We start from the raw sequence: 56,613 nt of genomic DNA, 5'->3' as shown, positions 1-56,613 counted from the left end.
TGAGATCCGGTGTGAAAATGCTGGTCATCGCCTGCAACTCGGCGACTTCCGCGGCACTTGCCGACGCTCGGCAGCGCTTTGCTACGGAGATGGGGATCCCGGTTTTGGAAGTGATTCGCCCGGCGGTGCGCCGCGCGGTCCGGTCCACCCGGAACGGGAAAATCGGGGTGATTGCCACCCCGGCCACCATCGAATCGGGCGCCTACCAGGATGCTTTCACCGCTGCCCCGAATCTGGAACTCACCACCCGGGCTTGCCCGGAGTTCGTGGAGCTGGTGGAACAGGGGCAGACGGCCGGCGCCCAGGTGCAGGCAGTGGCCGAACACTACTTGGCCCCGGTGCGGGCCGCCGGGGTGGATACCCTGGTACTTGGCTGCACCCATTATCCGCTGCTCGCTGGCGTGATCTCTTACACTATGGGGGAGGATGTCACCATCGTGTCCTCCGCGGATGAAACCGCCCGCGATGTTTACCGCGAACTAGCCACCCGCGATATGTTTGCCGGCCCGGGCACCCCTCGGCGCCGCTTCTACGCCACCGGTGACCCGGTGAGTTTCGGGCGCCTCGCCCGCAGATTCCTCGGTCCGGAAGTAGGAACCGTGCTATCTACGGAGGAACTCTCGGCATGAGACTGACAATCATTGGATGTTCCGGCTCGATGTCCGGGCCCGAATCGCCGGCCTCGGCCTACCTCGTGCAGGCGGAAGGAATGGACGCGAACGGTGCGCCGCGCACCTACACCTTTACGCTGGATTTCGGCCCCGGAGCCATGGGCCATCTGCTGCGCTATACCGACCCGGCGCTTGTGGATGCCATGGTGATCTCGCACCTGCACGCCGACCACTGTGCGGACCTCATCGGGATGCAGGTCTACCGGCGCTGGCACCCCTCCGGCCCGCTTCCCCGGGTGGCGGTCTACAGCCCCGGCGATGCCCGGCGGCGCGCCCGCCAACTGGGCGATGACGGCCCCGAGGAAACCTACGATGATGTCTTCGATTTTCGCCAGGTTCGTAGTGGGGATACCTTCCGCATCGGCCCTATGACCATCCAGGCGTTCCCCGCACTCCACACGGTGGAAGCTTTCGCCTACCGGATCACCGGGCCCTCGGATATTCGCCCGGGGGAGAACGCGGTGCTCACGTTCACGGGGGATACCGATATGTGCGACGGCGTCGTCGCCGCGGCGCGCGGTGCCGATCTGCTTCTTTCCGAATGTGCTTATGAGGACGGACGGGATACCGTACGCGGTATTCATCTCACAGGTTCGCGAGCCGGCGCCTTGGCAGCGCAGGCCGGTGCACATGAGATGCTCCTCACCCACCTGCAGCCGTGGACGGATCGGGATTCGGTGCGGGCTGCGGCGCAGGAAGAATACGAGGGCCGGGTGGCCTGCGTGCGGGCCGGCGAAGCCTTCCGTATCTAAGCCCCGCGCGAGTTGAGTGGGGCGGTAGCGGCGTGAAGTGCCGCGGTTAGGCGTGCGTGGCTGTGAGGAAGCACGGCTTCGCGTCTCCTGCGGATTTTTCATGTCGGGGCGGCGCGGTAGCCTTAAGCCATGACTGATAAGAACTCCAGCGCCACTCGTGCAGATGGGCGCGCCGCAGATGAGATGCGCCCTGTCACCATTGACCGCCACTATTTTGAAACCGGGGAAGGCAGTGTGCTGGTGCGCTACGGGCGCACTACCGTGCTCTGTGTCGCTTCTTTTGAAGAAGGGGTGCCGCGCTGGCGTAAAGGCAGCGGGGAAGGCTGGGTTACTGCTGAATATTCCATGCTTCCGCGTGCTACCTCGGATCGCTCGCCGCGCGAATCGGTGCGCGGGAAAATCGGGGGTCGCACCCATGAGATTTCGCGGCTTATCGGCCGCAGCCTGCGTGCGGTTGTTGATATGAAAGCTTTGGGGGAGAACACCATCACCCTGGATTGCGATGTTTTGCAGGCCGACGGCGGAACTCGCACCGCGGCCATTACCGGCGCTTTCGTGGCCCTGGCGGATGCCATCTCCTGGGCTCGGGCACGTAAGCTGGTGCGGCGCCCGGTTCTCACCACCTCGGTTTCCGCGGTATCTGTGGGGGTTATTGACGGCCAGCCCCGCCTTGACCTGCCCTATGAAGAAGATGTGCGGGCTGATACCGATATGAATATCGTGGCTTTGGGCAGTGGGGACTACGTGGAAGTTCAGGGAACTGCCGAACACCACCCCTTTAACCGCGCTGATCTGGCGGCTTTACTTGATCTGGCGGATAAGGGCACGCGTGAGCTTCGTGAGCTCCAGCACCGGGTACTTTTCGAGGGGGAGAATCCCGTGCGTAGCGATGTTTTTACCGGTGGTGAGCAGTGGAAGTAGCGCAGTCGCGGCGCGTCGTCGTCGCTACCGGAAACGCCCATAAAGTCACGGAACTTCGCAATATTCTGGCGCCGTGGTTACAGGGAATTGAGCTCGTCTCCGGGGCGGAATTTGAGGTTTCCGAACCCGTTGAGGATGGAACCACGTTCGCGCAGAACGCCCTCATCAAGGCGCGGGCCTACGCGCGGGCCACCGGCCTACCGGCTATTGCCGATGATTCGGGCCTGTGCGTGGATATTTTAGGTGGGGCGCCCGGGATTTTTTCGGCGCGCTGGAGCGGTGCCCACGGGAACGACGCCGCAAACCGCGAGCTCCTCCTCGCCCAGCTGGCCGATGTGCCGCGGGCCAATCGTGGTGCGCATTTCCATTGCGCGGCCGCATTGGTAACCCCGGAGGGCCGTGAGGAAGTCCGCGAAGGTGATATGCCGGGTAATCTCCTTAGCGCTGAACGTGGCAGCGGCGGTTTTGGATATGATCCCATCTTCGCGCCGCTCGGCTTCAATCGTTCCAATGCGGAGCTGAGCCCGGAAGAAAAGGACGCCATCTCCCATCGGGGCAAGGCCTTTGCCCAGCTAGCCCCGGTAATTGTGCAGGTGCTGGCCGAGCGGGATTAGTGCGCAGAAGTAGCCGGGCGGCGCGGCGGTGTTCCCCGGATTCGTGTGAACACCGCTTACACGCCTCATAACCGCCGCTGTAAGCGCTGTTTACAACGGTTAGCAGCGGCCAATATAGCCGAGCGCGGCGCGCAGGAGAGCGGCGTGCCCATCAGACATTTCCGCTTGCAGCTCCGCGGTGCGCGCCTCCCCGGGCGTGAACCAGGTGAATTCCAGGGAGTCATTTCCCGGATCGCAATCCCCGTGAATAGGGATGATATAGGCCAGATCAACGCGATGCTGGCGTGCATCGTAATACCCGGCTTCCGGTTCGGGAGTGGGGAAGTATTCGGTGACCGTGAACGGTGCCAGGTACGGCGGAAGCTGAGGAAGTGCCACCGAGCCTAGGTCTTTATCGATATGGCGGATGAGCGCGGCGCGCACCGGTTCGTGGAAGAGGACCCGCCCCGAGGGAAACTCCCGCAAAATTCCCTCAGAATCGGCACGCAGTAGCATTCCGATAGCGATTACCCGCCCGGTTTCATCCAGGCGAACCGGAACAATATCCACGTACACCATCGGGACCTTGTGCCGGACAAATTCGAGTTCTTCGGGGCTGAGCCACGGACCCATATCAGCTGCGTCGACTTCACTCATGTTCTTAATTTTGCCGGGCTTAGCGGCCCCGTGCTTCACTCCACGCTACCCGCGAAACATCTGCATTTTCGCGTAGAGCGCCGGCGCGGGCCGGGTGCGGCGAGTCATGCGGAAGCTAGACTGAGTGGCATGCGCCAAGCTCGATACCTCAACTACCTAGCCCTCGCTATTCTTGTGCTGGGCGTGGCAACCCTTGTTTTAGGTTGGTATATCGCCATCAGTGGGAATCTCCTTCCGCAGTACGGAGTGATTCTCACGCTCGGAACAGTTGGAGCGGTGGCCTGCGGGATCGGGTACCGGAGCGAACGCCCCTGGATATTCGGGGCCGGTGCTGTTTTTATGCTGTGGTTCGCGCCCACACCCCTGGGGCTGTGGCCCCTCGGCATTGGTATTGCCATGCTCATCGCGTGGGCCGTGCTTATTGTGAAGGAAAATAATGTTAAATTCTGGTGATCGTGCCCCCGATTTTACTTTGGAGAGCACGGCGGGAACCTTCCGGCTATTCGAGCATCTGAACGACGGCGCTCGCGGCGTCATCGTGTACTTCTACCCGAAAGCAAATACCCCGGGGTGTACTACCGAGGCCTGTGATTTCCGGGATAATCTCAATTCCCTGCGGTCGGCTGGTTACGCCGTGGTGGGAGTTTCCCCTGATTCGCTCACTTCGCTGGAGAAGTTCCGGGAGAAGCAGGGTCTCAACTTTGTGCTCGCCTCGGATCCAGATCACGCGGTGGCAAGCGAATGGGGTGCCTGGGGAGAAAAGCAAAACTGGGGTAAAACGGTTATCGGAATGCGCCGCTCCACCGTAGTGGTTAATCCGGATGGCACCGTCGCAGCGGCTTTCTATAATGTGAAAGCTACCGGGCATGTGGCACGGTTACGGCGCGATCTTGGTATCGATGAGTAATCGGGAGGAACGAGCCGCCGGAACACTACCGTTAGTTCTCGGAACGCTGCCGGTCGTATTCTGATCTTCCGATCAGCTTCTGAATTTTCCTGCACCGGGAAATCCGCTAGGATAGACCGGTACGCGCGCGTGGCGGAATTGGTAGACGCGCTGGATTTAGGTTCCAGTGCCTTTGGGCGTGAGGGTTCGAGTCCCTCCGTGCGCACTCTTGTGAATTATTTTCCTATCAATACCTATCAAGGTGTTCGTGGGCAATATATCGCCACTATTGGCACAGGGCCGCCCGCATGACCTCCACGGGAATGTCGGTGCGGCCCAGCCAGATTTCCTCCGCAAAAACACCTTGCCACAGCAGCATATCCAGGCCGGATACGCAGCCCGCGCCGACCCGGCGGGCTCGCTGGAGGAGCTCAGTTTCTAGCGGTTCGTACACCGCATCAAAAACAATGTGATCGGGGCGCAGCCAGTTTTCGGGAATCAGAGCCCCCGGATAAGCACTCATCCCCACACTTGTGGCATTGACCAGAAGCGAAGCCGCATCAACCTCGCGGCGGAGCGCGTCCTCATCACTGAGGTCACAAAGCTGGGCATCCACACCCGTCTCGGCACGCAAGCGACCGAGGATACTGACGGCGCGCTCAAAATTCTGCCCGCGCCGGGAAAAAACCCGGATACGGGACACGCCTTCGAGGGCGGCCCGAGTATAGATCGCACGCGAAGCTCCGCCAGCTCCCAGAACCACCAGCGCTTCACCCGGGTCATAGCCTGCCGCCCGTACCGCTGCAAAAGCACCGCGGCCATCGGTGTTATGACCGACCGTGCTCCCATCCTCGCGAATGTGAACGGTGTTTACGGACTCCATGAGCCGGGCATCGTCGGAGAGCTCATCAACAAGCTCATACACGGAGGTTTTATGTGGCATCGTCACGTTAAAACCGCCAAAACCAAGGTCGCATAAAGCAGTAACTGCCCGAGCGCCCGAATCCGGCGCGATATCATACGCGAGGTAAACAGCGTTCACGCCCAGGTGGGAAAAGGATGCGTTATGCATGGCGGGAGAGCGGGAATGTCCCACCGGATGCCCGATCACGGCGTAACTAACCGTGTGCCCGTTAATCCCCATCGTGCTACTTCTCGCCGCCGCCTACCGCTCCAGGGTGCTGATCATCCTGCTGACCAGACTGCATCCCGTGCTGCCCAGCCGCACCGCGCCGCCGCAGCCGCTCAAGTCGGCGCTGCGCGCGCCGTTCCTTGCGGGCCGCACGCCGGCGTTCCTTCGCCTCGGATTTCTTCGTGGACTCGGAATGATTCGCCCCGTAAATACCATCCACCACATCGCGGTACCGCTCGAGCACAACTTCGCGGCGCACCTTCAGCGACGGCGTGAGCAAACCATTCGCCTCACTAAAATCACCGGGCACAATCACGAATTTACGGATGGATTCCGCACGCGATACCTGGGCATTGGTGCGGTCAATCGCCCGCTGGAGTGAGGCGTTAACCGGCTCAGAATTCATCGCCTCCGCCGGAGTCATCTTCGGTAAACCGTGCGAAGAAAGCCAAGAGGGCAGCATCTGCGCATCAAGAGTAATGAGCGCGGAAATAAAGGGCTCGCCATCACCTAAAACCACCACATTGGAAATGAGGGGGTGAGAGCTCAGCTTATCCTCCAGCACCGCCGGCGCCACATTCTTGCCCCCGGCCGTTACGATCAGGTGCTTCTTGCGGCCGGTAATGGTGAGGTTGCCGCGCTTATCGAGCGTCCCGAGATCCCCGGTATGGAACCAACCATCCGCAAAGGCAGCCGCGGTAGCTTCGGGATTGTTATGGTAACCGCGGAAGACAGAGTGGCCCTTGACCAAGACTTCGCCGTCGTCGGCAAGTTTAATACGCATGCCCGGAAGCGGCCATCCAACGGTACCCAACACAGGATTCGCCGCGCGCGTGGCATTTGCCGGACCGGTGGTTTCCGTGAGGCCGTAACCTTCGACCACCGTTAAGCCGATGCCGCGGTAGAAGCGCCCCAGGCGGGTGCCCAGCGGTGCCCCGGCGGAAATCGCGAAACGAATTCGCCCGCCCATTGCCTCGCGCAATTTATTGAAAACCAGTTTGCGTGCCAGTGCACGCTTCACCGCGAAAATCGGGCTGCGCCGGCGCCGGGTCCCGTTCTGCACCGCAATATCGGCCGCCCAGCGGAAAATCCGGCGCCGCAGGCCCGCTCCGGCTTTTGCCTCGGCCGCGTTATAGACCTTCTCCAGCACCCTCGGAACCACCAGAAGCAGGGTGGGTTTGAAAGTTTCCAGGTCGCTCATGAGATTCTTGAGATTACCTACGAAACCTACTGAAATACGGGTGGCCAAACCGAAGTAGGCGCAAATCCGCCCCATGACGTGCGCCATGGGGAGGAACAGCAGCAGCGACGCCTGCGGATTATTGAGGATTTCCGGTTCGTAATGCCAGGTTCCCAGCACGGTGCGCGCGAAATTCCCGTGGGTAAGCTCCACTCCCTTGGGGTCTCCGGTGGTTCCCGAGGTGTAAATAATGGTCGCGAGGGAATTAGCGGTGACCGCCGCGATGCGGGCGTCGAGATCTTCTTCGGGAACTTCAAGAGCCGCGGCATTGAGAGCGGCGCGCCAATCCTCCGTCATGACGGTCGCGGGCGGAATCGCGGGAGGTGTTACCGAATCAACCAACTCCGCATGGGCGCGGGTATCGGTGAAAATATGGGTGATCTCCGCATCCGCGACCATCCACGCGATCTGCTTGGCGGAACTTGTTTCATAAATCGGCACCGGCACAACCCCGATGTGCAAGGCGGCCGCATCTAGCAGCGCCCACTCGTAAGATGTAGCCGCGAGAATGCCGATGCGTTCGCCGTGCCCCAGGCCCAGGCCGATGAGCCCGCGCGCCGTAAGATGGACTTGCTCGAGGAATTCCGTAATCGTCAACGGTTTCCAATTCCCACCGATGGAGTTCTGGATATGCACCGCGATATCGCGCGGATACTTGCGTTGCCGCTGCGCGAGCAGCCACGGAACCGTGTGATACGACTCGTTCTTGAAAGGAGCTTTTTGCGATAGGGAACCATCGCGATGCTTCTTCATCTATCCTCCTGCATGGGCCCGTCCGCGGTGCGGGTGCGGTCCTCGGTTGTATAGTTCGCCTGCCGGACTTTAGTTCGCCGCAAGGACCGGGTTGCGCAGCACCCCGAAACCTTCGATTTCACATTCCACGACGTCGCCCGCTTTCAGCGGCGGCTCACCGTTAAAGGCACCGGGCAGAATAATATCGCCGGGAAGTAGGGTGCAGCGCCGCGAGGCCGCTGCCACCGACTGCGCCACGGAGAGCGGATAGTCAGAGGTCCGCGCCCGGGTGTAGGTTTCCCCGTTCACCCGCGAGGTCATGGCCAGATCGCTCACGTCAATATCGGTGAGAATAAAGGGGCCCACCGGGAGCGCGGTATCAAACATCTTCTGTGCACCGTTCACATCACCGCGGGCGGTTACATCATTAATAATGGTGTAACCAAATACGGCTTCCAGTGCGCGTTCTTCGGGAACGTCCTTGGCGACCCGCCCGATAATAATTCCGAGTTCCACTTCGTGGGCGAGGCCTTCGCTAGCCCAGTCCGGAATAATAATCGGATCATCAGGCCCGCACACCGCCGTATTGGGCTTCATAAAGAAGAAGAGGTCATCAGCTGTGGCACCCGGTGCGGTTGCATTGCCGAAACCAATTGCCTTCGAGCGTGGAATCATGGGGGAGAGGAGCACGGCATCGGCAGCGGCCACCCGCTCTCCGGTAGGTTGGATCTCCCCGAAAATCGGATCGTCGGCGAGGATAACGAAGTCATCAGCGCCTTCGTCGTAGACCGCGTAGCGCGGGCCCTGGCTCAAACTCAAGCGTGCTATTTTCATATCATTAACCTTAGTATTTCACCTAGACTTTAGCGACCGGCGCCCCGAAGGCGCGTTGCTGTGCTGCCTTGCTACCTGCGCGTTACGCCCCCGCCTCCAGTAGGCCTTCGATTCGGTCCAGGGCCTCCAGTGCGATTGCGCGCGGGGTCGCCAGCACCATGCGCGCCCATTGCTCAAAACCGGCGCCCGAGGCCCGCCCGGGAGTGAGTGCCACGTTGGCCCGCTCCAAAATAGCGGCGACGGCGCCCTTCGGCTCGCGCGCCTCTTTGCGGGCACGTTCCTCCTCCCCGCGCACAAATTCCGCCTCGGAAAAATCGAGGAAAGCGATATAGGTGCCTTCCACGTGGGCCATGCGCACCCCGGGCCAGGCCCGCACCCGGTTTTCCACGATCCGCAACGTTTCAGCGATATAGGAGCACACCGCGCGATTCCAATCTCGCCCCTCCTCGAAAGCGATTTTGGTGGCCCGGGCTCCCACCGTGGAAGTCGGGGAGCTCCAGGCGTTGTCAAGGGGTGCGTAGCGGGCGGTGTCGTCGTCGTTATAAAAAATGAGCTGCGCGGCCTTGAGACCGGGGATATTCCAGCCCTTCGTCGCACTGATCGCGCTGATCGTATGCGCGCGGGTAGCCGCGCTGCGCGGGCCGTAGGGAACGTAGGTGCCGTCAATCAGCACCGGGGCGTGAATGGAATCCTCAAAAACGCGGGCCCCGCGCCGCTCAACCACGGCCGCGACCTTATCGAGCTCCGGGCCACTCAAACATCGGCCCGCCGGATTCCACGGGTTGCATAAAACAAGGAGAGAACCGGGGGTGAGGGCCTCTTCCAGCGCTTCGAGGTCCAGCTCCCACCGCCCCTCGCGGAAAATCGAGGGGACCTGGCGTACCTCCCGGTCATACTCGCCCGGAAGTGTGAGGAACGGCATATAGGCTGGGGTGGGGACAATAACCGGGGCTCCCGGGGCCGTGAACTGCGTGATCGTGATGCGCAGAGCACTGAGAACCTCGGGAATGAGGAACATGCGCTCCGGGTCGGGAGCTGGGCCGAATTGGCCGAGCCAGGTGGAAACTGCGTTCATAATCCCCGGAATTTCGCGGGGAGGAAGGTAGCCGAGGGTGCCGCGCTGCGCTGCGCTCACCAGGTAATCGCGAATTTCCGGCGCGATTCCCAAGTCCATTTCGGCCACCCACATAGCGATAGCATCCCCAAACGTGGACCATTTGTGCGATCCCTGCGCGAGGAGATCAGAGATGGTGCGAGTGTCGAAATCATATGTCATATCCGTAGCGTATCCTTAACCCATCATGGCTATCACAACTGCTACCGGACGCGAGATCCGAGTTCGTTTCTGTCCCTCACCCACCGGCACCCCGCATGTCGGTATGGTACGCACCTGCCTCTTTAACTGGGCCTACGCCCGGCACGTGGGTGGAACTTTTATTTTCCGCATTGAAGATACCGATGCAGCCCGTGATTCTGAAGAGTCGTATCACCAGATTCTCGATTCCCTGCGCTGGCTCGGGCTGGACTGGGATGAAGGGGTTGAGGTGGGCGGCCCGCACGGTCCCTACCGGCAATCCCAGCGCGGTGATATCTACCGCAAGGTCGCGGCGCAGCTATTGGAGCGCGGCTATGCCTACGAATCTTTCTCCACTCCGGAGGAAATCGAGGCGCGCCACCGCGAGCGCGGGGAGGATCCCAAGCTCGGGTACGACGGTTATGATCGTGACCTCACAGAAGAACAGAAGGCCGCCTACCGGGCTGAAGGGCGCGAACCGGTGTTGCGCATGCGCATGCCTGATGAGGATATTACGTTCACGGATGTGATCCGCGGGGATATCACTTTCCGGGCCGGCTCCACCCCGGATTACGTGATTGTGCGTGCCAACGGGGATCCGCTTTACACTCTCACGAACCCCATTGATGATGCCCTCACGGAAGTGACGGACGTGCTGCGCGGGGAGGATCTGCTGTCCTCCACACCGCGCCAGATCGTGCTCTACCGTGCCCTGGAAGAGCTGGGCATCGCGAAATGGACGCCGCGCTTTGGCCATATGCCCTACGTGATGGGGGAGGGAAATAAGAAGCTTTCCAAGCGTGATCCGGAATCGAATCTGCTGCTTCACCGTGAACGCGGCATGATCCCGGAGGGCCTGCTCAACTACCTGGCCCTGCTCGGGTGGTCTTTCTCCGCCGAACGTGATGTGTTCAGCAAGGAAGAACTTGTGGAGCACTTCGATATCCACAATGTCAATCCGAACCCGGCACGTTTTGATGACAAGAAGTGCGTGGCCATTAATGCGGACCATATCCGCCTCCTTGACGTGGCCGATTACACCCGGCGCCTCGTTCCTTACCTCAGTGATGTGCTGAGCGCCTCCACCTATGAGGATCTCACGGATCGCGAACGGGAAATTCTTGACGCGGCGGCGCCGTTGGCGCAGACCCGTATGCAGCTGCTGGGGGAGGCTCGGGATCTGCTCGGTTTCCTTTTCGTTAGTGCTGCGAAACTGGAATACAACGAGAAAGCGCTGTCCAAGCTGCGCGATTCGGCGCCCGAAGCGCTGCGCGGGGCTCGTGAAGCGCTGAGCGCTCTGAATGATTTCACTCCGGATGCTATTAAGCCCGCCCTCGATGCGGCGCTGGTGGAGGGGCTCAGTATCAAACCGCGTTTCGCCTTCGGCCCGCTTTTCGTGGCGATGACGGGCACGAATGTGTCCATTCCTGTTATTGACTCCATCGCTATCCTCGGGCGTGAGGAAGCGGTGGCGCGCATCGACCAACTCCTGGAGAAGATTTCCGGGTAGTTAAGATACTGACGGGGAGGGCCGCGATGGTGGTATGTACGACGCCGCCGCCGCGGCCCGCCGCGTCTTTTCCCGCGCCGGGAACCTACTTGCGTGCCTGGGGCAGGGCCTGGGAACGGGTAGTTGTAGGCGCAGGTGACTGTGCGGGGGCGGGTGAACCTTGGGGCACGCGCGCGAGCGAAGGCGCGCGTGCGGGCAAGGGAGCGGCCTGCAGGGTATTCTTCGAGCCTCTCGACATGGATGACGGCAGTGTGGAGTGCGTTCCGCGGGTGGGGCTCTTCGGTGCGAAAAATTCCCAACCGTCCTGGCCGCTAGCTGAAGTGGGGCGTTTCCAGTGCGCGAATCTGGCGCTGGGGGAGTTCTCCATCCATTTTGCTTTTAATGCGGATATTGACCGGGTTCTTGCCGCGGATTGGGCTGTGGGTGCGCGCGAGGCCGCGCGAATCAATCATGTACTTGAGCAGCGTATTCCGCCCGAATGGGAGGCGAGCTTCGAACCCCAGCAGCTACGTTTCCACGAGGTAGCTCTACCTAGTCGCCGCCGCACTCACCGTTCCCGCCGCAGCCGCAAAGCACTTGGCTGGGAGATCAGTTCGCAGATCATCGAGATCCTCGGCCCGGCCGATAGTCCGGCGCTCCCGGAGGACTATCTTGCCTTCAGCTACCTCAGTTTCGACGTGGGCGAGTTCTTTGCTGGTCACTCCCTCGGGGAGCTCTCCAGTACCTGGTCGTTTTTCGGCGACGACGCCGGCGACTACCCCCATTCCCGCCTGGTCCGCACCGCGCTTCCGGATGCGGTCGAGCCGGATCCTTCGCGGATCTATCGGATTCTCACCGCGGCCGACTGGGTCAAGCTGGTGGAACGCTACCCGCTCCGGATTCCTCTCGACCGGACATGGAGCCCGGATGCCCTTGGCGGCCTGGATACCTACACGGTCAATTGGACGCGGGCGCGCTGCGATTACAACGCCGTGGACATCACCATCGCCGGGGCTGTGCGCACCGTATTTTCGCCGCTGCCCGCCTGCGATGGCTATACGATGCTGACCGGTTGTACGCCCGGTTCCCGCATCTGGTTGCGGGTGCCGGATGCCTTGCGGGAGGAAGCCGAGCGGCAGGGCCGCGTGCGTGAATGGTAGCGGTGGGTTTCGGCATGGCTTGCGCGGGTGCGGTTAGAGCTGGCTGTCCGTTTGCACCGGCGCGGGTGCAGTTCGAGCAGGTGCGCCGCTTGAACTAGCGTGGGCCGAGAACGTGGTGCGTCACACGTCCAGTGGATTTGCTAGCTCGAGGAGATTCCACTAAGCTTTTTATCTGTCGTCCTCGGGAACGTCATGATTCTGAGGTCCACACCCTTGGGGTATGGTGTAATTGGCAACACAGGTGATTCTGGTTCATCCATTCTAGGTTCGAGTCCTGGTACCCCAGCGATGATGCTTCGGCATCCTCATAGGCCCCGTTCGTCTAGCGGCCTAGGACGTCGCCCTCTCACGGCGGTAACACCGGTTCAAATCCGGTACGGGGTACAGCACAAGGCGGGAAAACTTCGGTTTTCCCGCCTTGACTCGTCTCAGCTCAGCCGCAGTCTCTAGGATGAGAATGCAGGGTTAATAGACAAAAGTGGGTCTAATGACGGCGTGGCGTTGGCTTGGATCCGGCCCGGAACTACCGTGAACTGCGTCCCGCAAACAAAATGTGCGGGAGAGCACCGTTTCGGGGCGGTTTTGTGTCTCTTACGCACATCCTGTGGGAGGCGATGTCCCGGACTCACACTTTGGCTCGCCGTCCCGCCTAGCCGACCGCCGCGCAGGCGAGGACGGTATGTTTTTCCGGGATGTACTTCGCATGTACGACAAGTGCAGTACAGCTCTGAAAACACATACCGCCCCTGCAGGTGCTGGTGTGACTATTGAAGTTGGTGAGATCCATGAGGTTCTCGCGGGAAGGTCGCCGCGTTTGTCCGAAATCAAAGTCACAGCAACGGCAGCCCCGTCCTGAATGCGCATTGTGTGCCTATACGGTTCAAGATGCCCACTTTGACACCTCTACCCACGATTCGCCTGCGATGCGTGGCGGCCCGAATTTTCTGTTGGCGTAGCAAGGAAAAGTCCGGGTGTTAGCGACCATTTCTATCTACTTACCCGCGAAGAGCGCGTTATTTACGCATATCATCAATCACGTTGTGCATAACATCATCGTCAAATCTGGTGTCACTCGCTGCCACGAGCTTACCTTCAACAACTTTCAACGTGGCCTTACTGCCAGCCGACACAGTAGATATCCCTTGCACATCGGCACACCGCGCCCGCGCTACCGCCCGCAAGAATGACGGATCGCGCATGAGCCGGGTTTCCCATTCCCCGCGCCCGGCTCCGCTATCCTCGCGGGCCGGAGTGAATACCACCTGGATTGCCGGACCAGCGCATTCCTCCAAAGCCGAAAGGTAGGCATGGCGTAATTCCCCGTAACTTTCGGCGGGGAACTCGGGTGGGAAGAAAACGACGTCGTCCGGAAGCCGTACCCCAAGAGCATCCGCACGTTCCACACGCCGCGCGTGCGCAGCTACCACATCCGCATCGGTACCGGAGTTCGCGTGCCGCGCCGAACCTTCTCCGGCCCCTGCACCCAGATCCGTCAGGTACCGCGAGGCGGCCAGGAGCGGATCACCCCGGCGCGCGTAACGCAGCGGCACACCCACGCGCCCGCAAAACTCCAGGGCGCAATCAATAACCAGGCCGCGCCCGCGAAAATCGCGACCGTAGCGCGGGCCAGCAATACCCGCGGGGCGATAGCCACGGTCCTCCATCCAGGAGAATTGCGCGGCCAATTCCGTGAGGATGTCTGCACGCACGAGTTGCGGGGGACCGGTGCTTTCTTCCGCGGATAAGTAGCGGCCGCCGCGGTCCGTCAAACTTGAGGCGTGCGCGGCGACGGCGCGCCACGGAGCCCCGGGCCCCTGCGAGCTAATGGCGAAACCCAGCAAAATCCGCCCCGGATCAATGCCGACGGCCGCCAAAGCCCGCAGGGCGTGATCCGCCGCGGGGGCAGCAACTAGGAGGGTTGCACAGGTGGCATGCCCGCGTTCGAGCATCTCGATAATGAGATTATTCAGGGCACGATTGCGCCCCAGCCCATCCGCGCACACCGCGACGGTGCGGGCCGAAGAGCTGGGATGGGATGCAATCATGTCGCCAAAAATATCCATCTCACGTTACCGAAATATGAACAAAAAATGAATGGGAGTCCGCGCGGCGGCTACGCGGGACCGAAAGCGCTAGTATTCGAGGTTGTCGCGCCCGGGCAGCCAGGTATTCCCCTTTTTGCCCCAGCCGTGCTCACGCTTGGCACGTTTCGCTGCGGCTTCCTCGCGCCCCGTGAGCCGATCCACGTACAAATGGCCGGTGAGGTGGTCATATTCATGCTGGAGAATGCGCGCGAACCACCCGGTTGCCTCGATTTCGTAATGCTCGCCCTTTTCGTTTTGCGCCCGTAGCAAAGCGCGCGGGGAGCGCGCCAGGGGATACTGTTCGCCGGGGAAGGACAGGCACCCTTCTTCGAAAGGCTCTTCATCCGGATTCACAGGTTCAATAAACAGCGTGGGATTAATAGCGACGCCGCGCTCGGGAGCCTCATCCTGATCGGCATAGACCCACACAAAAATCTGTTTGCCAATACCGACCTGCGGCCCGGCCAGCCCCACCCCGGGAGCCGCCACCGTGGTCTCATACATATCTTCGACCAACTGTGCCAGTTCCTCGTTAAATTCCGTAATGGGCTCGGCCGGCCGATGCAGAACGGGATCGCCGGTGATGTAGATAGGAAGAATAGCCATGCTTTAGTTTAAGGCCCGGGCGCGCCCAGGCAAAGAGCATTCCGTTCCGGTGCTTTTTCTGTCAGATGCGGGCGCTAAGCTGACGCTAGGAAAAAGAACGACGGCGCACCTACCCGCCGCGGGTGGGATGCTCCATCAATGGAACTCCTCCGTGGGGTATCTTCCGTAAGAAAGTGAGGGCTTATGCGCATAGCGCTTGTCTCGGATTGCTTCCTCCCGCGCCTGGGCGGGATCGAAGCTCAAACCCGTGATCTTGCCCTAGCCTTGCGGGATGCCGGCCACCGGGTGCTGATTATCACCGCCACCCCGCGCGATACCCCTCCGGATCCCGGGATCCCAGCGGATCGGGATATTGTGGCGGGTATTCCCGTCCAGCGCATTACTTCAGCACTCTTCGGTCATCTCCCGGTATCCCCGGGGCACGGTGCCCAGTTGCGTGCTTCCATGCGCGGTGCGGATGTGGTGCATATTCAAGCGGGGGTGGTTTCGCCTTTTGCCTGGGCGGCCATGCGCATCGCCGCGGTGGAAGGTATCCCCACTACTGTGACCTGGCACTGCGTATTGGATCCGGTGGAAAAGCTACTTGCCCCGCTGCGCTGGGTTACCGCGCGCGGTGTCGTCCATAACGCGGTATCCACGTGGGTGGCCGGGCAGGTACACCGGGCGGTGGGTGGTGACGTAAAAGTTATTCCCAACGGTGTGGATCTGGGGGAGTGGCGCACGGTTGCTGCCTATCGCCTCGGGCATCGGGGTACTTCGGCTGCCTCACGTACTCTCGGGGTAGCTGGTGCTGGCGGGGTTCCAGGCCTGGCGAATCGGCCGGGTGTCCCAGTGGAGGTTGTGGCCGCACGGCGCCTGGCTCCGCGTAAACGCAATGCTGCCCTCATTGACTGCGTGTCCGGGGCACGCCAGCTTACCGGGCGGGATATCCACCTCACCATTTACGGGGATGGCCCGCTACGCTCCCAATTGGAACGGCGCGGGCGTTCGCGCGGGAACCCGGGTCCCGGGGGAAGCTGGCTTCATCTTCCCGGCCGCACGGATCGGGCCGGACTCATGGATGCCTACCGGCACGCGGATATTTATCTCACCAGTTCACGCCGCGAGGCCTTCGGGATTGCCACCCTGGAAGCGCGAGCGGCCGGGCTGCCCATTATTTCTCCGGCCGGTACCGGAGCTGATGATTTCCTTGAGGACGGGCGCTCGGCACTCCTGGCAGAAACAGATGCGGATATGATCGCGCAGTTGGCCCGCCTGGTAGAAGATACCGCGCTGCGCACCCGCATGGCTCACCATAATGCGAGCGTGGCGCCCGGATACGGTTGGGAGGAGGTGGTTCCTTTGGTCCTTGCAGAATATGACCGGGCCATTCGGAACAGTAGTGGGTGGTAGTCCTCGACTACTCGCTAATGCCCTCGGTTGTTTGAAGAACGTCGGTGAGGCGCCCGGCGGCGGCCACCACCGCTGCCGAATGTACCCGCCCGGGCTGGCGGCCCATCCGCTCCAGCGGCCCAGAAATGGATACCGCTGCAATAACCCGGCCGCTCGGCCCGCGTACCGGTGCGGAGATAGAAGCCACACCGGCTTCGCGTTCACCCACGCTTTGCGCCCAACCACGCCGACGCACCGCGGAAAGATTCGTGGCCGTAAAGGAAGCGCCCTGCAAACCGCGATGCAATTGATCGGGCTCCTCCCATGCGAGTAACACCTGCGCTGCCGAGCCTGCCTTCATCGAGAGGGAAGCGCCCACCGGGATGGAATCGCGCAGACCCATGGTTCGTTCGGCATTCGCCACGCAAATGCGCTGGTCGCCCTGGCGGCGGTAGAGCTGAGAAGATTCCCCGGTATGGTCACGCAGCGCGATAAGCACGGGATTCGCCGCGGCGATGAGTCTGTCTTCACCGGTGGCGGAGGAGAGTTCACCCAGGCGCGGCCCTAAAGAAAAACGCCCTTCGTTATCGCGGGAAACGAAACGGTGGTATTCCAGTGCGACGGCCAGTCGATGCGCCGTCGGCCGTGCTAAATGGGTAGCGGTCACCAGTTGCGCTAATGTTTGCGGGCCCGCCTCGAGAGCATCGAGCACGGCGGCAGCCTTATCGAGAACGCCCACACCACTTCCCTCTGGGGCGGGCGCAGGCTGAGCGTGAGGAGAATCAACCATACCGAAATTTTCTCATCTCAATAAGTGAGATGCAAATGTCCACACTGTGGTGCCGCGCGCAGTGCTGTGGCTTCTGTGTGCATTGCTAAAACTTCCCCGGACCACTTCGAGACTCCGGAGCCGCCGCGTTACAGTAGCGTAATGTCCATATTATGAGACTTTTATCTTGCCATGTGGACGAGGTTCGGTACAGTGGTCCGCGGACCACCACAACCGATCACCGTTGGAAAAGTAGAAAAGCAGAAAAGTAACAGCAAGAAGAACCCGGGAAGATACCCGGGGAGGAGGGGAGGGCCGGGATGGGGCGCACACTCGCGGATAAGATCTGGGATGCCCATCTGGTGCGGCGTGGCGAGGAAGGAACGCCCGACCTTCTCTACATTGATCTGCATCTCATCCACGAAGTAACCAGCCCGCAGGCCTTTGACGGATTGCGCCTGGAAGGGCGGCCGGTGCGCTGCCCGGACCGCACCGTTGCCACGGAGGACCACAACGTTCCAACCATTGACATTGATCGTCCCATCGCGAATACCACTTCGCGCAAACAGGTGGAAGCGCTGCGTGCTAACGTCGCGGAGTTCGGCATCCCCATTTATTCGCTAGGACACGCGGATCAGGGAATTGTCCACGCGGTTGGCCCGCAGCTGGGCCTGACCCAACCGGGTATGACGATTGTGTGCGGGGACTCCCATACCTCGACCCACGGTGCTTTCGGCTCCATCGGGATTGGTATTGGCACCTCGGAAGTTGAGCACGTCCTCGCCACCCAAACCCTGCCCCTCCAGCGTTTCAAAAATATGGCCATTACCGTCAACGGCACCCTGCGGGAAGGAACAACGGCGAAGGACATCATCCTCGCTGTTATCGCCAAGATCGGAACTAACGGAGCGTCCGGGCACATTATCGAATACCGCGGGGAGGCAATCCGGGCACTGTCCATGGAAGCACGTATGACGATCTGCAATATGTCCATTGAGGCTGGGGCGCGCGCCGGGCTGGTGGCCCCGGACGCCACCACGGTGGATTATGTGCGCGGGCGCCCGCACGCCCCGCGGGAGGATGCCTGGGATGCCGCGGTAGCATACTGGTCCACTCTCTACACCGATCCTGACGCGCTTTTCGATACCGAAGTTGTTCTTGAAGCCTCTGAAATTGAGCCCATTGTCACCTGGGGCACGAATCCTGGACAAGGGGCGCCGCTGTCCGGCGTCGTTCCTTATCCGGAAACACTGCCGGAAGAAAAAGAGCGCCAAGCCGCGCGTGAAGCCCTCGCATATATGGATCTGCGGCCGGGCACGCCCATGCGTGATATTCACGTGGATACCGTCTTTATCGGTTCGTGCACGAACGGACGTATTGAAGATCTGCGCTCGGTGGCCGCGGTGTGGCGCGGGCGCCACAAAGCCAAAGACCTGCGCGTCATGATCGTGCCGGCTTCGGCGCGGGTGCGCCTCCAAGCAGAAGCCGAAGGACTGGATGAAATTTTCCGGGCTTTCGGTGCTGAGTGGCGCAATGCAGGCTGTTCCATGTGCCTGGGGATGAACCCCGACCAGCTCACATTTGGCGAGCGCTGCGCCTCGACGTCAAATCGTAATTTCCGCGGTCGGCAGGGCCCGGGCGGGCGCACCCACCTCGTTTCCCCGCTGGTGGCCGCCGCCACTGCGGTCACCGGCCATATTTCCCATCCTGCGGACCTCACCCCGGTTGCACATCTCGCCCCGGTCGCGGGTGCGGGTACCCTACCGGCCGCAGTCCGCGCTGTACCGGCCGTGGGCCGCGCCGCCCGCTCGTAGAATGTAGAAAGAACAGATCCGTGGAAATTTTCACCCAGCACACCGGTATCGGAGTTCCCTTGCGCGAAACCGAGGTGGATACCGATCAGATCCTGCCCGCTCGCTACCTCAAACGCATCACCAAAAGCGGTTACGAGGACGCACTCTTCCACGAACGGCGCAAAGACCCCGGTTTTATCCTCAACCAAGCCCCGTACACGGCCGGTTCAATTCTGGTTGCCGGGCGGGATTTCGGTACCGGTTCTTCACGTGAACACGCCGTGTGGGCGCTGCGCGATTACGGTTTCCGCGCTGTTCTCAGCCCGAGGTTCGGTGATATTTTCCGCGGCAATATGGGAAAACAGGGCCTGGTTGCGGGGAAAATTAGCGACGACGCCGCCACGAGGCTGTGGGAACTTTTGGAAGAAAAGCCGGGCCGGGAGCTGACCGTTGACCTGGAGGCCGGTGAGGTGCGCTGCGCTGATATCGCCTACCCCTTTGAGATCGATCCGTATACCCGCTGGCGTCTCATGGAAGGCCTGGATGATATTGCCCTGACTTTGCGTGATATCTCCCTCATCGAGGAATACGAAGCCCATCAGCCGGGTTTTACTCCGCGTACCCTGCCGCAGCGGCACCTTCCCGAGGTGCCAGTACGTTCGGCGCGCCTGGCCCCCGATTCGCAGGCATAGCGCCACCCGGATATCCTCATAACTCCGGAAATCGGCCGCGGGCCGGTATGCTGGCTGGGTACCTGTGACACGCGAGAAAGGCGGAGAGTATGGTGTCCCAACTTGTGGTTCGCGGAGGAGTCCCCCTGAGCGGTGAGATTACTGTGCGCGGCGCAAAGAATTTTGTGTCGAAATCCATGGTTGCTTCCCTGCTCACCAAAGAAACATCCGTGCTGCGCAATGTGCCGCAAATCCGTGACGTTACCGTGGTCTCGGAGCTGCTCGGCCTGCACGGCGTGGCGGTCAATTACCAGCCGGAAGCCGGTACCGTGGAAATCACCCCCGGTGATATTCACCTGCCCCACGATCCGCACGAAGTGAATGCCCTGGCCGGTTCCTCACGTATCCCCATTCTTTTTGCGGGCCCGCTGCTGCACCGCCTGGGCGAGGCGTATATTCCGGACCTGGGCGGGTGCCATATCGGCTCGCGCCCTGTGGACTTCCATCTGCGTGTCCTGGAAGAATTCGGTGCCAAGCGCGTCCAAGAAGAAGCAGGAATGCACTTGGTGGCACCCAAGGGATTGCGGGCCAAGCCGGTGCGCCTGCCCTATCCCTCGGTAGGGGCCACCGAACAAACCCTTCTTACCGCGGTGATGGCGGAGGGCGTGACGGAGCTGTCCAATGCCGCGGTGGAACCCGAGATCATGGATCTCATAGCGGTACTCCAGAAAATGGGTGCGATTATTTCGGTGGATACTGATCGCGTTATCCGCGTGGAAGGCGTGGATGAACTGGTCGGTTACTCCCATACTTCCCTACCTGACCGCATCGAAGCAGGCTCCTGGGCTGCGGCTGCCCTAGCCACCGGCGGGGATATTTTCGTACGCGGGGCCGAACAGCAGTCGATGACTTCCTTCCTCAATCTTTTCCGGAAAGTCGGCGGCAAATTCGATGTGCGCGACCACGGCATCCGCTTCTGGCACCCGGGCGGCGCGCTACAATCCGTATCTTTTGAAACGGATGTGCACCCCGGTTTTATGACCGACTGGCAGCAGCCGCTCGTCGTCGCGCTTACCCAGGCCGAAGGTATGTCCATCGTCCACGAAACCGTCTACGAAAACCGTTTCGGCTTCACCGAAGCGCTGCGGGATATGGGTGCCAATATCCAGACCTATCGCGAATGCTTGGGCGGGCACGAATGCCGTTTCGGGCAGCGTAACTTCTACCACTCGGCTGTCATCCAAGGGCCTACCCCGCTGCGGGCCACCGATATTGTGGTTCCTGATCTGCGTGGGGGATTCTCCCACCTCATTGCCGCGCTGGCAGCCGAAGGGGAATCCCGGGTATCCGGGGTGGATATTATCGATCGCGGATACGAAAAGTTCCTGGATAAACTCCAGGCCCTGGGTGCGGATGTTACGCCCCTGGATGACTAAGGGAGTCGCGGCGCACCGTTAAATAAGCACGGCCTGGTAGTACATAACTCCCAGGCCGTTCCTTAGTTTTACCTATTCAAAGGTATTAGTTATTGGCAACGTCAATAACGACCCGTTTGGGGCTCTCCAGTACCTGAACCCGGTAGGGACGGTCCTTATCCAGCCCGATATGGACCTGGTGCATGCCTTCAAAAGCATGTTCCACATGAACACCCTGAACCACTTTCGCGCCCCCGAGGTTTGGAACGGAGAGGTCCGCCGCCTGAGAAGGATCTTCTGGGTAGGTCACCCCGGAAATGCTCAGGGTGAGGAAACGCTTGCCCGGAATATCCAGGGGGCGCCCGGAACCGTCCTGAATGGCTTCATCACCGAAGAAACTGAACCATTCCAGATCGGCGTCGCTGTCATATTCCACGACCACGCGATCCCAACCTTCGTGGCCGGCCACCCGAACCGCGGTAGGAACCGCGGAGTTTTCGGTGAGCTTGGGATAGTTCGGGGACTGTGAGTCACCTTCAATAAAACCTTTGAGGGAGGCTTGCGCATCCTTGGGCGTGAGGCTGGGCGACTGGCTCACCGCCGGAGCCGAAGCTGAGGCAGTCGGGGTGGCGGGGGCGGTGGAAGCATCGCTAGCTGCGGCACCTTTTCCGGGTGCGGAACAACCGGCCAGCGCGAGGGCGGCACTGCCCGCTAGCAGGACAAATAACTTCGCTGTGTTCTGTGTCATATGTTTACTGTAGTAGGCCGCGCCCGGGTTTGTCACCTTGCCGCGCGGCCTGGCGTACTACCCTGGGTACAGCACTGAGTAGAAAGGTGTCCATTCGTGGCCACACATCACGTCGCCCTCATCTACGGGGGTGTGTCCGGAGAACACTCCGTCTCTTGCCTGACCGCAGCTTCCGTTCTGGGAGCCATTGACCCGGAGCGCTACACCGTTATCCCTATCGGAATTACCTCCGAAGGAATCTGGGTTCCTATGAGCACGGAGGAGGTGGCAGCCGGCGCGGAGGTGCGGTATCGCGGGGAGCGCGTGCTAGCGGATTTCGGTCCCGGAGGCGGTTTTGTGGTGCGCGGGGAGGATGGTAGCTCACGCAGTCTCGGTGCTATCGACGTCGCCTTCCCGCTGCTCCACGGCCCCTTTGGTGAGGATGGCACCATCCAGGGAACTTTCGAAATGATGGGTATTCCCTACGTGGGCTGCGGAGTTTTCGCCTCCGCTGCGGCTATGGATAAGCACTATATGAAACTGGTGCTGGAATCAGCCGGGCTTCCGGTTGCTCCCTACGTGCTCGTGGAACCGCAGCGCTGGAAGGCCGATCCCGATGGGGTACGCGCGGACGTTGCTGAACGTTTACAACTTCCCGTTTACGTCAAACCAGCTCGTGCCGGCTCTTCGCTGGGGATAACGCGAGTGGCTGAGCTTTCACAGCTCGATGCCGCCATTGCCACAGCGCGCGCCGTCGACCCTAAAGTTATTGTGGAAACAGGAATCCCGGGCCGTGAAATCGAGTGCGCCGTGCTCGGCGGGCGTGACGGGGCCGCGCCACGGGCCTCCGTGCTCGGGGAAATCGTTTTGGACGTGCAATGGTATGACTACGCCACGAAATACGTGGCAACCGAAGGCTTCCATATGGAGATTCCCGCAGCGCTTCCGGATGCGGACGCGGAGAAAATGCGGAGCCTGGCGCGGCGCGTTTTCGAAGTCTTCGAATGCGAAGGCATGACGCGCGTGGACTTCTTCTACACCGCCACCGGGGAGATGTACGTCAACGAACACAATACAATTCCCGGGTTCACCGCCGTGTCCATGTACCCCATCCTGTGGGAGAAAACGGGGCTGAGCTATCGCGATCTCATTTCCGAACTTATTGACCTCGCCCTCGCCCGCGGGGTTGGGCTGCGCTAAATGGTGGGAAGTTCCGAACCGCAGCGGCCGAGTGCCGGTTCCGGAGGCGGCGCGGTACAGGGCCTCGGGCCACTGGTACGGGATCTGAGCGAAGCTGAGCTCCTCGCGCAAATCGTACCGCTACTCCCTCGCGGAGAAACAACAATCGTTCCCAGCGGGGATGATAGTGCGGTGCTTAGCTTGAGTGACGGCCGGGTCACGGTCTCCACTGATATGCTCGTCGAAGGCGTGCATTTTCGGCGCGACTGGTCCAGCGGGCGCGATGTCGGATGGCGGGTTGCCGCCCAAAATATCGCCGACGCCGTCGCGATGGGGGCGCGGCCACGTTCTCTTGTTGTTGCCATGGAGTTGCCGGGGGATGTTCCGGTGGCCTGGGTAACGGATCTTGCGCGCGGCCTTGCCGAATGTTGCGGCCCGCTCGGGTGTGGGGTCGACGGCGGAGACCTCGTGAGCGGGAGCCATATGGCGATTAGCGCGACCATTCTGGGTGATCTAGAAGGGCGCACCCCGCTGCAACGTTCGGCGGCAGCTCCCGGCCAACCGCTGCTTCACTGCGGAAATCTCGGGCGGGCAGCGGCCGGCTTAGAACTACTCAACCGGGGTTTCGCCCCGGAACGAAGCTCTTTCCCGGATGCCGCCACCCTTCTCATACAGGATTTTCTGCGCCCGCGCCCGCCTGTCACCGAGGTGCTCAGCGCCGTGCGCGCTGGAATGCGCGGGGCACTGATGGATGTTTCCGATGGCCTCATCCGGGATGCTCAACGCATAGCCGCTGCTTCCGGCGTGCATATTGATATCCACTCTGAAACGCTCAGCCGCCACGCCCATGATCTTCTTGATGTGGCGCGGCACCTCGGGCGTTCAGATCCGCTTGAATGGGCCTATGGCTGTGTGCTCACCGGCGGGGAAGACCACGGTTTTCTCGCCACCATGGACGTGAGCCCGGAACGGGCCTGGGGTGCCCGCATTCCGCATCTACCCGAGGGCTTTAGTCTTATCGGGGCAGTGGAAGCCGCGCATCCCGGTGGGTTAGTGACCGTGGACGGGCGTACTTGGACGCAGGGGAGCGGCTGGGATCATTTTCGGCACGCCTAAATAATTGAACGTGTATATATAAATGGCTAAACTTATTTTTTGCGCGAAATAAGGACGTTCTCCCCTGGAATATTATGCCGTAGCTCGCAAAAATAGGAAGTGGTGCGAGGACCCGCACCGCTTTAACTGGGAGTAAAGATGCTCCCGCTGAAATAGGAGGAGAAAATGCGAGCAGCGACAGTTCGAGAACCCTCGGACGGCTACGTTGACATTAAGGACGTCGAACTGCGTCCTATCAAAGCCAACGAAGCACTCGTCGATATCGAATACTGCGGCCTGTGCCATACGGATATCCACGTGGCCCTCGGCGATTTCGGTGACGTGCCGGGCCGCATTATCGGCCACGAGGGTGTGGGCGTTGTGGAACAAATCGGTGAGGATGTCACCTCGCTCAAGGTGGGCGATCGCGTCTCGGTTGCCTGGTTCTTCCGCGGCTGTGGTCATTGCGAATACTGCGTAACCGGTGATGAAACCCTGTGCCGGAACGTGGAAAACGCCGGCTACAGCGTTGATGGCGGCATGGCTGAGAAGTGCATCGTCGTGGCAGATTACGCAGTCAAGGTTCCCGAAGGGCTGGATCCAGCCGAAGCTTCGTCCATTACTTGCGCGGGCGTGACCACCTACAAGGCTCTCAAGAATGGCAATATTCGCCCGGGCCAGTGGGTAGCGATTTACGGCGCGGGTGGGCTGGGTAACCTGGCTATCCAGTACGCCAAGAATGTGTTCCGCGCGCGCGTGGTTGCAGTTGATATCAACGATGAGAAGCTGGAATCGGCAAAGAAGGTCGGGGCTGACCTTGTTGTGAATTCCTCGGATATTAACTCCGGGGAATGGATCCAGAAGGAAGTGGGGGGCGTGGATATCGCGGTGGTGACCGCGGTATCGCAGGTTGCTTTCGGCCAGGCGGTGGACGCCATGAAGGCCGCCGGGACCGTGGTGTGCGTGGGACTTCCCAAGGGCACCATTGACCTGAATATTCACCGCACCGTTCTGGATGGCATCAAGGTGGTGGGCTCCCTTGTGGGTACCCGCCAGGATCTGGCCGAAGCCTTTGACTTCGGAGCCCAGGGCCTCGTCAAGCCGATTGTGGCGACCCGTCCGCTCGATGACATCAACGATATGATCGACGAAATGCTGGCCGGCAAGATCGAAGGCCGCATGGTTGTTGATTTTTCTAAGTAGCTCCTGAGGAAGGGGCCGCGCGTGGCACAGCGTCACCGCGGCGATACCTCTGCATATCTCTACTCGGCGGGGGCGGATCCGGTTTATCCGGGTCCGCCCCCCGCAGTTTGTGCAGTTTTCTGCTCTTCGTTTTGTGGCCGTTGGGCTCCTGTTCGCGCGTTCCCTCCTCTACGTATATTGATCTCCTCCTGGTGGTATGCCGGGTATACCCGGTGGTACTCTAGGCCGTACTAGTACTTAAGGCCTAAGTGTTCAGTTGAATGGGCAACGGAACTTCATGGCCACCACCATTGGGAGACTATCTATGGGAACGATTGTTTCAACGCCAAATCGCTGGCTCGTCCTCATATCTGGCAGTGTTTTTACCTTTGCTTTATCGGGTACATCTGCTTTCTCGGTCTTCGTTTCTCCTCTCATGGAAGAAACTAGCTGGGATATGGGGCAAATTACCCTGGCCTTCACGCTCTACAACATTTTCATCGCCACCATGGGAATTATCGTCGGAACCGTGGCTCATAAGGTCACCCCCGGCCGCATCGTCTTCACCGGCGCTTTATTTTACGGCGTAGGTTGGGTTCTCACAGGTTTTGCGAATAGCGTTGTCATGATGTGGCTGACTTTCGGTGTCCTAGCGGGCATCGGTGGCGGCATGATCTATAACTACACCATTACCTCGGTACTCAAATGGTTCCCGGATCGGCGAGGTCTCGCCTCCGGATTGGTCATCGGATTCGCTGCCGTGGGGCCGGTTTTTGCAGCGCCGGTGGCGACCGCGGTTATTGAAGCTAAGAGTGTTTTCGCAGGGTTTATCGTTTTGGGGATTGTCTATGCCGCACTCATGTTCGTGTTCGCGGTATTCGTGCGCCCTCCGGCCGAAGGGTACAGTCCTGCTGGATGGATCCCACCCGGCACGGATTCTTCTGTGCCCGGCGGACTGCAACTCAACTGGCGGGAGATGATGAAAACTCCTACCTTCTGGCTCCTTTTCTTCGTTTTCGTGGGCGCGGGTACCTCCTACATGATGATGCTTGGTGCTGCGGCCACCATTGGTAAAGAACAAGCCGGAATGTCGGTTGAGCTGGCCACCATCTCCGTGACAGTGGTCGCGCTATCGAATTTCATTGGTCGAATGATCTTCGGGGCGCTTTCGGATAAATTGGGGCGCGAAATCACCTTGATGATCGCCATGTCCGTCAATGTGGCAGCCATGCTATCCATGTCGGTGGTGGCACACGCGGGTCTGTTCCTTGCCTTGATGGCCCTGGTCGGTGCTTCCGGTGGGGCTCTGCTCGCCCTTTTCCCGGCGCTAGTCTCCGATCAATTTGGTGCCAAGTACTCCACCCTCAACTACGCCATTATGTTCACGGCGTATTCCGTTGCGGCCCTCATCGCTCCCCAGCTGGCGGCTTTCTATCGGCAAAGTGGTAATTACGCGCCAGCATTTATGTGGGCGGCCGGTTTGACGGTTGCTGCCATGGGCGCTCTTGGAATTGTTATGAAGAAGGGCACCGTATCACAGCGGCGCTCCAAGTAATAAAAGCTGCCGCCAGAGGCAGTGTAACCCAATATAAGAGGAGAAAAAATGAGTCAGAAAACTGCTGTTATCACAGGAGCAGCATCCGGTATGGGGCTCACAGAGGCCAAGCTCTTCGCGGAGCGCGGCTACAAGGTTGCCCTTCTTGACGTCAATGAGGACGGTCTAAAATCTGCGGTAGCGGAGATTCGCGAGGCAGGCGGGAAAGCACAGTCCTTCACAATTGATCTGACTGACCGCGATTCGATTATTGCCACCGTGGCCGAGGTGGAAAAAGAATTCGAGTACATTGACGTGCTCGTGAATAACGCCGGTGTCTTTGATAAGTACCAGGCATCCCTGGATACCCCGCGCGAACGCTGGGATTTCCTCCTGGCTATTAACCTGACCTCCGTCTTTGATATGACGAACGCAGTCCTTCCCGGTATGCTCAAGCGTGGCGAAGGTGCGGTGGTTAATATCGCCTCCGTTGCCGGAATTGTGGCTGCCAAGGGTGGGGCGGCATATACCGCGGCAAAGCACGCAGTTATTGGCTATACCAAGCACCTTGCTTCGGAATATAGCAAGGAAGGAATACGCTTCAACGCTGTGGCGCCGGGCACCATCGTGACTCCTTTGGTTGCCGGCATTGTGGATTCTATTCCTACCGATCCGGTTCCGCTGCGCCGCTTTGGTCAGCCCGAAGAGGTGGCGGAAGCAGTCTTCTTCCTCGCGGACGGCAAGGCCGGTTTCGTGAATGGCACCACGCTGACCGTGGATGGTGGCTTTACTATCCAATAAAGCGTTTGTGAAACTCCAGGGGCGCACCCGGTTCTAACCGAGGCCCGGGTTTCCCTCAGATCTACAAGGATAAAAAGGAAGTGGTCGGGAACAACATCCATGTTCCCGACCACTTCCTATGCTGGCACCGGCTTACTCGCGGGAGCGAGCCAGAACGCAGCGAAGCCACAGTACTTAGGCGGCGCGCTGCACCTTGCCGGCCTTGAGGCACGAGGTGCACACGTTGAGGCGCTTGGGGGCGCCCTTCACAAGCGCGCGAACACGCTGAATATTCGGGTTCCAGCGGCGGCTTGTACGCACGTGCGAGTGCGAGACGCTCTTCCCGAAGCCCGGGTGCTTGCCGCAGACGTCACAAACAGAAGCCACGGTGTTCTCCTTCGGTTGATCATGGATCCGCTCGCGCACCTGCCGCTGTTCGGTAGATACACCTGAGCGCATAGGAAAATTACAACTCCACTAGTATAGCGGTAAGCTGCTTGCTTGCCAAAGGTTCCCTCCGTGGCGTAGGGCACGTGTGGCGGGGGGGCGTCGTCGTCGTTACAAATATTGCAGAGCGGTAACGGTAATGTGAACGGTATGGACAGTGCGCAGGCGGCGGCACGTACCCGAGGCGGTACCCCTGCCGTGGTATCAGACGGATGGACCGCGCTGAGTGTGCCACTTGAGCGCGCTCTCGGCAAACGCAGCGCCACCTCTTTCGCGCGGCTCGGGCTGCACACCGTGGGCGAGCTGCTCTACCACCTCCCCTTCCGTTACGCCCGGCGCGGTGAACTCCTGCCCATTGAACAGGTGCGCGAAGGTGAGGACGTCACCGTGATCGGCCGGGTGGTGGGGGCGGAACTACGGCCTATGCGCGCGCGGCACGGCTTTATTCTTTCCGTTCTTATGACCGACGGCGCCCGCGAACTCAACCTCACCTTTTTCGCGAAGTCACAGCGGGTGCTGGCCTACCACGAACGGCGCCTGCAACCCGGCACGGTCGCGGCATTCTCCGGAACGGTGAGTTCTTATCGCGGCACGCTGCAACTCACCCACCCCGATTACGACCTGGTAGAAGACGAGGGGAGTGTTGACGTGGAACGTTTACGCCGCCCTATCCCCATCTATCACGCCAGCGCCGCGCTGCCCTCCTGGAAAATCGAGCGGGCGGTCAGCACTGTTCTTACCGGGCTGACCAGCGTGGATGTTCCCGATCTGCTCCCCGCCGGCTACCGGCACGCCCACGGTCTGCCCACCCGGCTTGAGGCTCTGCGCCGTGCCCACCGCCCGGAGGAGCCCATCAGCGCAGCGCTCGCCCAGCTACCCTTCCGTCACGAAGAAGCCCTCGTGCTCCACACCGTCCTCGCCCGGCGCCGCGCCGCTCGCGCCGCGCATCCCACCAGCGCTTACCCGCCGCGGAGCGGAGGCCTTCTGGATGCTTTCGATGCCCGCCTGCCCTTTGAACTCACCGCCGGGCAGCGCGCGGTCGGCGCAGAAATCGCCGCCGATTTGGCGGGCACCACCCCGATGCAACGCCTCCTCCAAGGAGACGTGGGAAGCGGGAAAACCGTGGTGGCCCTGCGTGCCATGCTCCAGGTGGTCGACGGGGGCGGCCAGGCGGCGCTCCTGGCACCTACCGAAGTGCTGGCTGCCCAGCATGCCCGTAGCGTGCGCGACCTGCTCGGAGATCTGGGCGCGGGCGGGATGCTAGGTGCGGCCGAGCAATCCACCCGAGTGGAACTCCTCACCGGTTCGCTCACCGCCAGCGAGCGGCGCGCCACGCTTGCCCGGATCGCTTCGGGAGAAGCCGGCATTATTATCGGTACCCACGCGCTGCTCTCGGATACCGTCCAGATTCCTTTCCTCGGTCTGGCGGTGGTGGATGAACAGCACCGCTTCGGGGTGGATCAGCGCGATAGCCTCGCGCGCGGCGTCCACACCCTTGTCATGACCGCCACTCCCATCCCGCGCACCGTTGCCATGACGGTTTTCGGAGATATGGCGGTATCTACCCTGCGTGATCTGCCCGGTGGGCGTGCCGGGGTGAGCACCGTCGTCGTTCCGGAAAACCGCGCGAACTGGATCGCGCGCATGTGGTGGCGTGCCCGGGAAGAAATAGCGGGAGGCGGGCGCGTATACGTGCTCGCTCCCCGTATTAGTGAGAACGACGACGCAGCCGCGCCCGCGGAGGACCCGGGCAGTGAAGGCACGTTGGCCACCGTGACCGAACTGGCCGAACGCCTGCGCGCCCTTCCCCAATTCGCGGGAATCTCGGTGGGGGAGATGCACGGTCGGCTCAGCGCCGCGGAAAAAGACGCCACTATGGCGGATTTCGCGGCCGGGCGGGTCCCCGTGCTCGTCTCCACCACCGTCATCGAAGTGGGGGTGGATGTTCCTCAGGCCACCATGATGATCATTATGAATGCTGAACGTTTCGGGCTTTCCCAGCTGCACCAGCTGCGCGGGCGCATCGGGCGCGGGAGCAAAGCCGGTCTGTGCCTGGCGGTGAGCGGCGCCCCGGAAGAGAGCCTGGCCGCTGAGCGTCTCGCGGCTTTCGCCGCCACCACGGACGGCTTCGCGCTGGCTGAGAAGGATGTGGAGCTGCGCTCCGAAGGTGATGTGCTCGGAACTCGGCAGGCGGGAACCACCTCCCACCTGCGTTTCCTCTCTGCGGTGCGCGACGCTGATATTATCGCTACCGCGCGCGCCGCCGCCACCGACCTCGTAGAGCGCGGTGCCGTGGGCGCGGAATTGGAGCGAGCGGCGGACGCATTGGATACCGAGCGAGCCACCTACCTGGAAAGGGGATAAGCAATGACACGTATTGTTGCCGGAACCGCCAAGGGGCATATTCTGCGGGTGCCGAGCTCGGGAACACGCCCCACCTCGGAAAAAGCGCGTGAAGCAGTATTTTCCCGGCTGGATCACCGCGGGTTTATCGCCGATGGGGAAGTGCTCGATCTTTTTGCCGGTTCCGGTGCCCTGGGACTGGAAGCGAAAAGCCGCGGGGCACGCGCCGTTGTTCTGGTGGAATCGGAAGGGCCGGCGGTCAGTATTATTCGTGACAACGCCGCCCGCGCCCACCTGGATGTGACCGTGGTCCGGATGAAAGCGGAAAAGTACCTCTCCCAGGAACCGAATTATCGTTTTGACGTCGTCTTCGTGGACCCGCCCTATCGTTACACCGAAGCGCAGATTACGAAAGTGCTCGACGGCCTGGCCCCGCACGTAGCCGCGGACGCCGTCGTCGTTGTGGAACGCGATAGTTCCTCACCGGAACCTAGCTGGCCGGAAGGATGGGAACTGGATGATTCGCGCCGTTACGGCACCGCGACGTTGTGGACAGCGCAGCGCAGCGAGAGTGCACAGGGCGCTGAAGCAGCGGTGGACGGCGAGAGCGCGCTGCAGTCGCGCGTCGACTAGGCTGAGCACCTCAGGAAAGATTAGGCTATAACTATGACGCTTGCAGTCTGCCCCGGGTCTTTCGATCCCGTCACTTTTGGACATCTCGACGTTTTTGCCCGCGCCGCTTCCCTCTTTGACGAGGTTGTTATTCTGGTCGCGCATAACTCTTCGAAAAATCCGCTTTTTTCGCCGCGGCAACGCGTGGAGTTCATTCGCGAAGAAGTGCGCCATATGGCCAATGTGCGGGTGGAGGATTTCGGCGGGCTGCTGGTGGATTTTTGCCGAGATATCAGGGCGGATGCCATCGTCAAGGGACTGCGCTCCGCGGTGGATCTGGATGCGGAATACCCCATGGCGCTCATGAACCGGGAAATATCGGGGATCGAAACGGTGTTCCTGGTGGGGGATCCGGCGAAAGGCCATATTGCCTCCTCGCTGGTGAAAGATGTGGCACGGCACAAAGGTGACGTGCGGAGTTTCGTTCCCGCGCGGGTGGCGCGGGCTTTGGAAGAGGAGATGCAATGACTCACGATACACGCGGGGAATCGGTGGTGGAGATCCTCGATGAGCTCCTCGCCCTGGTGGATAACGCACGTTCCATCCCCATGTCCGCCTCGGTGATGATCAACCAATCCGAGGTGCGTGACCTGCTCCAGCTAGCCCGCGATGCGGTACCCGATCAGGTGCTCCGCGCCGATGATGTGCTGGCCGATATCGATTCGGTGCGCGCCTCCGGGCGCCAGGAAGCAGCGAGTATTATTGCCTCGGCCCGCCAGGATGCAGAAAATATTGTGGCGGAAGCACGTGCCCAGGCCAGTCGGCTCGTCTCCAATGACGCCATCACCATTGCGGCGCGCTCCACCGCCGCGCGAATTGAGGACGAAGCCAAGCAGAAAGCCGAACGGCTACGCGAAGGCGCCAACCACTACTCTGATTCGACCCTCGCTAATCTGGAAGGCCAGGTGAACGGGGTCGCGGCCGCGCTGGAAGAGGCCGTGCGGGCCGCGCATGAAAAAATGGATGCGGCCCTCGCCCAGATTTACGCGGGCCGGGAAGTTCTTGCCAGCCGCCAAGAAACCACCGACGCTGTTTTTGATCATTCCGAGGAGGAATAGTGGACCTTCGCAGTCCTTTTGTTGTCTCGCTGCACGATTTACCGCGTAGCGACGGGTCCTTTATGCCGGTGCGGGAAACCTTCGCGGCGCCCGCGGATCTGGGTATCGAGCTCATGGCCGTCCCTACCGGATCCGAGCTGGATGTGGATCTCAACCTCACCTCGGTGTCCGAAGGTGTGTACATCGGCGGGCAAGTGCATTTCACCGTGGAGGGCCAGTGCTCACGCTGCCTGCGCGATATTCACGAAGAACGTACCCAGGAAGTATCCGATCTGGCCTACTACCCGCAGCGGCGTGCCGAACTCATTGCCGAAGGTGATGAGGATGCGGAAGAACACCCGGTCATTGAGGATGACCACGTGGATCTGGAACCGGTGCTCCGCGACGCCATTGTGCTCAATCTGCCTTTCCAACCCCTGTGTTCCCCCACGTGCCAGGGCCTGTGCGCCGGCTGTGGGGAACGCCTGGAAGACCTGCCCGAAGGGCACCACCACGAGGCACCCACCCTGCACTCGGACGCGCTGGACGCACTGGAAGCCCAGCTGCGGGCACAGGAGTAAGCATGGCCTATCGTGAATTAGTGGAACAGTGGGGAATCGACCTGCCTCGGCCCTTGCTGCGCCGCGCCCTTACCCATCGCAGCTTCGCTTTCGAGCACGACGAACCCCATAACGAACGCCTGGAATTCCTGGGTGATTCCATTCTGGGCCTCATCATCGCGGAGAAAGTATTCCGGGAATACCCCGATGCTTCCGAAGGCGATATGTCCCAAATGAAAACCTACGCGGTGTCCGAGAAGGCCTTGGCCGATGTGGCGCGGCGGATCAATCTGGGTGATGCCCTGCGCCTGGGCCGCGGTGAGGACCGTTCGGGCGGGCGTAATAAGGATTCCATCCTCTCCGATACCGTGGAAGCCCTCATTGCCGCGACTTATCTGGAACACGGAATGGAACCAACCCGTGAGATCGTGGACCGGCTCCTCGATTCCAAGATCAAGGACGCCTCGGTGCTGGGCCCCAACCTCGACTGGCAAACGAGTTTCGAAGAGCTTGCGCACGGCCTGGGCTGGGAAGGCACCATAGAGTTCGAGTTGAGCTCCACCGGTCCCGACCACGCGCGAGTATTCACCGCGGTGGCCTCCATGGCCGGGCGCGAATGGGGGAGCGGCGAAGGAAGCTCACAGAAGAATGCGCGCCATGCCGCCGCCGAAGCCTCCTACCGGATTCTCGCCGATCTGATCGAGAAGGGTGAGGTACAGCCGGCAGCTGCGAACACTGGGAACAATGGAGTAGGCGGGAACGACGGCGCAGCCTCTGGAGCGGGTGCACCTGCCACGGCCAGCGCGGCTCAGTAGGTTGGCGTGCCCGAACTTCCCGAAGTTGAATCAATCCGACGCGGACTCGCTGAACACCTGATGGGCCGGCGCATCCTCACCGCACAGGCTTTCGGTACCCGCGTGATCCGCCGGGCCCCGCGGGGCCTCGCCCCGGTGGTGGGGCGCACCGTGCGGGCAGTGGTACGGCGCGGGAAATTCCTCTGGTGCGATATGGGGGAGGATCTGGCCCTCCTCGCCCACCTGGGCATGTCCGGGCAGTTCCGGATAGATGAACCGAGCGGGAGCGAAGGTGCCGGCGGAGAAGAACGGGCCGGCGGCAGTGACAACTTCGGCGGCAAACGCCGCCATCTGCGGGCCCGCTTCGCGCTTGATAACGGCCGTGTCCTCGACTTCGTGGACCAGCGTACTTTCGGCTACCTGGCGCCGGTCGCTTTCCAGGCCACCGCTGATGGCCAGCCGGGCGGTGCGGGGTCCAAGCGCGCCGTCGTACCCGCGCCCGTGGCGCATATTGCCCGCGACCTGCTCGATCCTTACCTGGACGAAACCGCACTACTCGAAATTCTCGGCACCACCCGGCGCGCGATGAAACGCGTGCTCCTCGACCAGAATATCGTCTCCGGAATCGGAAATATTTATGCCGATGAAATGCTTTACCGGGCTCGTATTCACCCCGAAGCCACGGCGCTCACGAACCGCGCGGCGCGGGAGCTGCTGCACGCCGGGCGGGAGGTACTCCAAGCTGCGCTGGCCGCCGGCGGCACATCTTTTGATCGCCTGTACGTGCATGTCAACGGCGAGAGCGGCTATTTTGAGAGGTCTTTGCAGGCCTACGGGCGGGCTGGGCAGCCCTGCGAGCGCTGCGGAACTCCCTTGCAGAAAATTATCCTCGGCGGGCGTTCCACCACGCTGTGCCCGGTATGTCAAGTCGCTCCAATTGGGTAGAATAAGGGCGGATTATTGACCGATGATGGCGATGCAAACAAAGGAGGGCCGGCGCGTGGCACAAAATATTCGCGTCATGATTATTGATGATCATGAAGTGGTACGGCGGGGAATCATTGAGGTGGTTGACCGTTCGGAGGGCCTCGAGGTGGTTGCCGAAGCCGGATGCGTAGAAGAAGCGGTACGGCGCGGCGGCCTGGTGCTCCCCGATGTTGCGCTGGTAGACCTGCGGCTCCCGGACGGCACCGGAATCGATATTATTAATCAGTTCCAGGAGGTCAGCCCGGATACCAAGTGCATCGTCCTCACCTCTTTTGATGACGACGACGCCCTCTCTGAATCCCTCAACGCCGGCGCGAAAGCGTACCTCTTGAAGTCGGTGCGCGGGGCGGAGATTTCGGACAATATCAAGGCCGTGGCCGAAGGGCGCGTTCTTCTCGACGAACGCACGGTCTCACGGCGGCGCGCCGATCATGATGATCCCACCGCGGATCTCACCCCCTCGGAACGTAATGTTCTTGAGCTGATCGGGGATGGGCTATCCAACCGGGAAATCGGCGAGCAGCTCGGGGTGGCGGAAAAAACGGTGAAGAACCACATCACCTCGCTGCTCTCCAAGATGGGCTTGCAGCGGCGTACCCAGGTTGCCGCATGGGTTGCCGGCCAGCGTGCCACCGGGTGGCGTAACCAGTAGCTGTGCTTGTTGCTGGGGATTGGGCTGTTGATCGGCTGAAGCTCCGGTGTGTTACCTGTTGAGCTATTGAGCCTTTGGCCCGGTCACTCGGGTTAGCTGCTTAGGCGTCGATGAGGGCCCGCCAGCGCACTACTATACCGCTCTCGCTGCCCGGGGCAATGGAGAAGGTACCGTGGTGGCGCCGGGCTCGGGCGGCCAGATTAGATAGCCCTGAACGCCGGCTCAATTCGCCAATGCCTACGCCATCATCGGCAACTTCCACACTAATATCACGGTCGGTAACGGTAACCGTGACGGTGATGGTATGGGCGTGGGCGTGGCGCACCGCATTGGAGAGGCATTCGCGCACCACGGCGATCACGTCGTCGCTAATATCCGAACCGATGGCATCATCAATCTCGGTGTGGGTGCCGCTATCAATATCTTCGCCGCGCACGCTAATACGCAGGCTCGGGGTGAAACCGAGCTGTGCCGTCACGGAGCTCACCTCGCGGCGCAGGCGTGAGACCACCGGAACCGAGGTATCCGGACCGCGCAGCGAGTAAATAATCTGGCGGATCTGCGCCACGGATTCATCAATCGATTCGATGGCGTTATCGAGGGTGTCGAGCACATTATCGGCCACCGCATCCTCGGTGGCGAGATCATCACGCAACGCAGACAGGCGCATCCCGGAAGCGAAGAGCTGCTGGATCGCGAAATCGTGCAGATCGCGCGAAATACGGGAGCGTTCTTCCAGCTGCGCAGATTGGGCTTGTACGTAGCGCGCGTCGGCCAGCTCCAGAGCGAGGGCTGCTTGATTCGCCACGCTTTCCGCCATCGTCAAATCGACCATGTCGAATTCTGCTCGCCCGCGCACCCGAGCCAGAATGATAACGCCGCGCGCGGTATCCCCGCCGGCCATCGGCGCGTAAAGAAGCGGGCCGAAACGGCCGAGTGGATTATTGGGGGAAGGTGGCGCGGTGCTTGTATCAATAATGCGGCCGAGCCCGCTTTGGGCCACCGCCCGCGCCCGGGAATCCCGCCCGAACGTGGTGCCCACCAGGTCCTGCCCGACCTCGCCCGCCACAAATTCACAGGCCCAGGTATCAGCCACCGAGGGGAGAATAATAAGGGCCAAATCGGCATCCGCAACCCGCCGCATTTCGGTGGCGATGAGCTGGAGCGCTTCCTCTTCATCGCTTCCTTGCAGCAGCGCAATAGTGATGCGCCGCGAGGCGGAGAGCCATTGCGCACGGGAATTCGATTCCTCGTACAGGCGTGCATTTTCGACGGCGATGGTAGCGGCGCGCGCCAAAAGCGCGATGAGGTTGATATCTGCTTCGCTGAAAGATCCGGGTTTATTGAAGAAGATGACTCGGGCGAGCACCCGATTCCCGGTCATGAGGCGTGAGGTGAGGAAATTTGTGATACCCGGGCCGTAGAGTCCATCCCGGTGGCTGGCAGCGGTCAGGGGAGTGCTTCCCGCGGCAGGTTCCGGGGTGATGCCGCTTGCATCATGCACGGCACTGACTGCCTCGGCACGATCCCACATGATGGTATCTTCGGTGCCCAGGGATTCAAGATCACGATCCAGGCTGGTGGGGGTGAGGCTGGCAGCTGCGGGGAGTGGCTGGCCCAGGGTGACGATGCTTGTCACCTTTTCCGCCGAATTGAACATGAGAACGGCGGCGCTAGACGCCCCGGTTAATTTCAATCCGGCGCCGGCCAAATTTTCGAGCACCTGGGTGCGATCCAGGCGCGCGGTCAACGCGAGCGCATTGAAAATAACCGTTGTGGTATCCAGCATCCTTATTCCTGTTTCGCCGCCCATGCGTACGAGGCGAGCCTTTCGGTGAGCTCCTCGTGGGTGCCGCGCGCGCTCACGTGGGCGATACCACCGTCGGCACGGGTTATCACAATAACCTCGTCGGCGGCATCAAGGGGCGTGAGCCGGTGCGTCACCAAGATAATAGTACGCGGATCGGCGCTATTCTTACCGGCCCGAAGCAAATCGCGGATAAGCTCATCGGCGGTTTCCGGGTCGAGGTGCTCGCCGGGTTCATCCAAGAGTAGGAATTCCGCATCGGAGGCTAGCGCCCGGGCAAGGAGCAGGCGCCGTCGTTCTCCACCCGAGATCGTGGCGGCATCTTCTCCCAGCAGAGTATGAACCCCGCGCGGGAGCTGGGTGAGCCAGGTGCCCAGGCCCGCGCGTACCAGCAGTTCCACGGCCTCTCTTTCGGTGACCGAGGGGCGCGCCACCCGCAGGTTCTCTAGCACGGTGGTTTCAAAAACGTGGGCGTCTTCCGCCGTGAGGGTGAGGGTGCGGGAGACGGTGCGCCGATCCAGGGTGGAGACTTCGTGTCCGTCCAGGCGGACCGAGCCGGCATGCGGGCGCAGCATTCCCGCCAGGGTATAAAGCAGGGTGGATTTCCCAATCCCCGAATGTCCCACGATGGCAACGGAGGAGCCGCGTTCTACGTGCAGCTCAAAAGGCCCGGCCACGTCCGGCCCACCCGGCCACCCAATAATGAGGTCGGTAGCATGCAAGCCACGCTCGTGCCGCGGTGCCGGGGCTTCCGGTTCCTCACTGCGCTGGGCGCGGTCGAGGAGCTCGAGGATACGCTGGGCAGCCTTGGCGGAACGTACCAGTTGGATGGCTGCCTCTCCCAGCCCTTGAGTGGCTTCGAAAGCGGCGAGCGGGGTGAGGACGCAGACCGCCAGCGCGGTGGCGGAAAGCGTGCCGGCATCCAGGGCCCGGCTCCCGATAAGAATCGCACCCACCACGGCGATACCCATAGCAAGGGTATCCAGGGCGATAGCGAGGGCCTGGGGGCGGGCCGCGGCATCACGGTGCCGGAAGATCCGCTGTTCGGTGGCTTCCTGCACCTCTTCCATGGCGTCCACTCGCCCGGCTACCCGCAGCTCGGCGGCCGAATCAAGCATGGTCAGCGCGGTTGCGGAAATCTCGGTTTCGTCACGCACCTGCGCTTCTTCGGCGATACGCCCCCCGCGCATGGCCAGATAGGGCGCAAGAATCCCGGAAATAAGGAGGCAGCCGGCCAGCAGCAGGCCGATGGGTGGGCATAGAATCCCCACGATGAGGCAGGAGACGAGGCAGACAATACCGGCAACAGCTCCGGGCTGGACCGCTTTAACGACGACGTCACCGACCGAATCGACATCGCGTCCGGTGCGGGCGAGCAAGTCACCGCGGCGCACCGAGGTCACTACGTCGGTAGGGGAATCAGCCAGCGTCGCGTAGACGGCGGTACGCAAATTAGACATTCCGTAGAGGGTGACCCGGTGCGAGAAAATTCGATTGACGTAGCGCAGCAGTGCTTTGGACACCCCGAAGAAACGCACCGAGGTGGTGGCCACGCCGAGGGCGAGGACCGGCGGCATTTGGGAAGCCCGGGTAATAAGCCAGGCGGAGACAGCTGCCAGGGCCACCGAACTGCTCAGTCCGGCAGCACCCGCCGCAACGGAACCCCAGAATCCGCCCTTATCCACGCGCAGGAGGCGCAAGGCACGGAGGAGAGCACGGCGTTCATCTTGAGGGAAAGTACTCACTTGGTCACCTCGGTTGTCTGGGAGTTGGCGGGCGCGGGGACGGAAGGCGCGGGCGCCGATGGAGTGGCGGCGGGTTCCGGGACCGACCGCGCGGTGCCGGAAGATGTGGCAGCTGGCTGCGCCGTCGTCGATACGACATCAATAACCGCATCGGCAAGGTCGAGGAGCGCGGTGCGGTGCGCGATAACGATAACGGTGCGTCCCTGCGCCCGTAGATGCGCAACGGATTCGACGACGCGCCGTTCGCTGCGCGCATCCAGGTGCGCGGAAGGCTCGTCGAGGAGCACGAGGGGGCGCTCGGAAACCAGGGCGCGAGTGAGGGCAAGGCGCTGCCGCTGACCCACGGAGAGGCCCACGCCGCCCTGACCGATAAAGGTATTCCAGCCTTCGGGAAGTTCTGCGATGACTTCGTCAAAACCGGCGAGGGCCGCGGCCCGTTCCAGGGCTGGGCCCGGGGCAACCCCAATATTTTCCGCCACGGTTCCCGGCACGATCACCGGGCGTTGGGAAACCCAGGACACCTGCTTCCACAAGCTTTCTTGGCGGATATTTTCGAGCGGGGTGGTGCTGATATGCACGGTTCCGCTATCGGGGGTAATGAAGCGGAGGAGCACATTCGCCGTCGTCGTTTTTCCGGAACCGGAAGCCCCCCGCAATGCCGTGACGCGCCCGGGAAGAATCTCCGCGTTCAGCTGCGCGGGCGCGATGGTATCGCGGCCCGGCGCAAGAACCGAGAGATCGCGGATCACGATAGGGGAGCTGGCTAGATCAGGGCACTCAACCGTGCCGTCTTCCACCGGGAGGGGCTGCTCAAGTAGGTCAAAGACCTGGGCGGAGGCGGCCACTCCGTTGGAGGAGGCATGGAATTGGGTGCCCACTTCCCGCAGGGGTTTGAACACTTCCGGGGTCAGCATAATAATCGTCAAGCCGGTGAAAAGGGAGACATTTCCGGCCACCATGCGCAGGCCCACCTCGACCGCGACGAGGGCGGTGGATAGCGTGGCGAGGAATTCCAGCACCGCGCCGGAGAGGAAAGCGATGTACAGGGTTTGGAGTGTTTTCTTGGCGTAGTCATCCCCGAGGTGCTTGACGCGGCGGGCCGGCCCTTCTTCGCGCCCGAGTGCTTTGAGGGTGCTCAGACCGCCCAAAAGGTCGAGGAGCTGCTGGCCCAGGCGCTGCATGGAGGCGAGCCGCTCATTGGAGAATGCCTGGGTCATCCGCCCGATAAGGATCATGAAAATAGGGATGAGCGGGATACAGGCCACGATGGCGATAGCACTCACCCAATCAAGGAACAGGATAACAACGAGGGCGAAAGGGGTGACGGTGCAGGTGAGAATGAGCTGGGGGAGGAATTTGACGAAATAGGGTTCCAAGTCATCCAGCCCGGAGGTGACCAGGGTGACCGTGGTGGAGGTGTTCCCTGCGGCGAGCCAGCGATCACCCAGGTCGCCGGCCCGGCGTAGCACCCGGGCGCGCAGATTAGCGATGGTGCGCAGCGCGGCGCGGTGGCCGTAGGACTCGCGAATATAGATAAGAATGCTGCGGGCAGTAAAGGCCGCTGCGACCCCGAATACCGGCCAGCCGATGTCACGGAAGGTGAGATCGCCGTCTGCGACCGGCGCAACGGAGGCGGCAATAAAGAAACATTGCGCTAGCACGAGGGCTGTTTCCAGAAAACCAACACCACCGAGCAAGGCAACGTAGCGACGCGCCGTGGGCGCAAATTTCATAAGTCGAGAATCAACGGGCTTCATTCTTCTCCTTGCACACTGCTGTCATGGTAGCCCGTCCCTGAGTATGACACGGGAGCACCGCGTTTAACCGCGTACCACCACCCCGTAGTGGAGTCACGTCATACTTCAGGGCCCCAGGATCCGAGAGTGCGGATGGGAGGCTGCCGTATGAGGGAGGCCGCGCGCACGGTGCGTGCGCGCGGCCTCCTGATCTCACGTGCTACTTAGCGAATCTCGAACTCGCGGATCTTCTTCGGTTCCAATCCCACGGGTTCCTCGGGAATTTGCCCGGCGTCAATGCGCTTGCGGAACACGGAGTATGCCCACACCGTGTAACCGAGGACGATCGGAACGAAAATAAGTGCCGCGATGGTCATGATGGTTTGCGTTGGCGCGGTGGCCGAGGCTTGCGCGATCGTGAGGGAGTAAGCCTCGTTGATCGACGATTTCATGACATAGGGAACCATCATCGCAAAGATGGTGGACACCGCCGCGGCAATGGCCGCGAAGTGCAGCCCGAAGGCGAGAATCTCCCGGTTAGCCCACGTGGCTGCCACGGTGGCGATAAGGAGCACCGCGCAGATAGCCAGCGGGATAATCGCCAGGACTTGCGAGCTGTACACGAAGTAGGCCCACAGAGCCCAAACCGCGGTAATCGCGGTGGAGATCACGGTGGTGCGCTTCGCCAAGTTAATGGAACGCAGCTGGAGTTCACCGGCCGTCTTAATCGAGAGCCACAGCGCGCCGTGGCTGAAGAAGAGCGAGAGGGTGACCAACCCGCCCAGGACGGTGAAAGGCGTGAGCAGCGAGAAGAACCCGCCGGTCAGGTAATGGTGGTTATCCGCGAGGGCTTCCCACGTCACCGCATCGGGCGCCACGGCCACGAACTCACCGGAGGAGTAGTTGCCCACCTCGATTTTCATCCCGGCCACGAGGTTGGCGAAAGCCACCCCGAAGAGGATCGATACGATCCACGACACGATGCAGTGCAGGGTGTCCCAGGTATTACGCCAGCGCTCGGTGCGGATCATCTTGCGCCATTCGAGGGCGCAGATGCGGATAATAAGGCAGACGAGCACGAGGACGAGGGCGATGTACATGCCCGAGAACATGGTGGCGTACCATTCTGGGAACGCCGCGAAAGTAGCACCACCCGCGGTGAGCAGCCACACTTCGTTGCCGTCCCAGTGGGGGCCGATCGAATTGATCATGGCGCGACGTTCGCGTTCGTTACGCGCAAAGGTTTTGAGGAACATCCCAACGCCGTAGCCGAAGCCCTCCAGGGCCAGGAAACCAATCCACAGGACCGCTACGAGGATGAACCACAGAGTCATCAAAAATGTTTGTTCCATGAGGTCCTCCTAGTAAACGAAATTCGGGGTAGATTTCGCATCGTATTCGACGACCTTCTTGTGGGTATTGATACCCTCGCGCAGGTAGCGGCCCAGAAGCCAGATCCACACCACGCCGAGTGCCGAGTAGAGCACCGTGAAGATGGTCAGGGAGAAGGCGACGCTGCCACCGTTGACGGAATGGGAAACACCCAGGTCCGTCATGAGTAGGACGCCATCAATTTGAGTCGGGTAAACGATCCACGGCTGGCGCCCGATTTCGGTGAGGATCCAGCCCGCGGAATTCGCCACGAATTGCAGCGGGATCATCCACAGCCAGAACTTGCCCCAGCGTTCCGAGCGCATAATGCGATCCCCGCGCAGCACCCACAGTCCGAGGACCGCGATGAGGAGATCCAGCATCCCCACTCCCACCATGACGCGGAAGGAGTAGTAGGAGGCCAGAACGTTCGGAGTGACCTGCTGGTTTTCGAAAGCGGTATCGAACTTCTCCACGAGCTCCGCGTTGACGTTCTCCATCTGGTGGATGCGGTCACGCACGCGCTCATTGGCTTCGCTAATGGATTCCAGGCGCGAATCAGGACCGGACCAGTGGTTGGTCATCATGAAGGATTCCAGGCCGGGAATCGGAACGTAGATCGAGGTAGCATCCTCGCAGCTATTACCCCACATAACAAGGGAAAGCTTGGCGTTTTCTTCGCCCTGGCACACGCCCATCATGGCCGCGGCCTTGGGGGGCTGGATGACGCCGAGGTGCTGACCCATGTAGTGACCGGACAGGGCGGCAATAATCGCGGCGACCAGGGTGACCTTGAGGCCGAGCTTAGCGGTGGGTTTCCAGTATTCGCGCGCTTCGACTTCGTTGCCGGAGAGGCGAATAGAGCGTGCCATCCACCAGAAAGCGAAGCCGGCCACCAGTACGCCGGCCAGCGTAAACGCAGCGCCTAAGGTGTGGAGGAAGGTGAGCACCCAGGTGGTATTGGCGAAGAGACCAAGGAAGCCTGCCATGCCGTCCAGCTCCGCGCGCCCGGTTTCCGGGTTGAAGACCGCGCCGTGCGGATCTTGCATGAAGGAGTTGGCCGCCAAAATCCACGCCGCGGAAATCACGGTACCCATGGAGAAGAGCCAGATGGTCAGGTTGTGCATCTTGGGGGAGAGACGGCCCTTGCCGAAGATCCACAATCCGAGGAACGTGGACTCCAGGAAGAACGCCAGGAGGGCCTCGAAAGCGAGCGGGGCACCGAAGATGTCACCGACGAAACGCGAGTACTCCGACCAGTTCAAACCGAACTGGAATTCCTGCACGATACCGGTGGCAACGCCGAGCGCGAAGTTGATGAGCAGGATCTTGCCGAAGAAATCGGTGATCCGCTGCCACTTCGGATCGCCCGTTTTGCGGGCCTTAGTTTGCATATACGCCACGATGACAGACAGACCAATGGTCAGGGGCACCTGAAGCCAGTGGTAGACGGTTGTAATACCGAACTGCCATCGCGCAAGGGTGATCGGATCCACCTTTTCACCTTTCCGATGTGTAACACGTGTGATCGCGCGTGGATCGCCGCGGTGGTCCCGTAGCAGCGCGATCAAATTTTTCACCCTCGATCCTACTCATCCGCGCGGCAATAAGAGGTATCGAACACGAGGGACTTTTGTCCGGCCCGGCGCTCATGTGCCATCTGGCACACAGGTTAGCGACACCTCTCAAAAAATAGGGACGAAAGTCCCGGGCGGGTCTGTGTGGTGGTGATTGCAGGCCCCGGCAGGCGCTCGGCGTTGCGGAGATTTCGGGAACCTCCCAGCGCCAGTCCAGTACTCCTCATGTAGAATCGGTATCAGTGTACCGGGCGCTACCGTATCGCCCCGGTGGTTCGAGGCTGTGAAGAACCTGGCCGGCAGATGATGAGCGCCGGATATGCCCTCGAACGTGAATATGCTTGCGCGGCGTCGGCCGCAATGGTGATAGGTCCGCACGGGATACGGGGTGCGCGCCTGTCGGGAAGTGTAGACGAATGGCGAAAGAAGCCACCGCGTCGGAGCACGGCACCGTGAGTGCGGCTGCGGCGAGTCCGTTTTTCATTCCGGTACCTGAAGAAGAGGCGGTGGAAATTCCACGCTTCCGTATTAATACGGATATTCCACTCTTCCAGGAACCCGACGCCGCCAATGCTATCCGGGTCACCTACCTCGTTGATGACGATTCCTCCAGCGGCGCAGATTCCGATTCTGGCGATAGTTCCTCCCGGCGCACCCGGCGGCGCGAACGCGGCGAGCATGATTCTTCCGCTCGCGCGCCGCGAGGTTCCCAGAACGACGACGCCGCCCCTGAAGAAAGCGACCACGCGGAAACGGATGAAACTTCGGTAGCGCCCATCCGGAGGCGCCGTCGTAGCCTTTCGTCCGACGATGAAGTGGCAGCGCCCAAGGGCTCCACTCGCTTGGCTGCCAAGCGGGCTCGGCGCCGCGAGAATCGCGAGGGATCGGCACGCCGGCGCGGCTCCATTACGGAAGTGGAATACCTGGCTCGGCGCGAGTCGGTGAAGCGCGACATGATCGTGCGTGAACGTGACGGTCTCAACCAGATCGCGGTGCTCGAAGATGATGTACTCGTGGAACACTACGTGGCGCGCCATACTCAGATTTCCATGGTCGGCAATGTGTACCTAGGGCGGGTGCAAAATGTGCTGCCCTCGATGGAAGCCGCTTTTGTGGATATCGGTAAGGGGCGCAACGCGGTCCTGTACGCCGGGGAAGTGGATTGGAAGGCTGCCGGGGTTACGGGAAAGAATCGCCGGATTGAGCAGGCGCTCAAGTCCGGGGATACGGTGCTGGTGCAGGTCACCAAGGATCCTATTGGCCATAAGGGTGCGCGGCTCACCAGCCAGGTCACCCTCGCCGGGCGCCACCTGGTCCTTGTTCCCGGCGGGGATATGACCGGCATTTCGCGTAAGCTTCCCGATTCGGAACGTTCGCGCCTCAAGAAGCTTCTTAAAGAAATTGTGCCGGAAGATCATGGCGTTATTGTGCGCACCGCCGCCGAAGGTGCTACCGCGGAGCAACTCAAGAATGACGTGGAGCGCCTGACCAAGAGCTGGAAGGAAATCCAGCGCAAGGCCAAGGTCGCGAAAACTGCGCCGCAGGTCCTCAAGAGCGAACCGGAACTGGCTGTACGAGTGGTGCGCGATATCTTTAACGAAGATTTCGACTCTCTGCGCGTGCAGGGTGATGATGCCTGGGAGACGATCTCCACTTACGTGGAAGAACTATCTCCCGAACTGATGGACCGGGTGAGCCGCTGGGATGATTCGCGCGATATCTTCGAGGCCTACCGCGTGGAAGAACAGCTCGCCAAGGCTTTTGATCGCAAGGTGTGGCTACCCTCGGGGGGTACTCTCGTTATTGACCGTACCGAAGCCATGACGGTGGTGGACGTCAATACCGGGAAATTCACCGGATCGGGCGGCTCGCTCGAAGAAACGGTGACCCGTAATAATCTGGAAGCGGCCGAAGAAATCGTGCGGCAATTGCGGCTGCGCGATATCGGCGGGATCGTGGTTATCGACTTTATCGATATGGTCCTGGAATCCAACCGTGACCTTGTGCTGCGCAGGCTTATCGAGTGTTTGGGGCGGGATCGCACCCGCCACCAGGTAGCGGAAGTAACCTCCCTCGGTCTGGTGCAGATGACCCGTAAGCGCGTGGGGCAGGGACTCGTGGAGGCATTCTCGACCGTCTGTGAAGCCTGCGAAGGGCGCGGCTACATCATTCACGACCACCCGGTAGAGGAAAACGAAGAATCCCACGCGCCCCGCAAGCGTAAGAATCGGCGGGAGGCTTCGGCGCCGCAGCGCGAGGCGGCTGTTCAAATGATGAATTCCATCGCCGCTGCGGGCCATGCCGACTCCCAGCAGAAGGATGGCCAGGATAAAGATAAGCCCCAGGATTCAGAGGCCCCGAAGCTGGAAACGGTTGAGAAGCCCGCGGAAACCCCGAAACCGGCGAAATCTGAAAAACTGGACAAGCCCGCGAAAGTCGCGAAAGCCGCGAAGGGTGATAAGCAGGAGAAGTCGGAAAAGCCGGCTACCCGGCGTCGTCGTAGCTCGCGAACCGCACCGGCGGCCGCAGATACTTCGGGCACCGGAACGAAGGACACGAAGGGTACTACCGCGGGGCAGGAACGCGCCGCGGCCGCAGCCACGGGCACCGTACGCGCCGGAAGTAGCACCGCGGGCACAGGCACCGCGCGGAAGACTGGCATGGTGGTTTCCTCCGGCGTGGTGAGCCCGACGCACACGGCCGTTTCTGCTAGTTCCCACGCAAAGACGGTGTCGCCGTCGTCCGCTATCCATACCGGATCGCGTGAGGCAGCTAACGGAACCAGCGGGGGCACCAAGCGGCGCGCCGTGGTCTCATCGGGTCCCATTTCCACCGGAAACGGGGCGGGGGTTCTGAGTTTCCCGGCCAATTCCCAAGGGTAGTTCGGAGCGGGCACAGCGCTACAACCGGGAGGTACGTGGCGCATCCCATAGCGACACGGCCGGTCTCATGCGCTGTCTCACTTGTAAGAAAGCGGGTCGACACAGTAAAGTAGATGGTCGGTGCTTAGGCACTCAGTCGTTTAAGTGCGCTGTCCAGCGCGAAAAGTAGCCGTAATCAACAGGAGCAAACGTGGTGTACGCGATCGTCAAGGCCGGGGGCCGTCAGGAAAAGGTTTCTGTCGGAACCGTCGTGGTTGTTGACAGGATGGAAGGTGAAGTCGGCGATACCGTCGAACTCGAACCCATCATGCTCGTTGACGGGGATAAGATCACCACGGCTGCCGATGGCATTTCGGCGAAGGTTACCGCGGAAATTGTGCGCGATGAAAAGGGACCGAAGATCTCCATCATCAAGTTCAAGAACAAGACGGGTTACCGGAAGCGCCAGGGGCATCGTCAGCCCCTGACCCGCCTCAAGGTCACCGGCATCCAATAGGATCTGCCGCGTCAGCAGCTAGTTTTGAGATAGTAAGAAGGTAGACAGATGGCACATAAGAAGGGCGCCTCTTCCTCGCGCAACGGGCGCGACTCCAATGCCCAGCGCCTCGGGGTGAAGCGGTACGGCGGTCAGGTAGTATCCGCCGGTGAAATTCTCGTTCGCCAGCGTGGCACGAAGTTCCATCCGGGTAATAACGTCGGGCGCGGCAAGGATGATACCCTGTTCGCTACCGCAGCCGGAACGGTCCAGTTCGGTACCCGTCGCGACCGCAAGGTTGTCGACGTCGTGACCCAGGCTTAAGGCGGAGCGGCCCGAGCGCCGCACGCACCTATGATGAGGGGTGGGGGATTGAACCTCCACCCCGTCATTCGTTAACGCGGGCTCGGTGCGCGAGTACCGGCTACGCAGACGTCCATCTACTCGCGGCGGTTAAGCCGCCGCGGTGACGCGTCAGCACTACAGAAAAAGGGGAGGGCATACGTGGCCTCGTTCGTCGATAAGGTGACCTTGCACTTGCGCGCCGGCAACGGTGGAAATGGATGCGTTTCGGTGCGTCGGGAAAAGTACAAGCCTCTCGGGGGGCCCGACGGCGCCAATGGCGGCCATGGGGGTTCCATCATTTTTGAGGTGGATTCCCAAGAATCTACCCTCATGGACTACCACCACACCCCGCACCGTAGCGCGGAAAACGGCCAGCCCGGAGCCGGTGATAACCAGCGGGGCAAGAACGGCGCGGATCTGGTGCTCAAGGTTCCGGCGGGGACGGTCGTGAAAAACAGCGAGGGCGACGTGCTTGCGGATCTCGTGAGCCCCGGGGATTCTTTCGAGGTAGCACGCGGGGGAGTAGGCGGACTCGGAAATGCGGCCCTCGCTTCTCCGCGCCGCAAGGCACCCGGTTTCGCTCTACTCGGGGAAGCCGGCGAAGAACTCGATGTTGTTCTCGAATTGAAATCGGTGGCTGATGTTGCCCTGGTGGGCTTCCCCTCCGCCGGGAAATCCTCTCTCATCGCGGCTATGTCCGCTGCTCGCCCGAAAATTGCCGATTATCCGTTCACCACTCTTGTTCCGAACCTCGGTGTGGTGACCGCTGGCGAGGAGCGCTACACCATTGCCGATGTTCCCGGCCTCATTCCCGGGGCTTCGGAAGGGCGCGGGCTCGGGCTGGAGTTTTTACGTCATATTGAGCGCTGCGCTGTTATTGCGCACGTCATCGACTGCGCCACGCTAGAGCCGGGGCGGGATCCGCTCACGGACCTGGATACCCTCGAATACGAACTGGCCCGCTACGCGGCCAATATCCCGCCCACCGAAGGCCAGCTTCCTCTCACCGAACGCCCCCGCGTGGTGATTCTCAATAAAATTGATGTCCCGGATGCGCGGGAACTTGCCGAATTTGTGACCCCGGAGTTGCGCGACCGCGGCCTCGATGTTTTTTCTGTCTCCACCGCCAGCCACGAAGGGCTGCGTGAGCTCTCCTTCTACCTGGCCCGGGTGGTGCGCGAAGAAAAGGCGAATCGCGAGGTTGCTGAACCGGTGCGCCCGGTGCTACATCTGACGCGGGAACGCGATGATCGTTTCACTATCGTCAAGCGGCGCGACGGCATGCAGGAGTTCTGGAATGTGCGCGGGCGCCAGCCCGAACGCTGGGTGGGGCAAACGGACTTCGCCAATGATGAGGCGGTCGGGTACCTGGGGGAGCGGCTTCACCGGCTGGGCATCGAGGACGAGCTGGCTCGTTTGGGTGCGGTGCCAGGCGATATGGTGGTCATTGGCCCGCCGCAGACCGGTTTCGTTTTCGATTGGGAACCAACCGTTGCCGCCGTCGCTGAAATTTACGGGCCGCGCGGGCGCGATATCCGGGTGGAAGCCGAGCGCTCGCGCCCCACCCGCCGCGAAAAGCGCGCCGATTTTTACGAGCGCATGGATGCCAAAGAGGAAGCCCGGCAGGAATTGCGTTCCGAACGGGAGGCCGGCATATGGACGGATCCGCAGGCAGGGACCCCGGAAGGGGACTAAACTATCCTGCGGTGTCCCGAACCATCAGATAAGAAAGAGTGACTCGTGTCCGGTACCTCATCCACCTCGCTGACCCGGCGTGACTGCCTTGAGAACTCCCGTCGAATAGTCATTAAAGTGGGATCCTCCTCCTTGACGGGGCCGGACGGTGCCCTGCACCAGGAAACCCTCGATCTTCTTGTCAACACCATTGCGGACGTGCACGCCCGCGGGGTGGATGTGGTGCTGGTATCCTCCGGCGCGGTGGCGGCCGGTATCGGGCCGCTCAAGCTGGGCCGTCCGCGTTCCCTGCGGGAAAAGCAGGCCGCGGCCATGGTGGGCCAGTCCCGCCTCATGGCTGCGTACGAGGAACGCTTTGAAGCGCATGGCATTAGCGTGGGCCAGGTGCTCCTCACCGCCTCTGATGTCACGAACCGGCGCCACTACGCCAATGCGCTTACGGCGATGCGTACGCTTTTGCGTTTGCGGGTGGTTCCGATTGTTAATGAGAACGACGCCGTTGCCACTGACGAATTGCGCTTCGGTGATAATGACCGGCTGGCCGCACTGACCGCCCACCTTGTGGGTGCCGGCACTCTTATTTTGCTCACGGATGTGGATGGCCTGTATACCAAGCCCCCCAGCGAAGCGGGCGCCACCCGCATTGCGGAGGTGACCGGCGAGGAAGACCTCGCCGGACTGCGGATTACCGGGCGGGGTTCGGCGGTCGGAACCGGGGGAATGCGCACCAAGGTGGCGGCGGCCGAATTGGCAACCTCGGGTGGCGTCGGCGTGATTCTCACCCACGTTGATAATGTGCAGCGGGCCGTGGCCGGGGAGAATGTGGGAACCTGGTTCGTGCCGAGCAAACGGCATGTGTCCGCGCGGGGGCGCTGGATGGAATTCGCGGCGCGGGCCCGGGGGCGGGTTACATTGGACGACGGCGCCGTTGCGGCGGTCACGGGCAATCACGCATCTTTGCTCCCGGTGGGAGTCATCGGGGTCTCGGGCCGTTTTGCGGCCGGGGATATCGTGGAACTTTGTGATGGGCACGGAGAAGTTATTGCCCGGGGTCTGAGTGCCTATAGCGTGGAAGAACTGATCGAGCTGGTGGGAAGCACCGGGGCGCGCGGCAAGAAGCCGGTGGTGCACGCCAATGACATCGTGCTCTTGGGCTCCTAACTGGTCACGCCGTTAGCATCACCTGTCCCAGGTGCGGGTGCACCGCCTTTGGCGTGTGCCGGTCGAGCGTGCTTCAATGGCATCCGCACAGGAACGCTGCGGCGTGCACAAATCTGTGTTACGTCTTACTTTACGGACCTGTAACTACGGGAAACGTGCATAATTTTGCACTAGCTGTGCAGGGTGGTATTTTTATTCGCCCAGGTTGTAGCGCTGACACCCGAGAGTTTAGCGAAGTATTGCATCACCTTGATCGAATAGTAATCACGATAAATGAATAGTGATATGCGCAAAAAACCCTCGTGTTTGTCTTGCCTATTGGACAATAAAGATCTAGCGTTATCGCAAGTGCTTATATAGCACCCTCGCAATCGCTCGGAATACCCGAGCCGACGAAGAACGGAGAATTCGATGTCGCAGTTTGTCACGCTCCAGGGCCTCACCTCCAGCATGTGCGCGGACTATCGAATTACCATGGCGCATTGGCGCCGCTGGCATCACCACTTTATGAGCGCGCGCCTTCTTGCGCCTGCCAGTGCCCCCTCTGCCCGTCTTCGTCCCGATAGTGAGTACTAATGACCATCCAATTGACCACCCTGTGCACCACCACGAATGAGGAAGTTTTAAGAGAAACATTTTTAGGAGTCGATCTCTCGGCGCTCGGCGGCGGGGAGAATCTTTGCGGCGACGGCGCAGCTGCGCGCCCAGCCCACGGGGCTTCCATCGCGCACCTGGCCTCCTGCGCGGATGCGGCCTGGAAAGGCGGACTTGATTTCGTCCAGTTTTCCGGGGAATTCGTACTTCCCGGTGCCCGCGTCGCCTCCGCGATGGAAACGGCAAGCCGCCTAGGTCCACGTGCCCGCGGTGATATCGCGGTAGAAGTACCCGCCACGGCCCAGGCTTTACGGGAAGCGGTGGCCAGAACCCAGCAGGACTCCAGCGATACCCCGGCTCTGGTAAGTCTTCCGATCACCCCGGCTACCGACCTCGCGGCCCTGCGCAGCGACGTGGAAAATGCTATTGCGGCCGGGGTACGCCTCATGCCGCACGTGCGCGCTGAAGATGTCCCGAATCTGAATCTGCGGGCAATCTGCGGTATTTCCCCGATGATGCGCCTCTCCGCGCCCGATGCGCACCGCGCCCGCGAAGCCCGTTTCGCTTTGAGGGCGGCGGCAGAAGAATACGATACCGACCTGCAGGTCCTCCTCGACATGACCGTCATTATTTCGGCTACCCGCACCGCTGCTCGCGAACGCCTCTTCCTGGTGCAGGCCCTGGGCGGTCCGGATTTCACCCGCAGCGCTCACGTGGTGGGAACGGTCTACGATGTTGCGGATACCACCGAGTCCTGGCTGGGGATGGGTGCGGCAGATGGCATCATCTACCGGCCTACCTCCATCCGCACCGATTTAGCTTCGCTGGTGCGCGGAGTACTTCCGGTGCTTTTCGGGCGCGCTGAAATTTCCTAATTTTTCTGGGGAGTAATGAGGGGCGAACTGGTTGATTCCAGTTCGCCCCTCGGTGCTTGGCGGAAAGTCGGTAGCTTATTCAGCCTGTTGTGCGGATTCCTCAGCTTCGTGAGCGGCGAGACGGGCGCGAATCTCGTCCATATCCAGCTCCTTGACCTGGCCGATCAGATCCTCGAGCGGACCGGCCGGCAGCGCCCCGGCCTGCTCAAAGACGCGGATACCATCGCGGAAAGCCATAATGGTCGGAATCGCCTGAATCTGGAAATGCGCCGCGAGCTCCGGGCTATCCTCGGTGCTTACCTTCCCGAAGGTGATATCGGGGTGCTTTTCGGAAGCCTTTTCGTAAATCGGGCTGAATGCACGGCAGGGTCCGCACCAGCTCGCCCAGAAGTCCAGCAGCACGATGCCTTCGTGTACGGTCTCGTTGAAGTTCTCAGTGGTGACAGTAACGGTTGCCATGGTTCTCCTCAAATTTGTTGGAAATCTCGCTACCTGCAACGCGGGGGCGGGCGGCGCTATTCCCATGAGATTGCCCGAATATATATGAGTGCTCCTCATTCCCGCTCGCTGTTCCTCTTCGGTGTTCCTATTCGGTAACGGGGGCCTTTCTGGCCTAAAGTAGAGACTATGACCGCAACGTTAACCGAGGGCGTGGCCGAGGTAGCCCGCCGCGCGCGCCAGGCTGCGCGTTCTTTGCGCGGGGCGCAGACCACGTCGAAAAATGATGCTCTTTGCCGTATCGCCGCAATTTTGCGTAGGGAAACCGCTCGTATCGTGGCGGCAAATGCGCAGGATGTGGCCCGGGAACAGGGTCGGCTTTCCCCGGGAATGATTGATCGCCTCCTCCTCACCGAAGAACGCATCGAGGGCATTGCCCAGGCGGTAGAACACGTGGTGGGCTTGGCTGACCCGGTTGGCGAAGTGATCCGCGGTTCGCGCTCGGCTCACGGCATGCGTTTGCGCCAGGTGCGGGTTCCCATGGGCGTGATTGGCATGATTTATGAGGCCCGCCCCAATGTAACGGTCGATGCTGCCACCCTGGCCCTCAAAGCGGGTTCCGCGGTGATACTGCGCGGGGGGAGTGCTGCTATACGCACCAACGAGGTGCTGGTCGAGCTCATGCGGCAAGCGGTAGCGGAGGCCGGCTTCCCGGCCGACTGCGTGCAGACCATTGATGCTTTCGGGCGCGAAGGCACCGTAGAACTCATGAAATTGCGCGGCCTGGTAGATCTTATTATTCCGCGCGGAGGCGCAGGTCTGATCCAGACGGTCGTGCGCGAATCCTTAGTTCCCGCCATCGAAACCGGGGTGGGCAATAATCACGTGTACGTGGATGCCAGCGCCGATGTGGAGCGGGCTAGCGCCGTCGTCGTTAATTCCAAAACGCATCGGACAAGCGTGTGCAATGCGGCCGAAACGCTTCTTGTCCACGCGGATATCGCACCGGACTTCATGCCTCGGATTTTGCGTGAACTTCATGAGCGCGGTGTGATCTTGCATTGCGATGCCGCGGCCCAGCGTTTCGCCGGGGATGTTCCCACCCAGCTCGCCACGCAAGAAGATTGGGAAACTGAATATTTGGCCCCGGAGATGGCCGTGGCGGTTGTTCCCGATATCGAGGCGGCGCTCGCGCATATTGCCCGCTATTCAAGCGGTCATACCGAAGCTATCGTGGCCGAAAATCAGCGTGCCATTAATCGTTTCATCGATGAGGTGGATTGCGCCGCCATTATGGTGAATGCTTCGACGCGTTTCACGGACGGTGGCGAATTTGGGCTCGGCGCGGAAATTGGTATCTCCACTCAAAAACTGCATGCGCGCGGACCTATGGGACTGGAAGAAATGACCACGACGACGTGGATTGCAGAGGGCGAGGGGCATGTCCGATAAATCCGATAAAGACGAACCGGTGCAAATTCCTTTCGACGAACGCAAGCACCGGCGTCGGCGGATCGGGGTGATGGGTGGAACTTTCGATCCGATTCACCACGGACACCTGGTGGCCGCCTCGGAAGTGCAGCATCGTTTCGGGCTGGACGAGGTGGTTTTCGTGCCCACCGGCCGCCCCGCTTTCAAACAGGGCCAGCACGTAAGCCCGGCCGAACATCGCTACCTCATGGCTGTTATTGCCACCGCGTCGAATACCCGCTTTACGGTATCGCGGGTGGATATTGAGCGGCGCGGCCTGACGTACACCGTGGATACCCTGCGGGATTTGCGTGAGGTCTACCCGGATGCGGATCTGTACTTCATTACCGGAGCAGATGTTATTCCGGAGATTTTGCGCTGGAAGAACGCCGAGGAACTGTGGGGGATGGCCCGCTTTATCGGCGTCACGCGCCCCGGGCACACGATTGATGTTTCCGCGCTGCCCAAACACGCCGTGGAAATTGTGGAGGTTCCTGCCATGGCGATCTCCTCGACGGATGTGCGCGAACGGGTGCAAGCTCACGCACCCATTTGGTATTTGGTGCCCGAAGGCGTGGTGCAGCACATTAGAAAATACAAACTTTATGCCCAGCGCGAGGCACCGGGTAAGCTTGATCAAGGACGGTCGTACCGAGAGGAGAAGAAATGAGCGAGGGCGGGCGGCGCCTCACACGCAGCGAGATGCGCGAGCGCGGACTCTTGAAACCTCTCGAAGAAGGCGAGGCTTCGCCGGTGGAAGAATTGCGGCGCACCCGGGATATTCCGGTGGTGCGAGCAACGCGGCGGCGGGCTATTCTTGCCGAGCGTGCCGAAGCAGCTGAGGAGGTAGAAGCCACCGCGCAGCCCGCGGTAGCGACGCCCGATCCCGGTGCGGTGTTGGATGCCGGTACGGTTTCGGTTCCCGATCCGGTGCCTTCCCCGGCCCCGACGGGTGAGCGTATCTCAGTTTTCGACCGTTTCGAAGCCGATACTCAAGCACGTATCGGTGAAGATGACCACTCGCTCGTGCCCCCGCTTACGGCCTCCGCACCAGCGGCCGCGCCCGAACCTGCTCTGGAAGCCGAGGCCGCGCCCGAGTTTTCCGAAGGTGGTAGCTTGCGGGAGCGTTTGCTGGCCCGCACCCAAAACGATGCTTTGCGTGCCTCCGGTGCGCAGGGTGATGCAGCGCCAGAAGTAGAAGAGGCCGGGAACGACGCCGCAGCGGCGTTGTCGCCCGCTTCCGTTTCCGCGGCGCAGCCGGACCTGCATGCCACGGACCCGCTTACCCCGGATCCGCTCGCGCACGAGTATGTGGACGAGGATGAACTCGAAGATGAGTCCTCGCCGCGCCGTTGGACGGTGACTATGCTTCTCCTCATTGCGGTGAGCGTCGTGCTCGGCCTGGTCATTGGCTTCTTCTTCTTGCAGCATGGCGCGCAGGCCGCGTCCTTTGAATATGTAACCCCCGGTATTATCCCCGACATCAAGGAGATCTTGTGACAGCTTCGGATCGTGCGATAGAGCTCGCCCGTATTGGAGCCGCGGCAGCGGCGGAGGTGAAAGCGACATCGATTGAAGCTCTCGATGTTGGTGAGCGTTTCGCCATTTCCGATGTTTTCCTCATCATTTCCGGTGATTCGGAACCGAAAGTGCGCGCCATCGTGGATCGCGTGGAGGAAAAACTCGATGAGGCCGGCGGGCAGCGTTTGCGCCGCGAGGGACTCACTTTCGACCCGCGGTGGGTGCTCCTCGATTACGGGGAACTCATTGTGCATATCCAACGCGATGAGGACCGCGCTGATTACGCCCTCGCGCGTTTGTGGGCTGATTGCCCGCACGTGGATCTTCAGCTCGATGATGAGGCGGTTATCGCCGGGGATCCGGCGCCTGTAACGCCGGAGGTTGCCTCGGAATCACGGGACCCCGAGACGGCCGGTTCCGCTGAGGCGCATGCATGACGGCAGATCGCATCCTGCTCTGGCGCCACGGCCAAACTGATTACAACCTGGCTTGGCGCATCCAGGGCTCCACAGATATTCCCCTCAATGCGGTCGGGCTCGGTCAGGCTCGCTACGTGGCCCCCCACATCGCTGCTGCCGGCCCGGCGCATTTTGTGGCATCCCCGCTGCAACGGGCCTATGCCACCGCACTTGAGGCTGCCCGTCTAGTTGATCGTGAAGTGGCAACTGATGCGCGGTTACAAGAACGCTGTTTCGGGCAGTTCGAAGGCTTGACCCGCACTGAGATCGCGGAGCGCTATCCGCGTGAATTTGCACAGTGGCGCGCGGGGGAGGAGCCCGTGGGCGTCGGGGTAGAAACGAAGGAACATGTTGGCGCGCGCGTGGCCGCGGCCATTACCGAGGCCAGCGAAGGTATGGATGGGGGCCTGCTGGTTGTGACCGCGCACGGCGCGGCGATTACCTGCGGGCTCGGGGTGCTTCTCGGCTGCGGGGCTGATTGGCAGGGCCTGGGCGGCCTGGATAACTGCCACTGGGCTATGTTGCAGCGGCGTAAGAACGGGAATGTGCAGTGGCGCCTCACCGGCTTCAACCGTTTCCTCGCGGACGAGCACGATCCGGTGAAGAACTTTGAGGTGGAAGGGCCGGAAGGCTAGGCTCCCACCAGGAAGAATGCGATGCTCGACACAAAGTCGAGTTCTGATTTGCCAAGCGTTTCTTCTCCGACTAAAGTTCTATAAGTCGCTTGGGGCTATGGCGCAGTTGGTAGCGCGCTTCCATGGCATGGAAGAGGTCAGGGGTTCGAATCCCCTTAGCTCCACCAAATACACTGCTGGTGTTGATATATTTGGCAATCATGCAATAAAACCCCGGTCAATTCCTAATTTTCAGTTTTAGGTGTATCGGCCACGTTTTATGTCCATATATTTTTTAGACAGGGATTCTGGGAACTTTTGGGCCAGGGAGTCTGCCTGAGTTGATGGACGGGCCCCTAAGTGTCCATAGGCCTTGGAACAATAGAACCTCCACCGTGGCCGAAAGCAACACTGTGGTACCGAGTGAGAAGCTCTAGCATATGTGGCCCACAACGTCTCTCATCTGTACGCAGAGACACTACTTCTCGTATCCTAAGAAAAATCAAGGTAGACGTAACCCCGGCGATTCAGCCGAAGCTGGTGATCGTTCCGGGGTCTTCGCCACCAGTTTACCGTGGGAGGAAAGGATGTCAACGTTAGCAGGTACGTGGGATCGGGCCGTTATGTTGCATTTGCTCTCCGAGGAACGTATGGGCACCTATCTGATAGCCACTAACGGTAATGTAGATGATGCTTTTGGCCTCTATGAACGCAACATTCGCATTGCCTCTGCCCTACAAAGGGTGACTGCGATGGTGGAAGTCGTGGTACGTAACGCTATGGATGCCCT

Annotated in this window: 53 protein-coding genes and 4 tRNA genes (2 of these 57 only partly in view); 41 read left to right on the top strand and 16 right to left on the bottom strand. The window is 61.0% G+C overall.

Going from position 1 to position 56,613, the window contains the following annotated elements; all coding sequences use genetic code 11:
* From murI to rdgB, 4 genes are all read left to right on the top strand, one after another.
* Positions 1–629 carry the 3' portion of a glutamate racemase gene (gene murI / locus HMPREF9237_RS06515; protein WP_016442944.1) on the top strand. 184 nt of this gene lie to the left of the window's left edge, so only the last 629 of its 813 coding nucleotides appear in the window; its start codon lies off the left edge, out of view; the stop codon is at positions 627–629.
* Positions 626–1,423 (top strand): MBL fold metallo-hydrolase, encoded by a 798-nt coding sequence (locus tag HMPREF9237_RS06510; RefSeq protein WP_016442943.1) that lies wholly within the window; start codon positions 626–628, stop codon positions 1,421–1,423. The genes murI and HMPREF9237_RS06510 overlap by 4 nt, the downstream gene beginning before the upstream one ends.
* Positions 1,424–1,552: 129 nt before the next feature.
* On the top strand, positions 1,553–2,344 hold the full coding sequence (gene rph / locus HMPREF9237_RS06505; protein ID WP_016442942.1) for a ribonuclease PH: 792 nt from the start codon (positions 1,553–1,555) through the stop codon (positions 2,342–2,344).
* The gene (gene rdgB / locus HMPREF9237_RS06500; RefSeq protein ID WP_016442941.1) at positions 2,335–2,958 is read left to right on the top strand and encodes an RdgB/HAM1 family non-canonical purine NTP pyrophosphatase; all 624 of its coding nucleotides are present in this window, start codon (positions 2,335–2,337) and stop codon (positions 2,956–2,958) included. The genes rph and rdgB overlap by 10 nt, the downstream gene beginning before the upstream one ends.
* A 99-nt stretch (positions 2,959–3,057) precedes the next feature.
* On the opposite strand, the gene HMPREF9237_RS06495 is transcribed toward rdgB, so the two are convergent.
* Positions 3,058–3,594 carry a DUF4916 domain-containing protein gene (locus HMPREF9237_RS06495; RefSeq protein ID WP_026429485.1) on the bottom strand — a complete coding sequence of 179 codons (537 nt, stop codon included), beginning with the start codon at positions 3,592–3,594 and terminating at the stop codon, positions 3,058–3,060.
* 129 nt (positions 3,595–3,723) lie between these two features.
* On the opposite strand from HMPREF9237_RS06495, the gene HMPREF9237_RS06490 reads away from it, so the two are divergent.
* The 3 genes from HMPREF9237_RS06490 (at position 3,724) to HMPREF9237_RS06480 (ending at position 4,706) form a co-directional block, all read left to right on the top strand.
* The gene (locus HMPREF9237_RS06490; RefSeq protein ID WP_016442939.1) at positions 3,724–4,047 is read left to right on the top strand and encodes a hypothetical protein; all 324 of its coding nucleotides are present in this window, start codon (positions 3,724–3,726) and stop codon (positions 4,045–4,047) included.
* The gene (gene bcp, locus HMPREF9237_RS06485; RefSeq protein ID WP_016442938.1) at positions 4,031–4,501 is read left to right on the top strand and encodes a thioredoxin-dependent thiol peroxidase; all 471 of its coding nucleotides are present in this window, start codon (positions 4,031–4,033) and stop codon (positions 4,499–4,501) included. Before HMPREF9237_RS06490 ends, bcp begins: the two co-directional genes overlap by 17 nt.
* 123 nt (positions 4,502–4,624) lie before the next feature.
* A tRNA-Leu gene (locus HMPREF9237_RS06480) sits at positions 4,625–4,706 on the top strand.
* Between the two features lie 60 nt (positions 4,707–4,766).
* On the opposite strand, the gene aroE is transcribed toward HMPREF9237_RS06480, so the two are convergent.
* From aroE to HMPREF9237_RS06460, 4 genes are all read right to left on the bottom strand, one after another.
* Positions 4,767–5,624, bottom strand: coding sequence for a shikimate dehydrogenase (gene aroE / locus HMPREF9237_RS06475; RefSeq protein WP_016442937.1), 858 nt, complete (start codon positions 5,622–5,624; stop codon positions 4,767–4,769).
* A 4-nt stretch (positions 5,625–5,628) separates the two neighbouring features.
* Positions 5,629–7,605, bottom strand: coding sequence for an AMP-dependent synthetase/ligase (locus HMPREF9237_RS06470; RefSeq protein ID WP_016442936.1), 1,977 nt, complete (start codon positions 7,603–7,605; stop codon positions 5,629–5,631).
* A 69-nt stretch (positions 7,606–7,674) separates the two neighbouring features.
* Positions 7,675–8,418: a fumarylacetoacetate hydrolase family protein gene (locus tag HMPREF9237_RS06465; RefSeq protein ID WP_016442935.1), complete on the bottom strand. Its 744-nt coding sequence runs from the start codon at positions 8,416–8,418 to the stop codon at positions 7,675–7,677.
* An 82-nt stretch (positions 8,419–8,500) separates the two neighbouring features.
* The gene (locus HMPREF9237_RS06460) at positions 8,501–9,694 is read right to left on the bottom strand and encodes a MalY/PatB family protein (RefSeq protein ID WP_016442934.1); all 1,194 of its coding nucleotides are present in this window, start codon (positions 9,692–9,694) and stop codon (positions 8,501–8,503) included.
* A 25-nt stretch (positions 9,695–9,719) separates the two neighbouring features.
* On the opposite strand from HMPREF9237_RS06460, the gene gltX reads away from it, so the two are divergent.
* From gltX to HMPREF9237_RS06440, 4 genes are all read left to right on the top strand, one after another.
* Positions 9,720–11,222: a glutamate--tRNA ligase gene (gene gltX, locus HMPREF9237_RS06455; RefSeq protein ID WP_016442933.1), complete on the top strand. Its 1,503-nt coding sequence runs from the start codon at positions 9,720–9,722 to the stop codon at positions 11,220–11,222.
* Between the two features lie 236 nt (positions 11,223–11,458).
* On the top strand, positions 11,459–12,361 hold the full coding sequence (locus tag HMPREF9237_RS06450; protein ID WP_039898883.1) for a hypothetical protein: 903 nt from the start codon (positions 11,459–11,461) through the stop codon (positions 12,359–12,361).
* Positions 12,362–12,575: 214 nt separating this feature from the next.
* A tRNA-Gln gene (locus HMPREF9237_RS06445) sits at positions 12,576–12,647 on the top strand.
* 25 nt (positions 12,648–12,672) lie between these two features.
* Positions 12,673–12,745, top strand: a tRNA-Glu gene (locus HMPREF9237_RS06440).
* A gap of 629 nt (positions 12,746–13,374) precedes the next feature.
* Here the strand turns inward: HMPREF9237_RS06440 and HMPREF9237_RS06435 are convergent.
* Together HMPREF9237_RS06435 and def are read right to left on the bottom strand one after the other, a co-directional pair.
* Positions 13,375–14,406: a ChbG/HpnK family deacetylase gene (locus HMPREF9237_RS06435; protein ID WP_231366712.1), complete on the bottom strand. Its 1,032-nt coding sequence runs from the start codon at positions 14,404–14,406 to the stop codon at positions 13,375–13,377.
* 87 nt (positions 14,407–14,493) lie between these two features.
* On the bottom strand, positions 14,494–15,051 hold the full coding sequence (gene def / locus HMPREF9237_RS06430) for a peptide deformylase (protein ID WP_016442929.1): 558 nt from the start codon (positions 15,049–15,051) through the stop codon (positions 14,494–14,496).
* A gap of 183 nt (positions 15,052–15,234) precedes the next feature.
* Here def and HMPREF9237_RS06425 point away from each other — a divergent pair, with 183 nt between their 5' ends.
* On the top strand, positions 15,235–16,443 hold the full coding sequence (locus tag HMPREF9237_RS06425; protein ID WP_016442928.1) for a glycosyltransferase: 1,209 nt from the start codon (positions 15,235–15,237) through the stop codon (positions 16,441–16,443).
* A gap of 7 nt (positions 16,444–16,450) precedes the next feature.
* Here HMPREF9237_RS06425 and HMPREF9237_RS06420 read toward each other — a convergent pair whose 3' ends face one another.
* The gene (locus tag HMPREF9237_RS06420) at positions 16,451–17,212 is read right to left on the bottom strand and encodes an IclR family transcriptional regulator (RefSeq protein WP_051107003.1); all 762 of its coding nucleotides are present in this window, start codon (positions 17,210–17,212) and stop codon (positions 16,451–16,453) included.
* 299 nt (positions 17,213–17,511) lie between these two features.
* Between HMPREF9237_RS06420 and leuC the strand changes: the two genes are divergently transcribed.
* The 3 genes from leuC (at position 17,512) to murA (ending at position 21,091) form a co-directional block, all read left to right on the top strand.
* On the top strand, positions 17,512–19,005 hold the full coding sequence (leuC, locus tag HMPREF9237_RS06415; protein WP_016442926.1) for a 3-isopropylmalate dehydratase large subunit: 1,494 nt from the start codon (positions 17,512–17,514) through the stop codon (positions 19,003–19,005).
* Positions 19,006–19,025: 20 nt separating this feature from the next.
* Positions 19,026–19,676: a 3-isopropylmalate dehydratase small subunit gene (leuD, locus tag HMPREF9237_RS06410; RefSeq protein ID WP_016442925.1), complete on the top strand. Its 651-nt coding sequence runs from the start codon at positions 19,026–19,028 to the stop codon at positions 19,674–19,676.
* Positions 19,677–19,765: 89 nt separating this feature from the next.
* Positions 19,766–21,091 carry a UDP-N-acetylglucosamine 1-carboxyvinyltransferase gene (murA, locus tag HMPREF9237_RS06405; RefSeq protein ID WP_016442924.1) on the top strand — a complete coding sequence of 442 codons (1,326 nt, stop codon included), beginning with the start codon at positions 19,766–19,768 and terminating at the stop codon, positions 21,089–21,091.
* An 85-nt stretch (positions 21,092–21,176) separates the two neighbouring features.
* Here the strand turns inward: murA and HMPREF9237_RS08980 are convergent, their stop codons facing one another.
* Positions 21,177–21,818 carry an AMIN-like domain-containing (lipo)protein gene (locus HMPREF9237_RS08980; protein ID WP_051107002.1) on the bottom strand — a complete coding sequence of 214 codons (642 nt, stop codon included), beginning with the start codon at positions 21,816–21,818 and terminating at the stop codon, positions 21,177–21,179.
* A gap of 96 nt (positions 21,819–21,914) precedes the next feature.
* Here HMPREF9237_RS08980 and HMPREF9237_RS06395 point away from each other — a divergent pair, with 96 nt between their 5' ends.
* The 5 genes from HMPREF9237_RS06395 (at position 21,915) to HMPREF9237_RS06375 (ending at position 27,588) form a co-directional block, all read left to right on the top strand.
* Positions 21,915–22,997 (top strand): D-alanine--D-alanine ligase family protein, encoded by a 1,083-nt coding sequence (locus HMPREF9237_RS06395; protein ID WP_016442922.1) that lies wholly within the window; start codon positions 21,915–21,917, stop codon positions 22,995–22,997.
* Positions 22,998–24,092, top strand: coding sequence for a thiamine-phosphate kinase (gene thiL / locus HMPREF9237_RS06390; protein ID WP_016442921.1), 1,095 nt, complete (start codon positions 22,998–23,000; stop codon positions 24,090–24,092). It begins immediately after the preceding gene.
* A 165-nt stretch (positions 24,093–24,257) separates the two neighbouring features.
* Complete coding sequence (gene adhP / locus HMPREF9237_RS06385; RefSeq protein ID WP_016442920.1) at positions 24,258–25,274, top strand: alcohol dehydrogenase AdhP; 1,017 nt, start codon at positions 24,258–24,260, stop codon at positions 25,272–25,274.
* A 304-nt stretch (positions 25,275–25,578) separates the two neighbouring features.
* Complete coding sequence (locus HMPREF9237_RS06380; RefSeq protein WP_016442919.1) at positions 25,579–26,808, top strand: OFA family MFS transporter; 1,230 nt, start codon at positions 25,579–25,581, stop codon at positions 26,806–26,808.
* Between the two features lie 48 nt (positions 26,809–26,856).
* Positions 26,857–27,588: an SDR family NAD(P)-dependent oxidoreductase gene (locus HMPREF9237_RS06375; RefSeq protein ID WP_016442918.1), complete on the top strand. Its 732-nt coding sequence runs from the start codon at positions 26,857–26,859 to the stop codon at positions 27,586–27,588.
* Positions 27,589–27,762: 174 nt separating this feature from the next.
* On the opposite strand, the gene rpmB is transcribed toward HMPREF9237_RS06375, so the two are convergent.
* Positions 27,763–27,954: a 50S ribosomal protein L28 gene (gene rpmB, locus HMPREF9237_RS06370; protein WP_016442917.1), complete on the bottom strand. Its 192-nt coding sequence runs from the start codon at positions 27,952–27,954 to the stop codon at positions 27,763–27,765.
* Positions 27,955–28,164: 210 nt separating this feature from the next.
* On the opposite strand from rpmB, the gene HMPREF9237_RS06365 reads away from it, so the two are divergent.
* From HMPREF9237_RS06365 to HMPREF9237_RS06330, 8 genes are all read left to right on the top strand, one after another.
* Positions 28,165–30,378, top strand: coding sequence for an ATP-dependent DNA helicase RecG (locus tag HMPREF9237_RS06365; RefSeq protein ID WP_081637323.1), 2,214 nt, complete (start codon positions 28,165–28,167; stop codon positions 30,376–30,378).
* 3 nt (positions 30,379–30,381) lie between these two features.
* The gene (rsmD, locus tag HMPREF9237_RS06360; protein ID WP_016442915.1) at positions 30,382–30,990 is read left to right on the top strand and encodes a 16S rRNA (guanine(966)-N(2))-methyltransferase RsmD; all 609 of its coding nucleotides are present in this window, start codon (positions 30,382–30,384) and stop codon (positions 30,988–30,990) included.
* A gap of 33 nt (positions 30,991–31,023) precedes the next feature.
* Positions 31,024–31,497, top strand: a complete 474-nt coding sequence (coaD, locus tag HMPREF9237_RS06355; RefSeq protein ID WP_016442914.1) for a pantetheine-phosphate adenylyltransferase — start codon at positions 31,024–31,026, stop codon at positions 31,495–31,497.
* Positions 31,494–32,087 carry a hypothetical protein gene (locus HMPREF9237_RS06350; RefSeq protein ID WP_016442913.1) on the top strand — a complete coding sequence of 198 codons (594 nt, stop codon included), beginning with the start codon at positions 31,494–31,496 and terminating at the stop codon, positions 32,085–32,087. Before coaD ends, HMPREF9237_RS06350 begins: the two co-directional genes overlap by 4 nt.
* A complete protein-coding gene (locus tag HMPREF9237_RS06345; protein ID WP_016442912.1) occupies positions 32,087–32,647 on the top strand; it encodes a YceD family protein in 561 nt (186 codons plus the stop codon). Before HMPREF9237_RS06350 ends, HMPREF9237_RS06345 begins: the two co-directional genes overlap by 1 nt.
* 2 nt (positions 32,648–32,649) lie before the next feature.
* Positions 32,650–33,441 carry a ribonuclease III gene (gene rnc, locus HMPREF9237_RS06340; protein WP_016442911.1) on the top strand — a complete coding sequence of 264 codons (792 nt, stop codon included), beginning with the start codon at positions 32,650–32,652 and terminating at the stop codon, positions 33,439–33,441.
* 6 nt (positions 33,442–33,447) lie between these two features.
* Complete coding sequence (mutM, locus tag HMPREF9237_RS06335; RefSeq protein ID WP_016442910.1) at positions 33,448–34,365, top strand: bifunctional DNA-formamidopyrimidine glycosylase/DNA-(apurinic or apyrimidinic site) lyase; 918 nt, start codon at positions 33,448–33,450, stop codon at positions 34,363–34,365.
* Positions 34,366–34,441: 76 nt separating this feature from the next.
* Complete coding sequence (locus HMPREF9237_RS06330; protein ID WP_039899046.1) at positions 34,442–35,059, top strand: response regulator; 618 nt, start codon at positions 34,442–34,444, stop codon at positions 35,057–35,059.
* Positions 35,060–35,159: 100 nt separating this feature from the next.
* Here the strand turns inward: HMPREF9237_RS06330 and HMPREF9237_RS06325 are convergent, their stop codons facing one another.
* The 5 genes from HMPREF9237_RS06325 to HMPREF9237_RS06305 form a co-directional block, all read right to left on the bottom strand.
* The gene (locus tag HMPREF9237_RS06325; RefSeq protein ID WP_016442908.1) at positions 35,160–36,848 is read right to left on the bottom strand and encodes a GAF domain-containing sensor histidine kinase; all 1,689 of its coding nucleotides are present in this window, start codon (positions 36,846–36,848) and stop codon (positions 35,160–35,162) included.
* A 2-nt stretch (positions 36,849–36,850) separates the two neighbouring features.
* Positions 36,851–38,611 carry a thiol reductant ABC exporter subunit CydC gene (gene cydC / locus HMPREF9237_RS06320; protein ID WP_016442907.1) on the bottom strand — a complete coding sequence of 587 codons (1,761 nt, stop codon included), beginning with the start codon at positions 38,609–38,611 and terminating at the stop codon, positions 36,851–36,853.
* Positions 38,608–40,368 carry a thiol reductant ABC exporter subunit CydD gene (cydD, locus tag HMPREF9237_RS06315; RefSeq protein WP_016442906.1) on the bottom strand — a complete coding sequence of 587 codons (1,761 nt, stop codon included), beginning with the start codon at positions 40,366–40,368 and terminating at the stop codon, positions 38,608–38,610. The genes cydC and cydD overlap by 4 nt, the downstream gene beginning before the upstream one ends.
* A gap of 203 nt (positions 40,369–40,571) precedes the next feature.
* Entirely contained in the window at positions 40,572–41,699 is a 1,128-nt protein-coding gene (gene cydB / locus HMPREF9237_RS06310; protein ID WP_016442905.1) for a cytochrome d ubiquinol oxidase subunit II, read from the bottom strand.
* Positions 41,700–41,708: 9 nt separating this feature from the next.
* Positions 41,709–43,214, bottom strand: a complete 1,506-nt coding sequence (locus HMPREF9237_RS06305) for a cytochrome ubiquinol oxidase subunit I (RefSeq protein WP_039899041.1) — start codon at positions 43,212–43,214, stop codon at positions 41,709–41,711.
* A 497-nt stretch (positions 43,215–43,711) separates the two neighbouring features.
* On the opposite strand from HMPREF9237_RS06305, the gene HMPREF9237_RS06300 reads away from it, so the two are divergent.
* The 6 genes from HMPREF9237_RS06300 (at position 43,712) to HMPREF9237_RS06275 (ending at position 51,322) form a co-directional block, all read left to right on the top strand.
* On the top strand, positions 43,712–46,177 hold the full coding sequence (locus HMPREF9237_RS06300; RefSeq protein ID WP_016442903.1) for an Rne/Rng family ribonuclease: 2,466 nt from the start codon (positions 43,712–43,714) through the stop codon (positions 46,175–46,177).
* 190 nt (positions 46,178–46,367) lie between these two features.
* Positions 46,368–46,673 (top strand): 50S ribosomal protein L21, encoded by a 306-nt coding sequence (gene rplU / locus HMPREF9237_RS06295; protein WP_016442902.1) that lies wholly within the window; start codon positions 46,368–46,370, stop codon positions 46,671–46,673.
* Between the two features lie 48 nt (positions 46,674–46,721).
* Complete coding sequence (rpmA, locus tag HMPREF9237_RS06290) at positions 46,722–46,976, top strand: 50S ribosomal protein L27 (protein ID WP_016442901.1); 255 nt, start codon at positions 46,722–46,724, stop codon at positions 46,974–46,976.
* Between the two features lie 180 nt (positions 46,977–47,156).
* A complete protein-coding gene (obgE, locus tag HMPREF9237_RS06285) occupies positions 47,157–48,692 on the top strand; it encodes a GTPase ObgE (protein WP_016442900.1) in 1,536 nt (511 codons plus the stop codon).
* A 45-nt stretch (positions 48,693–48,737) separates the two neighbouring features.
* Positions 48,738–49,853 (top strand): glutamate 5-kinase, encoded by a 1,116-nt coding sequence (gene proB / locus HMPREF9237_RS06280; protein ID WP_016442899.1) that lies wholly within the window; start codon positions 48,738–48,740, stop codon positions 49,851–49,853.
* Positions 49,854–50,428: 575 nt separating this feature from the next.
* Positions 50,429–51,322 carry a hypothetical protein gene (locus HMPREF9237_RS06275; RefSeq protein ID WP_016442897.1) on the top strand — a complete coding sequence of 298 codons (894 nt, stop codon included), beginning with the start codon at positions 50,429–50,431 and terminating at the stop codon, positions 51,320–51,322.
* Between the two features lie 75 nt (positions 51,323–51,397).
* Here the strand turns inward: HMPREF9237_RS06275 and trxA are convergent, their stop codons facing one another.
* Positions 51,398–51,781: a thioredoxin gene (trxA, locus tag HMPREF9237_RS06270; protein ID WP_016442896.1), complete on the bottom strand. Its 384-nt coding sequence runs from the start codon at positions 51,779–51,781 to the stop codon at positions 51,398–51,400.
* A gap of 168 nt (positions 51,782–51,949) precedes the next feature.
* Here trxA and HMPREF9237_RS06265 point away from each other — a divergent pair, with 168 nt between their 5' ends.
* The 7 genes from HMPREF9237_RS06265 to HMPREF9237_RS09760 form a co-directional block, all read left to right on the top strand.
* Positions 51,950–53,212, top strand: coding sequence for a glutamate-5-semialdehyde dehydrogenase (locus HMPREF9237_RS06265; RefSeq protein ID WP_016442895.1), 1,263 nt, complete (start codon positions 51,950–51,952; stop codon positions 53,210–53,212).
* Positions 53,202–53,900, top strand: coding sequence for a nicotinate-nucleotide adenylyltransferase (gene nadD, locus HMPREF9237_RS06260; protein ID WP_016442894.1), 699 nt, complete (start codon positions 53,202–53,204; stop codon positions 53,898–53,900). Before HMPREF9237_RS06265 ends, nadD begins: the two co-directional genes overlap by 11 nt.
* Positions 53,897–54,730, top strand: coding sequence for a hypothetical protein (locus tag HMPREF9237_RS06255; RefSeq protein ID WP_016442893.1), 834 nt, complete (start codon positions 53,897–53,899; stop codon positions 54,728–54,730). Before nadD ends, HMPREF9237_RS06255 begins: the two co-directional genes overlap by 4 nt.
* Complete coding sequence (rsfS, locus tag HMPREF9237_RS06250; protein ID WP_016442892.1) at positions 54,727–55,188, top strand: ribosome silencing factor; 462 nt, start codon at positions 54,727–54,729, stop codon at positions 55,186–55,188. The genes HMPREF9237_RS06255 and rsfS overlap by 4 nt, the downstream gene beginning before the upstream one ends.
* Positions 55,185–55,844 carry a histidine phosphatase family protein gene (locus HMPREF9237_RS06245; protein ID WP_016442891.1) on the top strand — a complete coding sequence of 220 codons (660 nt, stop codon included), beginning with the start codon at positions 55,185–55,187 and terminating at the stop codon, positions 55,842–55,844. The genes rsfS and HMPREF9237_RS06245 overlap by 4 nt, the downstream gene beginning before the upstream one ends.
* Before the next feature lie 91 nt (positions 55,845–55,935).
* Positions 55,936–56,011 (top strand) — tRNA-Ala (locus HMPREF9237_RS06240).
* A gap of 399 nt (positions 56,012–56,410) precedes the next feature.
* Positions 56,411–56,613, top strand: partial view of a hypothetical protein gene (locus HMPREF9237_RS09760; protein WP_016442890.1) — the 5' portion only. The gene runs 94 nt beyond the window's last position; 203 of the gene's 297 nt are visible here — the first part of the coding sequence; it begins with the start codon at positions 56,411–56,413; its stop codon lies off the right edge, out of view.

It is taken from the genome of Actinotignum schaalii FB123-CNA-2 (genome assembly GCF_000411135.1).
GTDB lineage: Bacteria > Actinomycetota > Actinomycetes > Actinomycetales > Actinomycetaceae > Actinotignum > Actinotignum schaalii_A.
This window is presented reverse-complemented; position numbering and strand designations above follow the sequence as displayed.

What these genes read in the sequence shown, in the direction of transcription:
- HMPREF9237_RS06510 (WP_016442943.1), top strand. Translation starts at nt 626, where the DNA reads ATGAGACTGACAATCATTGGATGTTCCGGCTCGATGTCCGGGCCCGAA.
- rph (WP_016442942.1), top strand. Translation starts at nt 1,553, where the DNA reads ATGACTGATAAGAACTCCAGCGCCACTCGTGCAGATGGGCGCGCCGCA.
- HMPREF9237_RS06495 (WP_026429485.1), bottom strand. Translation starts at nt 3,594, where the DNA reads ATGAGTGAAGTCGACGCAGCTGATATGGGTCCGTGGCTCAGCCCCGAA.
- HMPREF9237_RS06490 (WP_016442939.1), top strand. Translation starts at nt 3,724, where the DNA reads ATGCGCCAAGCTCGATACCTCAACTACCTAGCCCTCGCTATTCTTGTG.
- bcp (WP_016442938.1), top strand. Translation starts at nt 4,031, where the DNA reads ATGTTAAATTCTGGTGATCGTGCCCCCGATTTTACTTTGGAGAGCACG.
- aroE (WP_016442937.1), bottom strand. Translation starts at nt 5,624, where the DNA reads ATGGGGATTAACGGGCACACGGTTAGTTACGCCGTGATCGGGCATCCG.
- HMPREF9237_RS06470 (WP_016442936.1), bottom strand. Translation starts at nt 7,605, where the DNA reads ATGAAGAAGCATCGCGATGGTTCCCTATCGCAAAAAGCTCCTTTCAAG.
- HMPREF9237_RS06465 (WP_016442935.1), bottom strand. Translation starts at nt 8,418, where the DNA reads ATGAAAATAGCACGCTTGAGTTTGAGCCAGGGCCCGCGCTACGCGGTC.
- HMPREF9237_RS06460 (WP_016442934.1), bottom strand. Translation starts at nt 9,694, where the DNA reads ATGACATATGATTTCGACACTCGCACCATCTCTGATCTCCTCGCGCAG.
- gltX (WP_016442933.1), top strand. Translation starts at nt 9,720, where the DNA reads ATGGCTATCACAACTGCTACCGGACGCGAGATCCGAGTTCGTTTCTGT.
- HMPREF9237_RS06450 (WP_039898883.1), top strand. Translation starts at nt 11,459, where the DNA reads ATGGATGACGGCAGTGTGGAGTGCGTTCCGCGGGTGGGGCTCTTCGGT.
- HMPREF9237_RS06435 (WP_231366712.1), bottom strand. Translation starts at nt 14,406, where the DNA reads ATGATTGCATCCCATCCCAGCTCTTCGGCCCGCACCGTCGCGGTGTGC.
- def (WP_016442929.1), bottom strand. Translation starts at nt 15,051, where the DNA reads ATGGCTATTCTTCCTATCTACATCACCGGCGATCCCGTTCTGCATCGG.
- HMPREF9237_RS06425 (WP_016442928.1), top strand. Translation starts at nt 15,235, where the DNA reads ATGCGCATAGCGCTTGTCTCGGATTGCTTCCTCCCGCGCCTGGGCGGG.
- HMPREF9237_RS06420 (WP_051107003.1), bottom strand. Translation starts at nt 17,212, where the DNA reads ATGGTTGATTCTCCTCACGCTCAGCCTGCGCCCGCCCCAGAGGGAAGT.
- leuC (WP_016442926.1), top strand. Translation starts at nt 17,512, where the DNA reads ATGGGGCGCACACTCGCGGATAAGATCTGGGATGCCCATCTGGTGCGG.
- murA (WP_016442924.1), top strand. Translation starts at nt 19,766, where the DNA reads ATGGTGTCCCAACTTGTGGTTCGCGGAGGAGTCCCCCTGAGCGGTGAG.
- HMPREF9237_RS08980 (WP_051107002.1), bottom strand. Translation starts at nt 21,818, where the DNA reads ATGACACAGAACACAGCGAAGTTATTTGTCCTGCTAGCGGGCAGTGCC.
- thiL (WP_016442921.1), top strand. Translation starts at nt 22,998, where the DNA reads ATGGTGGGAAGTTCCGAACCGCAGCGGCCGAGTGCCGGTTCCGGAGGC.
- adhP (WP_016442920.1), top strand. Translation starts at nt 24,258, where the DNA reads ATGCGAGCAGCGACAGTTCGAGAACCCTCGGACGGCTACGTTGACATT.
- HMPREF9237_RS06380 (WP_016442919.1), top strand. Translation starts at nt 25,579, where the DNA reads ATGGGAACGATTGTTTCAACGCCAAATCGCTGGCTCGTCCTCATATCT.
- HMPREF9237_RS06375 (WP_016442918.1), top strand. Translation starts at nt 26,857, where the DNA reads ATGAGTCAGAAAACTGCTGTTATCACAGGAGCAGCATCCGGTATGGGG.
- HMPREF9237_RS06365 (WP_081637323.1), top strand. Translation starts at nt 28,165, where the DNA reads ATGGACAGTGCGCAGGCGGCGGCACGTACCCGAGGCGGTACCCCTGCC.
- rsmD (WP_016442915.1), top strand. Translation starts at nt 30,382, where the DNA reads ATGACACGTATTGTTGCCGGAACCGCCAAGGGGCATATTCTGCGGGTG.
- coaD (WP_016442914.1), top strand. Translation starts at nt 31,024, where the DNA reads ATGACGCTTGCAGTCTGCCCCGGGTCTTTCGATCCCGTCACTTTTGGA.
- HMPREF9237_RS06350 (WP_016442913.1), top strand. Translation starts at nt 31,494, where the DNA reads ATGACTCACGATACACGCGGGGAATCGGTGGTGGAGATCCTCGATGAG.
- rnc (WP_016442911.1), top strand. Translation starts at nt 32,650, where the DNA reads ATGGCCTATCGTGAATTAGTGGAACAGTGGGGAATCGACCTGCCTCGG.
- HMPREF9237_RS06330 (WP_039899046.1), top strand. Translation starts at nt 34,442, where the DNA reads ATGATTATTGATGATCATGAAGTGGTACGGCGGGGAATCATTGAGGTG.
- HMPREF9237_RS06325 (WP_016442908.1), bottom strand. Translation starts at nt 36,848, where the DNA reads ATGCTGGATACCACAACGGTTATTTTCAATGCGCTCGCGTTGACCGCG.
- cydD (WP_016442906.1), bottom strand. Translation starts at nt 40,368, where the DNA reads ATGAAGCCCGTTGATTCTCGACTTATGAAATTTGCGCCCACGGCGCGT.
- cydB (WP_016442905.1), bottom strand. Translation starts at nt 41,699, where the DNA reads ATGGAACAAACATTTTTGATGACTCTGTGGTTCATCCTCGTAGCGGTC.
- HMPREF9237_RS06300 (WP_016442903.1), top strand. Translation starts at nt 43,712, where the DNA reads ATGGCGAAAGAAGCCACCGCGTCGGAGCACGGCACCGTGAGTGCGGCT.
- rpmA (WP_016442901.1), top strand. Translation starts at nt 46,722, where the DNA reads ATGGCACATAAGAAGGGCGCCTCTTCCTCGCGCAACGGGCGCGACTCC.
- HMPREF9237_RS06275 (WP_016442897.1), top strand. Translation starts at nt 50,429, where the DNA reads ATGACCATCCAATTGACCACCCTGTGCACCACCACGAATGAGGAAGTT.
- trxA (WP_016442896.1), bottom strand. Translation starts at nt 51,781, where the DNA reads ATGGCAACCGTTACTGTCACCACTGAGAACTTCAACGAGACCGTACAC.
- HMPREF9237_RS06265 (WP_016442895.1), top strand. Translation starts at nt 51,950, where the DNA reads ATGACCGCAACGTTAACCGAGGGCGTGGCCGAGGTAGCCCGCCGCGCG.
- nadD (WP_016442894.1), top strand. Translation starts at nt 53,202, where the DNA reads ATGTCCGATAAATCCGATAAAGACGAACCGGTGCAAATTCCTTTCGAC.
- HMPREF9237_RS06255 (WP_016442893.1), top strand. Translation starts at nt 53,897, where the DNA reads ATGAGCGAGGGCGGGCGGCGCCTCACACGCAGCGAGATGCGCGAGCGC.
- HMPREF9237_RS06245 (WP_016442891.1), top strand. Translation starts at nt 55,185, where the DNA reads ATGACGGCAGATCGCATCCTGCTCTGGCGCCACGGCCAAACTGATTAC.